This window comes from Sulfitobacter sp. F26204, assembly GCF_026410305.1.
In the GTDB taxonomy this organism is placed as follows: domain Bacteria; phylum Pseudomonadota; class Alphaproteobacteria; order Rhodobacterales; family Rhodobacteraceae; genus Sulfitobacter.
The window spans coordinates 1-47,589 of the sequence record NZ_JAPMLQ010000013.1 but is presented as its reverse complement, the minus strand read 5'-3'; the positions used below and the strand labels follow the sequence as shown (position 1 = coordinate 47,589).

The window sequence follows — 47,589 nt, the reverse complement described above, 5'->3', positions numbered from 1 at the left end:
AAGCGCCCACATTCCGCCCTTGGCGGCAAACCACCTGCCGTGATCTACTGGCAGCGAATTGAAACAACTAACCCCGATCAGCAGGCCCAAAAAGTAGCTTAATTTACGCCAGAAGCTGTCCAACAAATGGGGAGTAGCTCAACCTGCGACAAGTCTCGCGGATCGTATTTCACCTGTACCTTGCCCTGCCCGCGTCCGACCAGCGACGCAAAGACACCGCTCCAGTAGTGTACCCCGAAGAGCGTGATCCCGGTGCGCCCGAGCTGGCGCCACTCGAAGGGCAGGAAGCTGGTCCGAAAGGCCTCGACATCGACAACCTGGCGTCCAGCAGTATCGCCGCCCATGTCCGCCCAAGCCGCAAGCGGCGTTCGCCCGAGGGCTTCGTGAACCGTATTGTGGTAGCGGCAGATTTCCAAATGTAGCCAGTCCTCGAATTCGACCAGAGTCAAGGACGCATGCTTTTCGCTGTCATAGTTGCCCTTCTCGACGATTGAGGATTGCGTTGTCCCGGGCAGCACATGAACGGCCCCCATTGTCGTTCCGATCAGCCGTTCGACATGGCCGCCGTAATGTTTGCCGCCAAGCGGACGATACTCGACAGCAATACCCCAATCCTCGCAAGCCGTTTTGAACGCGTCGCTGTGGAACTCTTGCGCATTGTCGACGTGAATCGCCTTCGGGATACTGGCCGTCGGCCAAACCACCTGTTCCAGTGTTCCCGGGACGTGGATCGACTTTCGGCGGACACAATGATCGAGACATAATGCGATGGACAAGACTGACGGCTCGTCGAAAGTGACATAGACCCCGAGAACGATCCGGCTTGCGACATCGATGGCTACTGTCAGAAAGGGGCGCGCTAGCGGCTGTCGGTTGACGTGATCGACCAGCATGATGTCCGCCGTCGTGTGATCAATTTGAACGACCTCCAGCGGGGCCGAAACTTTTAGGCGGCCGGGACGCGATGCAAAGACCTTGTCAGCCTCCTCGGCCCCGCGCCGTTTCCGAAAGACGTCCCTTTGATCCATAGCATCTAGACGGGCTTTCACCGTTCTCCGGGTCGGCGGCTGAAACCCCTTCGCCTCACACTCGGCACGGATCTCACGCCAAATTCGCAAAAAGCTCGAGCGCTCGCGGACCAGATAGTAGCGCTGCAGACTCTCATCGATAATAAATTCGACGTCTTGGGCAACCCGTTTCGACCCATGTTTTGGCCCGCGACGGTCCAACTCCAATGCAGTCGCACGTGCATCGTTCTCTCTCAAGCGCCGGTAGATCGACCAAGTGTGGCTTTTCGCCAAACCCAGTTCCCAAGCAGCATCTCAGATAGCGGCGCTGATCGGCTCACCTCGCTTCTCAATCTCCAGAATCGGCCGAAGAACCGCTGCACGATGTTTCGCAATATGCTCGCTGGCCACGTAAATCCCCCGCCCAAAGAGGCCGACACTTATCCACAGTTCCGACCGTACGGCAATTAAGGGTACAGTATGAAAATTAGGGGTACAAACAACCGTTGATTTTATGGGACGAGTTCAGACCGGATTCTGATTAATTTGGGTACAGTGACAGTCGGACACGAAACGCAATCGGCACATTCTAAACTGTTGGATTGGATGCCCCTCCTGCCGGTTCATTATGGAACCGTACAAGCTACCTTGGTTTGGATGTATTGTAGGAGGAACAGAGGAGCCGTCACATGTCCAGTCCAGAAGAACGAGGAGACTTCAGAAAATCTCGGCCGTCGCTTCGATTTCAACAAGAGCTTCTTTTTCAACCAAAGCTGTGACGACAACCATCGTCATGGCCGGGAAATGATAGCCCAAGACGTCTCGATAGACCTCGCCGACCTCTGCTTGTTTCTCAAGGTACTCTTGTTTGTCGGTAACATACCAAGTCAGCCGCGTAATATCGGTCGCCTCGCCTCCTGCTTCTTTCACCACAGCGAGGATGTTCATCAAGGTTTGCTTTATCTGACCGACAATCTCGTGACTTTCAAAGCGTTGGTCAGCTGTCCATGCGGCCTGACCCCCGATGTATAGCGTACCGTTTTTCGTAAGGACGCCGTTGGCATATCCCTTTGGGGCCTTCCAGCCTGGTGGTTGGATAAATTGGTGTGCCATGGCAAATTCCCTAAGATTTAGAGTAGGTTAATAAAGAAGGTCTAGACAAGCGCACCGCTTTCCTCACGCGTATGAAGAATCGGGAAAGACGGCTTTGCCTGTCTGGGACCTTACTAAAATTGGTTTTAAGTTCGGCTACATTTTGCACTCTACAGCATATGCGTCGCCATGCTGTTTGAGGACCGGGCCAATCAGTTTGTTAGTGTAGGTGTCCCCTTCTTTGATCACCTCACGAACATAGATGGTTTGAATGGGGTGGTGATTGGGACCAAATGCAAAATCACCGCGCGTTGAAGCAAAGTTTGCCGCCCGCAGCGCCTCACGGAACGCCGCAGTATCGGATACTTCCGCAACCTCTAGCGCGCTGAGGATCAGGTTCGCGGTATCAAACCCCTGACTGGATTGAAGCGATGGCAGGCGGCCATATTTTTCAAGATAGGTAGCGACAAATGCCTTGTTCGCATCGTTGTCCAAATCCTTGTTCCACTGGGATGTGTTTTTAACACCCAATGCCGCATCTCCAACGGCCTGAAGGATGTTCTGATCAAATGAAAACGCGGGCCCGACAAGTGGCAGATCAATGCCAGAACCAGCGTATTGTTTGAGGAACGAAATACCCATGCCACCAGGCAAGAAGAAAAAGACGCTATCTGCACCCGATGCGCGGATTTCGGCGATCTCGGCGGCGTAATCAGTTTGGCCAAGTTTGGTATATATCTCAGCGACAACTTCACCCTTATACATCCGCTTGAACCCGTTGAGTGCATCTTTGCCTGCTGGGTAGTTTGGGGCCATAATTAACGTTTTGCTGTGACCCGCATCAGTGGCGTAAGATCCGGCTGCTTCGTGCAGATTGTCGTTTTGCCAAGCCACATTGAAGTAGTTTTCATGGCAACCCTTGCCCGCAAGTGCAGAAGGGCCCGCGTTGGGAGAGAGGTAGAACACACCTTGGGCAGTTGTCGCCGGAACCACGGCCATAGCAAGGTTTGACCAAATGATACCTGTGAGGATATCAACTTTTTCGGACTGGATCATCTTGTCTGCCAGTTGCACGGCGATATCAGGCTTGCGCTGATCGTCTTCGATCACCACTTCAATGTCGGTTTTGCCTGACTGCTCAATGGCAAGCATAAAGCCGTCACGCACGTCAACGCCAAGCCCGGCACCGCCACCGGAAAGCGTTGTGATCATCCCGATTTTGGTCTCTGCAAAGGCAGGCAGGGCAAGTGTTGCCAAGCCCGCCGCCATCACGATTGATTTAATGTTCATTCCCAATCTCCCTGTTTTTTTGATTGCTAAACGCGATCGTTTCCATCCCAAGTGAGTTTCGCCAACACGTCATCCACTGGTGTTTCCACCATGCGGGCAAAGCTGTTTGACAGTGCCTTCATCGCAATGCCGACTAGTATTTCGATAGATTGTGTTTGTGTAAAACCCGCATCAAAAAATTCCTGCTTAGATGCTGCGCTTACCTTGCCACGTGTTTCCAACGTTTCCTCGGTAAACCTGCGCAACACTTCCAATCGGCCATCTGGTACCGGCTGTTCATCGCGAATTGCCGTGATCGCCTCTTTATCAAGTTTTGCCATCCGCGCGCCTGACGTGTGAGCAGGAACGCAATACGCGCACCCATTACGCACGCTGGCTGTCAAGAGGATCAACTGCTGCTCCGCAGGAGAAAAGCTGGTCTTGCGCAAGATATCAGTCAGGTCCAGATACGCGTCCAGAACCGCAGGTGCATTTGCCATCTGGCGGTAGAGGTTCGGTAAAAAACCTCCCATGCTGTCGCTCACTGCTTGCAAGCGCGCACTTGCCCCCTCTGGGGCGGATTCTGGTGTATGAAGTTCGAATTCCACTAGTCTTCCTTTCTGTGGGTAATTTCTGCAGTCAGTTTGCTACGGATGACTTTCTTGGTGGGCGTCATCGGCAATTCGTCAAAAACCTCGATCCGTTCGGGCCATTTGTATTTGGCAATTCCGGCGCGGTTCAGCTCTTGGGTAACGTCGTCCAGCGTCAGGGTCTTATCCGGCGCAAGCGTAACGCAAAGGCAAGCCCTCTCGCCCAAGATCGGGTCTGGCATGGGAACCACCGCACAATTGGTGACGGGTTTGAGCGCGAAAACGATTTTTTCGATTTCAATCGGGTTATACTTTACGCCGCCCCGATTGATCAGCTCTTTGGTACGACCAGTGATGCGCACAAAACCCTGTACATCAATGACTGCCAGATCACCTGTCGCAAACCATCCATCTTGTGAAAAGCTGGCGGATGTTTCGGCGGCTCGATTTAAGTAACCATCAAAGACCGACGGCCCGCGCACTTCCAACGAACCTTCTTGGTCCGCGGGTTGCGCGACACCCTCTTCGTTCAACACGCGGAGTTCGGTTCTGGGAGAGGCGCGCCCACAGCTCGCAACTCTGGTTTCAACCGGATCATCCGGTCGACCATAACACCCTGCTTGCAGTTCGCTCATGCCCCATAATTGCACCACGCTGCCGTTTGGCATTTTGTCATCCACTGCTTTGGCCAGTGCCGGCGGAACCGCAGAACCTGAAAGGCAGACAAGTTGCGTCGTCTTCAACAGGCTTTCGTCGAGCGCATCATTGGCAACCGCCGCTGCAAAATGTGCAGGTGCTGCATAGATATGGCTGGGCTGGGCTGTACGTATGTCATCCAAAACCCGATCGGGATGGAACGCCGCCACAAGATGTTGCGAGGCCCCCGCAGCAAGGGCCATGTGCAATGTAAACAAACCATAAAGATGTGACATAGGGGCCAGCGACATGACCCGTGCATCAGGTCCAATCTGCATTTCATGTGCCGCAGCATGCGCGTTGTTAAGGAACCTTGAATAGACATGCGGCACGCCCTTTGGTCCAGCCGTCGTACCAGATGTATAAAGCAACAAGTAACGATCACTTGGGGATGATCTTATGACATCTTCGGCCTTTGCATCAGTGGAGGCGAGATCTGCAAAGCTCAGACAGCCATCCAAAGGTTCACCCAACGCAATGACATGTTGAAGTTTGGGTAACTCTGAACTCACACTCAGAACATCCTCTGCACGGCTTTGCGAAGGGACATTTGTAACAATGACAGCTTTTGCGCCAGCGTCCGCAAGCAATCCGCGCAACTCGTTGCTGCGGTAAGGCATGTGTAGGGTTTGAAAAACCGCACCCCGTGCAGCCACCGCCAGAAAGCTGATAACAAAGGCTTGAATGTTGGGTAATTGCACGCCAACAACATCCCCTCGCCCGATCCCCAAGTTGGCCAAGCCCGATGCAACTTTGCCAACCTGAACGGCCAGTTCGCCATAGGTTGTTGGTCCCGCTTCGCCATTCAATGCGATCGCGTCAGGGGTAACTGACGCATGGTGAGTCAGCCATTCTGTCAGGGTCTGGTCTTCATCAATTGGCACAGCATATTCTCCTTTAAGCAGGCTTGAACTATGTCTTTGTGTGACGCCCCGGTGCGGCTTTGCGTTGCAGATCAATCATGCGTTCACGTGATTTTTCTGCCTCGCGGAACGCCTGAACAGCACCGCTGACATATTGCTTCGGCCACATGTTTTCGTTTCGCGCGCCATACCAGGCGGCAGCCTGATGCGTGAAATACGGGTTCCACAAATGGGGCCGCCCCAAAGCAACCAGATCGGCACGTCGCGTGTGCAGGATGGTATTGACCTGTGCAGCTTCGGTAATCGCGCCAACAGCCATCGTTGCCATGCCCGTAAGATTGCGCACGGCCTCGGCCAAATGGGCCTGAAACATGCGACCATAAACGGGTTCCTGATCGGGAATGGTCTGTCCGGCAGAAACGTCGATCAGATCACATCCCGCTGCCTCAAATGCGCGGGCAATGGCGAGCAGATCAGCTTCGTTCAAGCCGCCTTCTTTCCAGTCGGTGCCAGACAGACGTACTGACATCGGGCGATCTTCGGGCCAAACGGCGCGCATGGCCTCGAAAACCTCCAGCGGGAAACGCAGACGGTTTTCAACACTGCCGCCATATTCATCGTCCCGCAAGTTGGTGAGCGGCGACAGGAAGGATGCAAGCAGGTAGCCATGGGCACAGTGCAGTTCCAGCAGATCAAAACCCGCACGGGCTGCGCGATTGGTTGATGCGACAAACTCGGCCTTGATCCTATCCATGCCAACGCGATCCAGTGGTACGGGAACGGCGCTTTCGCCTTCAAACCATGGTTGGGCCGAGGCCGACGTCAAAGGCCAATTGCGCTCTTTAGCCTTAATGGGGTGATCCATCTTTTCCCAGCCAAGCTGGGTTGACCCCTTGCGCCCAGCATGCCCCAGCTGCATCGCAATCTTTGCGCCGGTGTTGGCATGTATGAAATCAACGATCTCTTTCCATTGGCCCTCTTGCCTGTCACTCCAAATGCCCGGACACCCTTCGGTAATCCGCGCGTCCGCAGAGGTGCAGGTCATTTCAGTAAAGACCAAACCCACGCCGCCGGTCGCATGACTGCAATAGTGCATCTTGTGCCACTCGGTCAGGTTACCGTCGGTGTCCGCGCTATATTGCGCCATGGGCGACATCACGACGCGGTTTTCAAGTGTTATGCCGCGCAGCGCAAACTTCGAAAACATCGGCGTTGGCCGCGACTTGCGCAAATCCTCGCCCGTTTCAGCCAGATGCCGACCATACCATTCGTCATCCACCCTCTCTACGAAATCAGGATCGCGGACGATGAGATTATCGTAGGTGATGGACTTGGCTCGGCACATAACGACCATCGCAAACTGATAGGGATCCATGTCCCAAGATCGATCCATATGTTCAAACCATGACAGGGACACATCCGCATTATGTTGAATGATCTGGCAGGGCGTCCGTCGGGCATCGTCATAAGCCTGAAACGCGGCCTGAACATCCGTTTCTGCATGGGCGACCAATGCATCGGACAGACCAATCGCACATTCCATCGCAAGTTTAGTGCCCGAGCCGATCGAAAAATGCGCGCTGGCCTTGGCATCGCCGAGAATAACAATGTTATCGGTGTACCAGTTTTCGCAGAAGATACGTGGAAACTGCCGCCAATGAGATCGGTTCAACATCAACGGATGGCCCTGCAGCTCTGCCTTGAAAATTTCCTCCAGCTTGGCTTGGCTATCTTCTTCATCAGTTTCGCTAAAGCCTAGCCCTGCCCAGGTTTCATCGCTCATTTCAAACACCCAGGTCGAATGTTTGTCTTCGTACTGATAACAATGGGCAACCGCAGGACCATGGCCGGTTTCGCGGAAGAAATAGTTGAATTCGCCCATTTGCCGGGTCGACCCCATCCAGCAGAACCTGTTGCTGCGCAATGTGTTGGTAGGCTGGAACCCGTCCTTATAGTGCTCTCGAATGGGTGAGTTGATACCTTCGCCTGCGACAATGACGTCGCTATCCGCAAATCGGGTTTTAAGCTCTGCGGGATCAATGGCGACGCCAAAATGCAATCCAACCCCTACTTCTGCGCAACGTTGTTGCAGCAATCGCAAAAGCGTGTGGCGCGACATCCCGCAGAAGCCATTTCCACCTGCGCGCATTTCATGATCTTTGAAATGCACGGCAACGTCGTCCCAATAGGCAAACTCGTTGCGCATCAGCTCAAACAGAGGTCTGTCCCGGCTAAGAAACTCATCAAGAGTGTCGTCGGAAAAGACCACCCCGAAACCAAATGTGTCATCCGCTTGGTTTTGTTCGTAGACGTCGATGTCCCAAGCGGGTTTTGCTTTTTTGGTCAAGAGAGCAGTGTAAAGCCCCCCCGGTCCACCGCCAACAATTGAAATCTTCACGTGGTACTCCTCAGAATCAGTCTGCAATATGCTTAATATGTGCTATAGCACATATATCGATTGTGAGTCGCGAAAATAGTAACCTTGTGGTAATGCAGGCGCATACTTGTTCAGAGAGCCAAAAATGAATTCCAATGCCGTCATTGAAGAAACCGAGCCCGCATGGCTCGATCAACTGGAACCGCCAGAGCTTTTGATCGTGCTCGCGGGCCGCCAAATGCAAGACATGATGAATGCCGAGCTTCGCCGTCATGGGCTCAAGCTTGTTGAGTGGCGTATCCTGCAGGGCTTGAAACCGGGTGGGACCGTTACGATTTGTGATCTCGCGGAAATGGCCGTTGCGGACAGAACAGTCGCTAGCCGACTTGTTGACAAGCTGTCGGAACGCGGACTGCTCCTTAAGAAAGCGTTGAAAACGGACCGTCGATTTGCACAGGTGTCTCTTTCTGCGATGGGGCGGAAGCTGCTTGATGCTGCCGAACCAGACGTTCGCCAAGCAAGAGAGCGCTTGTTTGCAGGCATGTCATTTGGAGAGGCCAACGCGCTGAACAAAACCCTAATGAAATTCATCTCGAACACGAAACTAAACTCTCGCGCAAGGCGCTGATTGTTGGTAGCAATGATGTGGCGCGGAGCTTGAGGTCACGACACCGACGACTTACCGCAAATCTGTAACCGGGCCACAAGTTTAAATCTCCGCACAGCAGACGGTTCACAAAGACATTTGTCACGTTCGCTAAAACGATGCGGACGCGCCTTCGCTTGGCCGTGAAACCAGCCTATAGATTGGCTGGAAAAACGAAGTTTCTTTTGTCGAGCGGAGAATAAAATCTTGGGAAACGGTGAAGATCGAGACTCAGCAGAAGTCCCTGAGCAATCTTACGAGTTGCTCGATACCCTATCGCATTTGCTGCGCCGGTCACATTTTCATGCTGAGGGGCTTTTCTCCAAAACACTTGGCCAGTTTGGGGTAACGTCGCGCCAGCTCGCTTTGATGGTTGCGGTGTCGCAAAATCCAAATGCGTCGCAACGGTTGGTCGGAGAATTGATTGCGCTGGATGAAAATTCGGTCAGTGATCTGCTAAGGCGTATGGACAAGAACGGATTGATTGAACGCCATTCCTCTCGCGAAGATGGTCGGAGCAAACTTATCCGGTTGAGCGAAAAAGGCCATGAAATCCTCGCCACAATTTACGCTGAAAACCGGGCTTACCAGGACCGCTTAACGGACCGCCTGAACGACGATGAAACAGAACAACTCAGAGCGCTGTTGCGGAAAATGTTGGGGGTTTAGCCAAAGTGGGCCCTAAACAAACAACTTGACTCGACGCGCCGGTGATCACTTAATACGCATACGTAGTAAAAGTGAGCGCCGCATGGCAAACCTAAAACCGACCAGGACATCTGTTGGGGTCATTGGCTATGGCTTTATCGGTCGTAGCATTGTGGAGCGGCTGAAAAGTGATCATCAGAACTTTGAGTTAGCCTTTGTTCACAGCAGACGGCGTGCGCAGGCCGACGACATCCCGGATGAGCAGTTTCTTGATGACTTGGGTTTGGCCGGATCAAGGGGTGCGGACATGATCGTCGAAACCGCCCACCCCCAGATTACAATCGAACACGGCCTGCGCTTTCTGGGCCATTCGGACTACATGCCTTTGTCGACAAGCGCCCTGACAGACAACGATTTACACCAAGCACTGCTGGATCAGGCGCGCACAAGCGGGACACGCCTTTTGCTGGCAGCAGGTGCCCTGATCGGTGGAGAAGAGTTGATCAAACGCAGCGTTCCTTGGGAGCGGGTACGCATCACCTTTCGCAAACACCCAAAGAACATCGACTTTGCGGATGTGGCTTTGAATGCTTCCGACATCGACGCCCCTACCACCATTTTTGATGGTCCGGTCCGCGAGATCGCGCGCAAGTTCCCGCGAAATGTGAACACGATGGTTACGGCGGCGCTTTTGTCGACGGGTGTTGATGCCTGTGAAGGTGCATTGGTGGCCGATCCAAGCCTCAGCTGCGCCATCGCGGAGGTCGAGGCCTGGGGCCGCGACGGGAGCTATATCCGGACCGAAAAACAACAACCCGCGCAAGGAGTCTCGGGAACTGAAATGATCGATTCTGTTTGGCATTCAATCATTCAGGCAAGCGGCGCGCCGGGGCAAGTTCAACATCTGGTCTGACGCGGTAACAACGTGAAATAGGAGGAGTAGAATAATGAAAAATGGTATTCTTGCTGCAGGAATTGCAGTGATTGCGTCTTTGGCCATTGCCGGGGCAACCGCAGCACAAGACAAGTCCGTGGCGATTGCCAACCTTGGGCCGCATCCGGCGTTGGAAGCGGTTGTGAGCGGTTTCAAGAAAGGTATGGAGGACAGCGGATATTCTGAGGGTGAAAAAGTCGGATACGCCTATCAGGACGCGAGTTTCGACCCTTCAGTTGTGGCGCAGATCATCACCACCTTGGAAGCCGGAAACCCCGACCTGTTTCTGACCGTGACAACACCGATCAGCCAAGCCGCGCGACGGGTGGTGCAGGATAAGTCGATCCCGATCGTTTTTGCCCCTGTTACCGATCCGGTTGATGCTGGCATTGTGCCCGGTTGGGAGGGCGGCAGCGACCGTTTTACCGGCGCCTCGAACCTGCAGTCGATGGAGACTGTTTTTGGGTTTGCAAAGGACCTGCTGGGGGATGTGAGCAAGGTCGGGATGTTGTTCAATCCCGGCGATGCAAATGATATGGTAAACGTCAGTTATGCTGAAGCCGCCGCCAAGGAAATGGGTATTGAACTGGTCACAGTCAGCGTTGAAACAACTGCGGATATTCCGGTGCGGGTCGACGCGTTGAAAGAGACCGATGTGATTTATCTGATCCCGTCCAGCATGTTGCAGCCCGCGATGCCAGCGGTGGCCGCAGCGGCGCGACGGAACAAAGTACCGGTCATCAACGCCTCACCTCAAGGTGTGGCGGATGGACAAATCCTTGCGTCAATGTCGGTGTCCTGGTTCGAAGTCGGGCGTCAGGCAGGCCTGCGGGCAGCACGGATTTTGGATGGTGAAGCGGTCAGCGCAATAGACGTCTACCGCCCCTCGCCCGAAGATCATTCTCCTCTGATCAGTGCCAAGTTCATGGAAGAAACCGGCATGTCGCTTCCCGCTGGGTTGGCAAACTGCAAGTGTGTAAAGTGACCATGCCCGAAACGCAGGCCGGTGTGCATGTCGCGGGCCTGCGAAAGACCTTTTTTCCCGGAACGGTGCAGGAAAAGACAGCACTGAATGGCGTTAGCTTTGATCTGGCACCCGGTGAGTTTGCGATTGTTATCGGCAGCAACGGAGCCGGGAAAAGCACCACGTTAAACGCGATTTCAGGCGAATTGCCGCTGGATGCAGGCACAGTCGCCATCAAAGGCCGGGATGTTACAAAACAGCCTGCTTTCAAACGCGCGGGCGTCATGTCACGGGTCTTTCAAGATCCTATGTTGGGCACTGCGGCCTCTCTCACGATTGAAGAAAACCTATCGATTTCTGCCCGCCGAGGCGCAACGCGCAGTTTTCGTTCCGGATTGAAAAAGGCGGATCGGGACCGGTTTCGTGCAGCACTTGAAGTGTTAGGTCTTGGGCTGGAAAACCGCATGCAGGATCAGGTTTCATTATTGTCGGGTGGCCAACGGCAATCGCTGACCCTGATCATGGCCACGATCAACGCGCCAGACTTGCTGTTGTTGGATGAACATACCGCTGCGCTTGATCCCCGGGCCGCAGAGCTGGTGGTGAATGCAACCCTGAAAACGGTAGGACGACAGAACATCACAACCCTGATGATCACCCACAATATGGAGCAGGCCATCGCCCACGGAGACCGTTTGCTGATGATGCATGAAGGTCAGGTCATTCTCGATCTGGACAGGGCGGAAAAAGCGAAACTGACCAGCGCTGACCTTGTGTCACGCTTTCATGATGTGGTGAGCGACCGCATGTTGCTGAACTGAGGCCTTGAGCATTGGATATTCTCGCAACCTATTGGAACCTTATCCCGGTGAGCCTTGCGCAGGGGGCGGTGTATGCTTTTGTCGCGCTTGGCGTCATGATCCCTTTTCGGTTGCTTAACCTGCCCGACCTGACGGCCGAGGGCAGCTTTCCCTTGGGGGCTGCTGTATGTGCTGCGATGCTGGCGGCCGGTTTTGGGATTGCGCCAGCGATGCTCTTTGCCGTGCTGGCGGGAGCCTTGGCCGGGGTGGTTACCGCAGTCATCCATCTGACGTTCAAAGTCACCTCCCTGCTGGCGGGGATTATCGTTTTGACGATGCTGTTTTCCGTCAACATCCGCGTCATGGGCAAGCCAAACACAGCCCTGTTCAGCTATGAAACGTTGTTCACGGCGATGCTTGGGTCGGACGGCGGCTCACCGCTCACCCAGTTTGCCTTGCTTGCGGTCTTGTTGGCGCTGGTCTGTGGGACGCTTTATTGGTTTTTGCATACGGAGCTTGGCCTGGCCATGCGCGCAGTAGGCTCGAACCAGTTGATGGGCCGTGCCCAAGGGTTATCAACCTCCAAATACGTCATCGCAGGGTTGGCAATGGCGGGGTGTCTGGCAGCACTGGGGGGCGCGACGATGGCCCAGTATCAAAGCTATGCAGATGTGAACATGGGTGTTGGTGTTTTGGTGATCGGATTGGCTGGCACCATTCTGGGCGAAGCGATCCTTGGCCGTGACAAACTGCTCCGCCAAATTCTCGCACCGATTGTGGGTTCCCTGTTCTACTTTCAGTTCGTGGCGATGGCCCTGAGCCTTGGCTTCAAGCCGTCTGATCTCAAGCTGCTGACCGGCCTGTTTGTGCTATGCGCTTTGGGTTTTCCAATCTTAAGGTCCAGATGGCGCAGCCGCGTTTGAGTGGGTGCTGAAAGGAAGGGTGTTTTTCACCCGAAGTTTGCCCTTTGCTAAGACGTTACGGATGCTCAAATGTTTCAGGCCGAAGGATGATATCGAAATGGTGATAGTCCTGAACAATCTCCAGGCTACCTTGTATCCCGTTGGACTTTAGATGCGCGTAGTATTCTTTGCTTTGTCGGACAAACTCCGCCGTGTCATTTTGCGCGACAACAACTTTGGCCTTGGAACACACCGCAGGTTTAAAATTCATCGGTGAGAGCGCGCGGACATCCTGTTCCGTCAGGTTGAGCGGCTTGTCCACCGAGGTAAAGCGGATCGGTTCGAGATCGTAGATGCCGCTGATCAGAATGGCAGACTCGATCGTCACGTGGTTTTGCGCAAATACGCCATCCAGATCATTGATAAGCATTGCGGCCAGTTGGGCACCGGCACTGTGGCCGGAGATAACGATACGTTTCGGGTCAAAACCTAACTCTGCCGCTTGCCCCTTTAGCCAGATAACCGCGCGGGCGCATTGATCAACCATGTCGCGGATGTGACCCGCTGGCGCAATTGTGTAGTTCAAAGTTGCAAAATTGCTTCCCGCTGAAAGGATCGAAGGGGCCATGGACGCCGCTTCACGGTGGCTTAGCTGCTGCCAATATCCGCCGTGGATAAAAACATGCAAAGGCGCGTCCGGCAAAGAACAAGGGAAGTAGTCAAGCGTTTCATCCTCATGATCGCCATATCGCAGCATTTCCTGAACAGGATGTTGCGCGCGCGCCTTTTTACTCTCATCCACATAACGTTGCAAAAAGACGCTCAGGTCCTCTTCCATCATCGAACTTGGTGAATACTCTTGCTCAAGCTTGGCACCTGAAAAACCGCGGTAGGTCATGACTTTTTCGCCTTATAAAACATATCAGAACGCACATCATAAAGATCGTGAAAGAACCGAAGGTCCAACGCCTTTTTGAGGAACGCAACACCTGAGGAACCACCGGTGCCGTGCTGCATCCCGATCACGCGCTCAACCGCGGCGGCATGATCATGCCGCCACCGCTGAAACAGGGTTTCCACATCCAACAGGGCCTCGGCAAGGCAATACAGATCCCAATATCTTTCGGTATCAAGATAAACCTGTTTCCAGATTTTAACGATACGATCATCACCTGCGTAGGGTTTGCTAAAATCACGTTCCAGCAGGTCAGCCGGGACATCAAAGCCTTGGCGGGCCAGCAACCGGATCACCTCATCGTAGACCGCGGGTTCTGCAATATCTTGTTCAAGCATCTCTGTGACGTCAGCGTCGTGTTTGTGGACACTCAACGTTGAGCGGTCCCGATTCCCGAGAATGAACTCGATCCGGCGATAGCCATAGCTTTGAAAGCCTGAACTGCTGCCCAAAGCATCGCGGAACAGCAGGTAGTCCGCAGGCGTCATGGTCAGCAATGTTTCCCAAGACACAATCAATTGCCGCTGAATCGATTTGATCCGTGCCACGTGTTTGATGGCAGGGCCGAATTTGTCAGCGCGAAGATCATCGCGCATGGCTTTGATCTGATAATGCAGCAGTTTCAGCCAAAGCTCGCTGGCCTGATGAATGATGATGAACAGCAATTCATCGGGTTGCGGCGGATCCTGAAATGTCTTTTGCAAGTTCAGCAAGGTTTTGAGCTGCAGGAAATCTCCGTAGCTTGACCGTTCTTCACCGGCGAAATCCGTGACGAGGGTATCTTCGATGCCCCGTTCCAACATCTTATCTTTGCTTTTCTCGCCAGTCATGTTCATTCCCTTTTTATGCCGCTTTGTGTTCAATCATCATGTTCTGCAATTGCGAATAACACTGCAGCGAAAGCGCAGCATGTGTCCGAAACAGCGCCAGTGCCTCGTCAGTGCGGCGCTCCAATGCAGCCTCCATCAGATCGGTGTGTCCTTGCGCACCCATACATTGGGCAAGCAGTTGATCCACTTCTGCGATGATTTGGGTTTGCGTCTGCGCGGCCTCTCTCAGGCCCAACAGGATATTGCGGTGATAAAGCTGCAACTGCGCATCAATCTGGCTTCTTAGGTGGATGAGCCACTCTGATGTTCCCGCAGATACCAACGCATCATGAAAACCCTGATGCCGGATTTCCCAACGCGTCAGGCCGTCCTCATCCATTGCCAGATTAGGGACGGGAACACGGTTCAACTGATATGCAGCCGCCACAACGCGACCTTCCCAATCTTCATCGCCATTACGGATTGCAAGATCCAGCATCTCTGTTTCAATCAGCGCTCTGACCGCACCAAGGTCGGTCAGCTCCTCACTTGAAATGGCAGTAACCGCAAATCCGCTATTAAAGGCGACCTGCACCAGTTTTTCGCTCAGCAGCCGTGTCAGGCCCTCGCGAATGGGCGTCAACCCCCAGCCAAAATCCCGCGCCAAAGCAGAGGCCCGCAAGGGGCTGCCGGCGGGAAACTCACCCTTCAGGATTTTGTTCCGAATGGCCTGATAAACTTTTTCAGCGGAGGAAAGCGTCATAAGATCACCTTTATATGAATTCATGTATTGTATAATATTTATACTTGATCAAGTGATATTATATGATTTATGGATAAGCACCCTATTTGGGAGCGGACCGAAAATGATAACCAGAAATGACTGCCTTGAGCTGGACCAGGTTGATCCCATGGCCGCAACCCGTGATCAGTTTTGCTTGGATGCAGGCCTCATCTATTTGGACGGCAACTCTCTTGGTGCGCAGCCAAAAGATGCCGCCGAAAAGTTGGAGACGACGATCACTAAAGAATGGCGCAGCGGCCTGATCCGCAGTTGGGGTGCCGCAGGTTGGTACACGATGCCCGGAGATCTTGGCGACAGGATAGGCAATTTGATAGGTGCAGGGCCGGGGCAGATGGTTGTCTGCGACACCACTTCCATCAATATTTACAAGGCATTGCGTGCCGCGATGCATATGCGAAATGATCGCCATGTCATTGTGTCGGAAACCGCAAGTTTCCCAACCGATCTTTACATGATCGAGGGCGCGATGAAGGCAAAGCCCGGCACCTACTCGACCCGCTTGCTCGCAAATGCGGATGATGACATCGCGGACCTGATTGACGAGGATGTTGCCGTCATCCTGCTGTCAAACGTCGATTACAAAACCGGTAAGCTGCACGATATGGAGCGGGTTACGAAGCTGGCGCATAACGCCGGGGCGCTGATCATCTGGGATTTGTGCCATTCCGCTGGTGTCTTGCCGATGGACCTTGATGGAATCAACGCGGATTTCGCAGTCGGATGCACTTATAAATACCTGAATGGTGGGCCTGGCTCACCAGCATACATCTACGTGGCCAATCGGCATCAAGAGGTTGCAACCCAACCGCTATCTGGGTGGATGGGACATGCGTCGCCTTTTGCTTTCGATCCGGCTTATACGCCTGCAACAGGTATCAACCGGTTCCTCTGTGGCACTCAACCGGTTTTGTCGATGAAAGGTGTGGAGATCTCACTTGATCTTTTTGACACCATGGACATTCAAAGCATCCGCGCCAAGAGCCAGAAAATGACCCAGTTGTTTATTGATCTGGTCGCGCAACACCCAAGCTGTAAAGCACTGAAACTTGTTTCACCAACTGATCCGCTGAAACGCGGCAGCCACGTTTCATTTGAGTTCGAGAATGGCTACCCGGTTATAAAAGCAATGATCGAAAAGGGTGTTATCGGTGATTTTCGGGCTCCCTCAATCATGCGGTTCGGTTTTGCGCCATACTATCTGGGCTTTGCAGATATTTTTGATGCTGTAGAAATCATGGCCGACTGTATCGATAAAAGGGTTTGGGCCAAGCCGAGATACAGAGAGCTTGACGTGATTACTTGATTTTCCCGAAAACAGCTGCCCCGGTTTTATCCAGCCAACAATGCCCGTTGGGGCGTTGATCTATTAGGCATACGGAAGTGTTGTTAATATAGATGTGACAGTGGCATCAGTTTTGACCGCATCGGGCACATCGACAGAAAGTGGTGGAACAATCTGAACTAGAGCGATCACGCCGTTAAGAAAAGACTCCTTGGCTATCGACAAAATTTTCATCGGCTAGGGCGACCCTATGCAGCATTGAGACGATCCGAACAATCAAACGATGGCCAAATATATTATAAGCAACCGGGTGTCGCAGACGAAATTGAGTTCATCGATACCCTATACGGTGCCGTCGCATAAATGAGGTGAAGGCTGAAGCCGGTTCAGCTTTGTCAAAATTATTGCAACAGTCCCAGTTCAGGCGAGTGTTAAGGCCCCCGGTCTGCACCGGGGGCCCTATTGCGAACCGCGCAGACTACTGTGGGTCGCGTATGGTGATCGCAGGGTTCATAGGGAAGAAGTTATGCGGCATGATATGCACCGTCTTCCATTCCGTTGACATCACGGGCCAGTCTTCGGTCCGCGGCACATGGTGGAACCCTGCCGTAAACCACGTGACAATATCCTGATCCTGCAACGGCTTGTCATCCTTTACCCATTGAGCCAGCGTATCGGACCCGTCACTTTGCAAGGCGAATTTGCCACCCGCATAGCGTTCAGCCGCATCATGCACAGTATTCCAAACCGAATTCTCGATATAGGCGTTTCGGATCATCGGCGGGTCATTTTCAAAATCAAACGGCCCATAGGCAACGCTGCCGTGATGGATCATATAAGCAGGGTTATGTCCCAATGGTCCCTTGCGATCAGGGTTCTGTAACATGAAATAACGCGGCTTGAAGGATGAGACCTGATACGTAGCCTCCATCTCGGATTTCGGCATGCTGTGCTCGACCTTCCACAGCGACCGCCGGGGGCTGTCATCGGCAACGTCCGCAGCAACGATATCCATCGTCATAAATCGGTTGCTTGGTTGGTCGATGTCAAAATCAATTCGGAAATTGAAATAGTGATCGTGATTGGCCGCCACCAGATTAGGGGCAATCAAGGTGCCATATTCGGTTTCCGCCGCCGCTGTTGGATCATCCATCGACGTGGCATTGGCCCCTTTGACTCCGTCCAAGCCAGTCGCCCCGATCTTGATCTCGATCTGCCCATTTTGTTTGAAACGGTAGTCGATTAGGTAGTCATAATTGCCAACTTCAGACGCGGTGCGTACCACCAGTTCCGTCTCTGGACGTCCTTCGGCAGGCAAGTATTGATCCGGGCCCTGCGCAAAGACTTCGAAATGCCGCCATGCCGGGTCACCGATATTGCGCTCGAAAATACATATCGCATCTGGAATTTCGAATGGGTTGCCACCATCATCCGCGATCATCGCAGGCAAGAAGGTTGCGTAACTTGGACAATCAATACCCGCCACCAAAGGCGTCAGGAACAGGCCAAAACCGTATTCGCCACTGTCCATATAGGTGCGCCAATACAGGCCCTCGCTGGGATCCATATAAGGCACGAAAACTTCGGACAAATGCGTTTGATAGATCAACGAGCGCCATTCATTGCCGTCTTTGACGTCAATGTTCGACAAGACAGGGCCGGGCCGTTTGTCTACCCGCAGCCGCATCCGCCACATGTCCCATTCCAGCGCACCATTGTTATAGGTAAAGTTTGCGCCGCCCTCTTGCGAAAGGATGGCCGGGTTCATCTCGGGCCGCTGGCCTGTGCGGGCCTCGATCTCTTCTCCGGTATATCCCCAGCCATCTTCCGGCACAGCAATGAGACCCTCATCAATCACCCGCAAGGCGGTCCCGCTTTGCAGATCAACAACGGCATAAATGCCTTCAATCGGTTTGGCATAGAAGTTGGACCCGTCAGGGTTCACATAGCACGGCACCTTCATCAGGCGGGTGCCATCATCCTCATCGTTAAAGAAATTCCCGGCGGTCAGTGGCAGGCAGAACACCTGCTCCGGCGTCAAACCACGTTTCTCCAGACCCGCAATCATATCTGGATGGGTCAAAGCGGCACCCATCGCATTGGCAAATTCAGCAAACAAAATCATTGGCTGCCCTTCGACCGGGCTGCTTCCTTCGACCTGTCCGCTGGTCAGGTTCACCACTGCCTCAATAAACCCCGAACCATCGGCGTTGGACATATGTACCATCGCCCGCCGGTCCAACTGGTCACCCTCCTGCCAGGCGAGCACGTCAGCCTTGGGCGGTTCGATGAGTTCAATCAACGGATAAAGTGTGTCGTCCCCGGCCAGACTACCAGCGCGCAGGATTTCGTTGATAGTCAGGTATTCCGGGCCGGACAGCCCATCCAGCGGATGCGCCATCGCGCCCCCCGCCAGCACGGCAAGGGCTGCACTGCCCCCAAGTATGGTTTTGCGTAACATGTTTTCTCCTTCATGAAATTTGTGTTTCCAAGTGCCCGCCCCGACCCATCGAGGCGGGCGGCAGAACATTTGATCAGGTCAAAATCACTTGAATTTGAGTGTATTCCTTGAGGCCCTCTTCACCGAACTCAACACCAAGTCCTGATTTTTTTGCCCCACCAAACGGTGCATTCGGCTGAATCATCCCGTGGCTGTTCACCCAGACCGATCCACATTCCATCCGCAGCGCTACCGATTTGGCCGTCGCGATGTCGCTAGACCAGACAGACCCGCCCAATCCCACATCCAGCGCATTTGCCTGCATCAGGGCATCTTCCAGATCCGTGTATCGTATGATGGGCAGGGCTGGTCCAAATTGCTCTTCGTAAACCAGCGGATCATCCGCCCCCATTCCAGCGATGATCGTGGGCGGATAGAACAAGCCCTGCCCCGGCACCCCGCCCAGCAAGACCTGCCCGCGTTCCTTGGCTTGCTCCACCAAACGCGACAGCTTATCAAACTGCATCTGGTTCTGAACCGGGCCAAGCACGCTGTCTTCCAGGGTGCCCTCGCCGACCTTGATGTTTCGCGCAAAGGCCACCAGAGCTTCACAAACAGCATCATGGATATCGTCGTGCACATAAAGACGTTTCATCGCCGCACAGGTCTGACCATTGTTGACGAAGGCGCCCCAGAACAGGCCCTCTGCAATCTGCTCGGGGTTCGCGTCGGGCAATACAATACCGGCATCATTTCCGCCCATTTCTAGGGTCAGCCGTTTCATCGTTTCAGCGCCAGACTGCATGACCTTCTGGCCTGTGCCGCAAGATCCGGTAAAGACAATCTTAGCAATACCCTTATGACACGATAACGCCGCCCCCATGTTGAACGCGCCATCCTGACAACTGACGGAATTCACCACACCTACAGGCAGAACTTCGTTCATCAACTCAATCATCCGCAGCGAAGCCAGCGGTGTCAGGGGCGACGGTTTGCATACAACGGTATTGCCCGTGCGCAGTGCGGGCAGAATGTGCCATACCGCGATCAGCACCGGGAAGTTCCACGGGGTGATCGAGCCCACCACCCCCAACGGTTTACGGTACATCTCAACCCGGCCCTCGTCGGTGTCTTGCAGAGTTTCCATTGGCAAAGACAGGCCCGCAGTATAGCGCGCCCACGCAACCGCGCCGCCCAATTCCCAGCGTGAGCCTATCCCGCCCAAGGGCTTGCCTTGCTCAGCAGTGATCAACTGTGCAAGCTCCTCGCTATGTTCCTCCAGCTTGTCAGCCACCGCGCTACAAGCCGCTGCCAGTTCAGCATCAGATTTCGCCGACCACAGCGGAAAAGCAGCCTCGGCCGCGGCAACCGCCCGGTCAAGCTCGACCTGCCCAGCTTGGGGGGCTGTGCCGACCACACCGCCTGTGGCAGGGTTTGTTACGTCAAAGCATTGTGTGGTTTTCGCTCTTTCGCCCCCTATGATCATTCCGATCGCGTCATTTATATCTTTCATGATGTCCTCCAAATTTCCATAATCGGCGGGTGCCAATTATGCTCCCTGGAAGACAAGCTAGGCACTCATTTGACGTACATCTTGGACCAACGCGACAGAGCTATTGGGCGATCGCGCCAGCCGTCTGGCTACGGCTTTTGACCTCTCCGGGTGTCATGCCATAGCGTTGCCGGAAGGCACGGTAGAAGTGCGAGAGATCATTAAATCCGCAGGCATAGGCACAATCCACCACTGATACCTCAGCCCCCTCGTCGCGCGACAGATCCGCATAGGCCTGAGACAGGCGTTTTTGAACCAACCTTTGCCCCGGCGTCTCACCTAGCGCCTCAAAGTATCGCTGCAAACTGCGCAACGAGACACCCAACCGCAATGCTAATGCCCCAGGCCCAAATTCCGGATCGCGGTAATGGCGTGCGATTAGCCCCAAAGCCCGTTCAATTGTTTGCCCACGCGGGTCGGTAACTTGGCTGCGGCGTTCCTGAAAATAAGCGCCCATCAAGCCATAGAATGCCTCACTTAACTGCCCACTTGCTTCGGACGAACTGCGCAGCATCTTCACCAGTACCGCCCGCATCGCCAGCCACAATGGATCGTCCCTGTCGATAGCGATACCGCCATCGCATGCCGTCCCAAAGCGCCCCAATATTTCATCACGCGGTAGATGAATAGAAACCTGATGGGTCAATTGCCCGTTGTATATAAATTTCGATGGCTGAGTTGCGTCGACAATAAACATATCCCCCGGCGCAAGCATCGTGGACGTGCCATTTTGATGCACAACGCATTGGCCAAAATCCTGTATCAGCATGAAAAAATGTTCACCCGGGTCGCGCCGTATACAGGTTCGTGTGCGTGCCGCCATGGCCACGTCCTGCGACACCAGCGCAATGTCAAAACCACTTATCTTTTGTTTGCGAGCCAACCCATGCGATGGCCCGCAGCGATAGGGGGGTTCAATCTCGAAGGCACCACAAATCTTGTTAATGTCATCACGCAGCATTTCAATCGGAATGACCGCTGATGTGATACGGCTCAGCGCTTGCATCAAAGCACCCCCTTTTATTGCCCAGACAATCTGCACGCGACACAGTGGATACTACTGCGTGAATTTGCATGCATCAAGCGCGCTGCCAGTTGGGCGCGGCAGCTGTATTTCCATGTATGGACACATATGAACCCGGCTGTTCGCAATGCCATCCTTCGGTCTGGGTAGGCTTCACGATGGTTCACGTATGTCTCACTTTCAATGCGCCCCGAAGTATCGACGCCGAGACCTCTGATGGAATTTCGCGTGCTTCTTACTCCTTGTATCCTAGGCATCGGGTTTCGCCCTTTCGGTTTAGACATCAGATTCACGAAGCTACGGATCGCATCATTTTGTCGTTCCCGACGATGTTTAGGCACTATACCGCCAATTTCCGTCCGATCGAGCCAACCTGTGGCGGAAGTAGGTTGTCGAAATGAGTACACGATCAGAATGCGGATCTTGGATACATTCCCATATTACACCTCGACCGAGCCCTCAAACCCGTTCCAAAGCCACCGCTGTACCTTGCCCGACACCGATGCACATAGTTGAAAGACCTTTCTCTCCCGATTTCAAATCATAGATAGTAGTGCCTGTAATCCTTGCGCCTGACATCCCCAATGGGTGCCCCAGGGCAATTGCGCCACCGTTGGGGTTCACGCGCGGGTCATCATCGGCAATGCCAAGTTCACGTAGCGTCGCAAGGCTTTGACTGGCAAAGGCTTCATTCAATTCGATTGTTGCGAAATCGGCTGATGTCAGACTGAGACGGTGCATCAATTTTTTCGTGGCAGGTGCCGGGCCAATTCCCATAATCCGAGGCGGCACACCGGCGCTTGCCCCACCAAGTATGCGGGCAAGCGGGATAAGACCGTGGTCTTTTAACGCAGCTTCGGAGGCAAGGATCAGCGCCGCGGCACCGTCGTTAACACCCGATGCGTTGCCTGCTGTCACGGTACCCTCTGCCTTAACAAAGGTCTTGAGTTTTCCAAGGGCCTCGGGCGTGGTGTCACGCGGGTGTTCATCCAGTTCAATGACGCGTGGATCGCCCTTGCGTTGGGGGATCGTGACCGGGGTGATCTCTTTTGAAAGTCGCCCGCTTGTCTGTGCTGCTGCGGCTTTGCTTTGGGAGCGAAGTGCAAAGCGATCCTGATCCGCGCGGGAGATGTTGAATTCTTCGGCCACGTTTTCGGCGGTTTCAGGCATTGAATCCACGCCATATTGCGCTTGCATGATCCGGTTAACGAACCGCCAGCCGATGGTGGTGTCATAGACTGCATTGCTTCGGGAAAAGGCAGTTTCTGCTTTGGACATGACAAATGGCGCACGGCTCATGCTTTCGACACCGCCCGCAATCGCCATCTGGATCTCACCCGAACGGATGGCACGGGCGGCTGTGATCACTGCATCCATACCCGACCCGCAAAGCCGGTTCAGTGTCGTACCCGGAACACTGTCAGGCAGTCCGGCCAGCAATGCCGACATGCGTGCAACGTTGCGGTTATCCTCGCCAGCCTGATTTGCACAACCATAAAAAACTTCATCGATGGCAGACCAGTCGATATCATGCTTGTCGATCAGCGCCTTTATGGGAATTGCCCCCAGATCGTCAGCGCGCACGCTTGCCAGGGTACCGCCATAACGTCCAATAGGGGTTCGGACATAATCACAGATAAATACATCGTTCATCCGAGGGCCTCCGGGCAAATCAGGGCATCCACACCCTTGGTTGTGAGAAGTTCGGCTCCGGTCAGGGCCTGTAAGTCGTCAATGGATAAAGCGGCAATTTTCTCACGCAGCACAAAATGGCCGCCCTCTACGTCGATCACCGCCAGCGAACTGTAAATGCGGGTGACACAACCCACCCCCGTCAACGGCATGGTGCAGCTTTCTACCAGTTTGGGCTCACCTTTTTTCGTGATGTGGTCGGTGACCACTGCGACGCGCCTGGCTGACTGTACAAGGTCCATAGCCCCCCCGACAGCCGGAATACCACCTTTCCCGGTAGACCAATTGGCCAGATCGCCGTTCTGAGCAATTTGATATGCGCCCAGAATCGCCACATCAAGATGCCCCCCGCGGACCATGGCGAAACTGTCCGCGTGGTGGAAAAAGGAAGTGCCCGGTTTCGATGTGATCGCTTTCTTGCCCGCATTGATCAGATCCCAGTCTTCTTCGCCCACAGCAGGTGCCGGGCCAAACCCTAACACGCCGTTTTCGGTGTGAAAGATTACCTCTTTGCCTTCGGGTTGATAAGAGGCCACCATTTCAGGAAAGCCGATACCAAGGTTCACATAGGCACCGTCCTGAATATCCTGCGCTGCCCGCCAGGCAATCTGCGCATTCGATAGTTTGATTTCTGAAATATCGATCATGGGTAAACGGCCTCCGCTCGGTTCAGTTCTTCTTCCTGTGCGGGATGTGTTATCTCCACGAGGTGATTGATAAAAATCCCCGGGGTCACCACGTGTTCAGGGTCAATGGCCCCGGCCTGCACCACGCGAGAGACCTGCGCGATAGTCACCTTGGCTGCGGTGGCCATGATTGGATTAAAATTCCGTGCGGCCATCCGGTATGTCATGTTGCCATGGGTGTCGCTTAGATCACCTTTGATAAGCGCGTAATCCGCTTTCAACCAAAGTTCGCGGATATAAGAACGTCCTTCAAAAACCTCGATTGGTTTTCCCTCTGCCACTGCGGTGCCAAAGGCGGTCGGCGTATAGAAGGCGGGAATACCCGCCCCCCCTGCCCTGATGCGTTCAGCAAGTGTACCTTGGGGGACAATTTCCAACGCGATCTTGTTCGCCTTATATGCCGTAACAAACACACTGGGATCAGCGGAACGCGGGAAAGAACAGATCAGCTTGTCCACCTGCCCCTGTTCAATCAATGCGGCAAGCCCAACATGTCCGTTGCCAGCATTGTTGTTTACCACTGTCAGGTGTTTTGCTCCGTGATCAATCAATGCGTGGATTAGCTCAATCGGCGCGCCAGAACCGCCAAACCCTCCGATCATAACGGTTGCCCCGTCTGGAATCTGCTGAATGACCTCTCTTAGGGTCGTAACGGTTTTAACCATATCCAAATCCTCCTGCGATATCGGGTAACGGGTCATTTCGGACATTGCTACAAACTCCGTGCATATATTGACCTTTGTTCATATTGCGCCATATCTTGTGCGCATGCTGAACAAATCAACCAATTTCATCGCCTCCCTCGCAAAAGGGCTTCAGGTTATCGAGTGTTTTGGCGCGCAGACGCCACGGCTGTCCATTACTGATGTTGCACAACGCGCCGGGTTCGACCGGGCGAGCGCACGCCGGTGTTTGCTAACGCTCCACCAGCTTGGCTATGCCGAATACGACGGTAAATTCTTTACCGTGACGCCGCGCATCTTGCGGCTTGGCATGGGGGCCCTTGCCGCTTTGCCCCTTCCGCAGCTTGTACAGCCCTGGCTCGATCAACTTTCCGAACAAATCAATGAATCCACTTCTGTCTCAATCCTTGATGAAACAGAGATTGTTTATCTCGCCCGTGCTGCGCAGCGCCGGGTCATGTCCATCGGGTTGATGCCGGGATCGCGCCTGCCGGCCCATTGTACGTCAATGGGCAGAGTCCTTTTGTCAGCGTTGCCAGAGGCAGAAGCGCGCGCATTGATAGAACGTTCGGATTTGTCACCCAGAACACCCTACAGCCTGACAGCACCGGGTGAAATCATGGATGAACTGGCCACTGTCCGACAAAACGGTTTTGCAATCAATGACCAGGAAGTCGAACTTGGCCTGCGTTCGATTGCTGTTCCTCTTAAGAACGTTCGCGGCAAAGTTGTCGCAGCATTGAACACAGGAGTGGCCGCCACACAAGACACCGCCTCAGCGCTGCATGCGCAGTTTGCTGGATCGTTATTGCAGGCTCAGGCAGGTTTGATGCGCATCCTGGCGTGAAAGGATGCACTGCGCAATCGGAACGGTACTGTGAGATACCGGTGCCTCCACTACCTAGTCGAAAAGGTTTTTGACGCCCTTAGCATTCCGACGTTGGGTCAGGCGGAGGTCAGCCATCTGACCATTTGCATGAACGGCGCCCACAAGTATCGCCATCTGCCGCTATCCTGCGTAAAGAATGTTCTCGCGTGAAAAGCGGTGATGCTTGAATAGGGATTTGAGCGATAAAATCAATTTCAAGAACCGGAAAATTGCCAAACGAAGTGACTAATGTATCGGTCCCAGCTTGTGATCCGTCCCTACCATTCTTTGCCCCACATTCCGGGCAACGACTGCAATGTATCGAACAAAAAAGTACCGATCCACCACCAATTTGAACAAATCTGGAATGCAACTTGACGACGTCAGCCGCACTACCAGGTCACGAGGCTCGGAAGAGCAATCGCCAGAAGCAAGACAGCGAGTTGGATCAGGATGAAGGGAATGACTGACCGATATATCTGAGTGATCCCGACATCTGGCAGTGTGTTTTTGAGATAGAACAATGCCATGCCTACGGGCGGTGTCAAAAAGGAAGTTTGCAGGCAGATCGCCATCAATATCGCAACCCACGTCGGATCGTGACCCATGGCGGATAAGCTCGGCAAGAGCAACGGCGCAATGATGAGAATGATTTCCATCCAGTCGAGAAAGAATCCGAGCAAGAAAACTATTGTTAAAGTTAGTAGGAGTGTCATCAAAGGAGGCAACGGAATTGCGTAGAGTGCGGCCTCGATGACTTCGTCACCACCGTAGCCGCGTAGTACCACCGAAAAGCAGGATGCCCCAAAGATTAGGGCGAACAAGAATGATGTGGTCAAGGCCGATTGTTCCGAGACCTCGCGGAACTGGCGCCAGTTCAGATTGCCCGAAGCTACGGCAATGAGTGTCGCGCCCGCGGCTCCGATCCCGGCGGCCTCTGTCGGGGTAGCTATACCTAAGACGATGGAGCCGAGGACGGAGGTAATTAAAAGGACCGGTGCCAGCAACGAAGTGAAAAGACTGCGGAGGCCGACCCGTAAATTGTCTTCGCTGCGATGCGCAATTGCTGGTGCCACTTCGGGACGTATCAGCGCGACAATGACACAATATGCGATATAGCACGCCGCTAACAACAGCCCCGGCAAGATCGCCCCGCGGAACAGATTTCCTGCAGGAATCTGCAACTGATCACCCATAACGATCAGCATTATCGAAGGCGGAATCAGAATGCCGAGGCAACTGGTCGCGCCGACAACGCCGAGCCCGAGATTATCACTGTACTTTGCTTTCCGCATCGCCGGCATCGAGATTGTCGCTAAAAGCACGACTGAGGCCCCAATGATGCCAGTAGAGGCCGCCAATAACACCCCGATTAGAACCACGGAAATCGCCATGCCTCCGGGCACGCCGCGCAACAAAAAATGCATGCGCGACAACAGTTTTTCGGCCACCCCAGACCTTTCGAGCATCAGCCCCATAAAGACGAACATCGAGATCGGAATTAAAGAATAACTCGAGATCGTATCGAATATTCGGTTGGCAACAAACCCTAACATACGCAGCGACGCCAGCTCTCCGCCAACGGAAAAACCGTCGAGAACCGTGCCGAGGATAGCAAAAAGCACCGCAACACCGCCGAGAACAAAGGCTACCGGATAGCCCGAGAACATCACGATCATGAAAGTCGAGAAAAGAAGAAAGACGAATAGAGCATCCATGACACTGGCTCCCATTAGGCCGAAGGTTCAGTGGAAACGAGAACCAGGAGAGATCGTCCGAGCACCGCCAGGCTTTGAAGAAACAGCAGGCTCAACCCGGCGGCCATCACGAATTTAATCAAGTAACGCGCGGGCAGGCCGGAAGGCATCGGGGACCCTTCCTTCAGGTGCCAAGAATAACCAAAAATCGACCACGCACTAACAGTGACAAACCACAGGAAGGGCAGCAGCAAGACGAGAACACCAACCGCCTCGATCCCAGCCCGAACCCGGGGCGACATCCTGTTTCGAAACACATCTACGCGGACATGGACGTCCTTTTGATAGGCCCAAGCCATACACCCCATCACCGCTACGGCATTGAGGTGCCATTGCAATTCCTCAAGTTGGATGGAGCCGATCGAAAAGATGTAGCGCAAAGTGACATTCAAAACGACTGTCACCATTAGGAGCGGCACGAATAGGGCCGAAGCCTGACCCACCCGCAGCGTGAACCATTGGATGGCAGCTAGTGCTTGAGAAACTGCTACCACCGTACTTAGTTGCGGTCTGACCAAGCGGAGATGTCCGCGCGGTACGCCTGAAGAGAGTCCCAAACCCTGCGAAAATCACCGTCTTTTGACGCTTGCTCGGTGACAACGCTGTCAAAGGCCATTCGGAGGTCGTTTAGAACCGTGTCCGGAAAGGGCAGAATTTCTACACCAGCAGCTTCAAAATCGCTGACCGCCTTCGCGTTCAAGGTCTCGGTCGACATGATCGAGGACAAATTGATCGCTTTGCAGGTTTCATATATCAGGCTTTGCTGCTCGGCATCGAAACTGTCCCACTTGTTCAGGTTGATGATCAACTCATTCATTGCTGACGGCTGGTGCCAACCCGGTAAGTAGAAATATTGGCTGACCTGCTGCAATCCAAAAAGCGTGTCGATGGCTGGCATCGACACTTCAGCTCCGTCAATGACACCTCGCTCGAGACCGGGGTAAACCTCGCTCAGAGGCAGTAACACTACCGAGGCACCCAGTTTGGCCATCACACTTCCGGCCAGTCCGGCAAACCTAATCTTCTTACCCTTAAGGTCCTCGGTTGATTCAATTCGAAAATTATACCAGCCACCAGATTCGGCCCCCATCAAGCCACAGGGTATGGTTTTGACGCCCTGTGCTTCGTATATCTCTGACCAAATCTCACCACCGCCACCATTGTAGATCCAGTCAGCGTGACGCACCGGATCGAGGCCGAAGGGGGCACCGCCAAAGAACTGGACGGCCGGGAAACGCCCGGCAACATAGTGCGGTGAGGTCATCCCGGCATCCAGTGTGCCCTGCTGAACAGCATCGAAAATCTGCAGCGACGGCACGAGTTTGCCTGCGCCATAGACTTTGACCTCGAGCTCTCCATGGGACAACCGGTTGATTCTATCGCCAAAATATGTAGCATTTTCGCCGGCGGATGGGGTGGCCAGCGGGAAGGCACTTTGCACGTCTAGGCGAATTTTGTCAGCGGCGGCCGGCATTGGTAAAAGTACCGTAACGGCCATCAGCAGGACCGAAATTCGTTTTCTCATTTGAGGCATGTCTTTCTCCATTTTTCTGTTATGGCCTAATCACATCAGACTTGTCTGCGATCGAAGTCGCTTAGGGTGCAGGAGCCGCCCAACGAGTCGGCCTAAAGTGTTGTCTCTGCCCGTCGCGCACGATTTTGCCAGAGGGGTCACCGGGGAAATGTCCGCAAAACACCTCGGTCCCATGATCTGCATAGAGCGAGAGCTTTTTCTTTCGGGCGGTCGCCGCTGCATCGCCATCAAAACAGAACACAGTGGATAGTTCTGGGTGGGTGACCTGCAAAGGGTGATGCATCAGGTCAGCGCAAAAAGCGGCAATGACTCGTTTTCCCCTGCACCACTCCAAACCAGCCATGCCAGGCGAATGCCCGGCTAGGTCAGTGACGAATAGATTATGTGCCAGCTCCTCCCCGGGCGCGACAAACTCCAGCAATCCTGCGCGTTCGACAGGAGCCACGCAGTCGTTGAAGGAGGTCGACATATACGGCATCTCTCCGTGTCGTGCACTCCAGTAATCGTATTCGGCTTTAGTCGTTACATGCCGGGCGTTGGGAAATGTCGGGCGCCATGCGTCACCATCCAGCCGTGTTAGCCATCCGATATGATCCATGTGCAGATGCGATAGAAACACGGTGTCCACATCTTCTAGCGCATAACCTGCCTGACCCAGATGGTTCAGCCAATTGCTCTTCTTGCGGTGCCAGTCTGGACGGGAAGGGAAATTTCCGTCTTCGCCAACGGCGCAATCGATCAGGATGACCTTTCCGGCAAGCTCAATAAGGAACGACTGGTAGGAGAGGACAAGTCGACCCGTGTCGGCCTCGGCATAGTTCGGCACTAACCAGCTTTGTTCGTTTTCGAAAATAGCAGAAGGCGGATCGAGAAATAGTTCGGCGGCAGTTCTCGCCGGGCCAACGAAATCCAGCAGAGCACTGATGCGCATCTCGTCAATTTGAACCTGCTGCATATGTGGAAGGTTATTGGCTGTCATATCTTCACCTATCATTTGCGCCGAATTTCTTTGAGCCGGTCTAAATCCGGCTCGAGACCGAGGCCCGGCCCTTCGGGCAGGTGGACCCGAAAGTTCTCGTATCTGAGTGGCGTCTTAGTTAGATCGTCAATGATGATCTGCGGGCCGAAATGTTCAGTTCCCCAGTGCAGCTCGGGTAAGGAGGCAAACGCCTGAAGATGGGCCGCCGCGCCGAGGCTACTCTCCAGCAAACAACCGCCGAAAAGCTCGGCACCAAAAGCGCTCGCGACCGCCGCGGTGCGTTTCAATTCCGGCAGACCACCACTCTTGACCAGCTTGAGCGAGAGGACCGATCCTGCCCCAACGCGTAAGCCGTTCAAAGCGTCGGTAGCGCCAAAGCTACATTCGTCCATCATGAAGGGGATTCGCGTGCGACTTGCAGCCCGACCTTGGGCAAAAATTTGATCGGCCGGCAAAGGCTGTTCGATCAGTGCGATATCCAATTCTTCGAGGATCGGTAAAAACCGGCTGCAACTCGCCTCAGACCATGCCTGATTGATGTCAACGATGAGTTCGATATCATCGCCGACACCTGTCCGGATCGCCTTCAGACGTTCCAGCTCCTGCGCGCGGGGTTGAAGCCCTAGCTTGATTTTGAAGCGATTGAACAGGCCCGCTGCGATATGGTTCTTTGCTTCTTGAATTTCGCGCTCCGCATCTCCGATCGACAGCCCCCAGATTGTACGAAACGAGGTCTCAACAACGCCTCCCAGAAACTGAGCTGCCGGGACGTCAAGCGTACGCCCGACCGCGTCATGAATTGCCATGCTGATCGCTGCCTTTGCTGAGTTGTTCCGAACAGCAGCCCGGTTTAGCAGCATATGGATGAGCTCGAATTGGCAGGCGGGTTGCCCGATGAGCACCGGCGCGAGATAGCGAATAATATTGGCTTGGATCGCTTCTACGCTTTCCTCGGCCCAACGCGGACCGCCCAAGGTGGACGCCTCGCCCCACCCGACCGTGCCATTCTCGAGCTGCACGCGCAGGTGGACATATGATTGCACGGCCAAGTTGGTGTTCGACAGAATATGCGGCCGTTTGATTGGCACGTCAGAAATCCAGGTCTGTATATCCCTGATCCGGGTGCTGCGGGCCAGCGACGGCAGTGTTTGTGCCAAGGCTTCTGCTTTTTCTGCCGTTGAAATACCTACCACTTATCTTTTTACCTTTTGTGATGGGCCATGCCGAACCGGGAACGTTAGATGGACGCTGGTGCCTTTACGGCACTGCTGCAGTCCCTTAGAAGGGGCACTTCCTTTATCGGGTTCGGCTGGTGTGGACAGGAGTGAACGTCACCCGACACAAATCGCGCCGGGTGAGGAACGAGAGGGCTTTCTATTCTGCAGCAAGCTGAGCTTGCGCCGGCTCAAGCACAAAGTTCACTTCCATTACCCTTGCGCCATCTTCAATGACTTCTGGAACAACCAGTTCGAGGTGATCGGTATCGCAACAATCATCGCCGACATATTCACCACCTTCAAAATAGGCTTGGTTGATCAGGTCACGCTTGCCCTCAGCGCGAGCCCAGAAATGAATATGTGCCGGGCGCCAAGAATGACGGCCAAGGTGCTTTTCCAATAGATCGCCGGTGGGGCCTGCATTCGGAATCTGATAGGGCACAGGCAGCTTCGATGTGACGCAATAGTGGCCGTTCTCTCCTGTCACCACACGGCCGCGATAGTATTTCCGATCAATATTATCATGGATACCGGAATAGAGGCCATCGGGTGTCGAATGCCAGATATCCAGCATTGCCCCGGCGACCGGAGTGCCGTCCAAATCGGTGACCTGGCCGCGAATAATCATGTCCTGAGCACCCGCGTCTTCGGGGCGAGACGGTAATTCATCCGTCACGATCGGGTAATCTTCGTCGATATAGTAAGGTCCCTGAATGTCGGCACGCGTACCTTTTCTGGATTCATTTTCGATTTCAACGATTGTCGCATTGAATAAGGCATCCAGCATGAGCGGAACCTCTTTCGCTTCCTGCACGCCGATCAGATATTCGAAAGCGCTTCGGTATTCGGCAAATGTGACCTTGTGCTTCTTCAGAACGCCCTTAATTTCGTCCAAAAGTTCAGGGACGATTTGTTTCACTCTCTCTGACATATTTCCTCCTACTTCGGTATCGTTGATTATCGTCAATTGTAGGCTGGCAGGCTTTGTTGATTCCAATACCGATTGAGGCAGGCCATGATACGCGAAAAGCAATATACTTTAGTCTTGGTTTACATTTATCGTTTCAAGAAGCTTTCGTAGGACGGGCGCTTGCTGATCCCTGCGATAGATACAGGTTGTCTTGATTGTCCTGTGGCAATCGGAAATCGGGATGAATTCCATTCCCGGAAAGCGAAGCCGAGTAATTGATTCCGGGACTAACGTGCAGCGACAAGAATAGGCCGCCATGCATAGCGCCGATGTCGAGTCGCTCGCGACATGTTGGACGATCACATCCAGCCGATGGTCACGGAAAATGTCGATAATCTCATCCGTCAGATTGGGGCGGTCCGCAGACGGGTAGGCCACGATCGGCTCAACGGAAAGTTCAGCGAGCGTGACCGACTTCCTGTCCGCAAGGGGGTGGTCGGTGGGAATCGCTGCCGTCATCGTGTCGTTCCCGATATCTCTAATGCAGAGATCCTTAGCTTCGGGGTAGAAGCGACCGAACCCGACATGTATCGCACCTTCCCGGATCGCGTTGAGCTGTTGGGTCTTGCTCATTCGGGTGAGGAATAGGTCGATGCCAGGATGGGCCTGACGTAGTTTCAGCAGGCATTCCGGCACCGCCTGATAGACAGTGGAACCAAAAAACGCGACATTCAGGCGACCGAGTTCGCCCCGGGTTGCAGCTCCGACTCGATCAACCGCGCCGCGGACTTGGGCAAGGACCTTTTGCGCATCCGCATAAAAAATCTCGCCGGCCTCAGTGAGCCTCACCCCCGGAGCATTGCGCAGTAAAAGAACTGTGCCCAGTTCCTGCTCCAAGGCTTGGATTTGCCGACTGATAGGCGGCTGTGATACGTGCAGCCGCTCTGCAGCGCGGCCGAAATTGCCCTCTTCCGCAACGGCCACAAAATATCTAAGCTGGCGAAACTCCATCGCAAATTTAACCAATGCTCCGGGTCAAACTGCCCGGAGCCGCGCCCGCCCACGCGGCGCGGAGGGTATTGGTCAGCGCATCGCGATCCAGCGGACGGGGATTATAATAGGGACTGTCAATTGTGATCTGCACCACCTTTTCGATGCCGTCTTCGGCCATGCCTAGATCACGCAAGGCGACCGGGACGCCCTCCGCACGATGGGCAATCCGTTGGAATTCCCTGGCGGGGTCCTCGGACCCGGTCGCGAGCCGTAGCTTTTCCATAGCCTCGGGTACTGACGATGCGTTGTAGGTCAGCGCGTGCGGCAGAATGATAGTGTGGGTCTCGGCATGGGGCAGGTCGAACGTCCCGCCAAGGACGTGGCAGAGTTTGTGATGCAGGGCGACCCCGCCGGTGCCAAGGCAAACCGCACAGAGCCAAGCACCATAAAGAAGATCAGTGCGGGCGGCCAGATTACACGGGTCTTCTAAAATGGTCCACAGCGCCGGCAGCACCTTCGATAATCCTTCAATCGCTTGTAGATCCAGTATTGGGTTCTGGTTCTCGCTATAAAGCGCTTCGACAGCGTGGGCGATGGCATTCATTCCAGATGTCACGCTCGCGGGCACGGGAAACCTCAAGGTATAGTCGACATCATAGATTACCGTCTCGGGCAGTACCTTCATCGTCTTTTGCGTGGTCTTTCGCCCATTCTCAGTTTGACCGATGATCGAGGTCATCTCAGATCCGGCATAGGTTGTCGGCATGGCGATCTGCGGCAGGTCGGTGCGCAGAGCGATCGCCTTGGCTAACCCGATGGTCGAGCCACCCCCGATCGCAACCAGCCCATCGGCCCCCGTGCTTTTACATGCTTCCATCGCATCCTTGGTCACGCTGACAGGTGTGTGCATCGCGGCCTGGGCATAGACCCCGGCCGTCTTTCCTCCCAGCAGTTTGGCCAATCTTTCGCCTAGGTCCTTCTGTGTAGGTGTTGTCAGGATCATCGGCCGCGAGATCGAAAGCCGCCGCAGTTCATCGGGCAATTGGGCCGACGTACCGGCGCCGAACAGGATCCGTGCAGGCAGGCTAGTATATGTGAAAGAGAGCACAGTTGTATTGTTCACGTTCAATTCCTTCACATTAGCGATGGCAAGAACAGGACAAGGCCCGGGACCGCTAGCAGAAGCAGAATCCGTACAACGTCAACCAACACGAAAGGAACCAATCCGCCGAAGATTGTGTTCAACTTAACATTCGGCACCGCAGAGCGTACCGCGAAAGCGTTCATGCCGACTGGCGGGGTGATGTAGCTAACTTCGGTCACAACGACAACGAAAATGCCGAACCAGATTAGATCGAACCCTTCCGACGCAACGATCGGATAAAAGATCGGTACAGTGAGGGTGATCATCGAAAGCCCTTCGAGAATGCAGCCCAGCACGAGGTATATGGCGACGATGGTCAGCATCAGCGACCATGGGCCTGTGCCAAGATAGGTCAGGGCAGCCTGCAGATCCTGTGTCATGCCAGATAGGTTCACGTAGTTCGAAAAGGTCAGCGCGCCAAATAGCACGAAAAACATCATCGTTGTCGTCTTGGCGGTTTCAAAAAGGGTCTCGGTTAGATCGGAGACCGAAAACTTCCCGCTCAGCAACGTCAGGACCAGTGCCCCGAATGCCCCCATACCGGCGCTTTCCGTCGGCGTAAATACTCCAAGGTAGATGCCACCCATCACAAAAGCAAAGAGCATCAGCGCCCCGGCCGCCCCCTTAAGGGACATTATCCGGGCTCGGAACGGCAGACGATCTTCGACCAACAAGTCCACCCCCTGCATCCGTATCGATAGCTGCACCGCGACGACATAACCCAAAATACCGATCAGACCCGGGACCAGACCAGCGATGAAAAGCTTGCCAATGTCCTGCTGGGTCATGATGCCGTAAAACACCAGGATAACCGAGGGCGGGATGAGAATGCCTAGAGTGCCGCCGGCGGCAATGGATGCGGTCGAAAGGCTGTCGGGGTAATTGTATTTGCGCATCGCGGGCATCGAGATACGCGACATGGTGGCTGCGGTCGCTAGAGACGATCCACATACAGACGAAAAACCGCCGCAGGCAACGACAGTCGCCATAGCCAGACCACCCTTACGGTGGCGCAGCCAAGAATAGGCGGCATTGTACAGTTCATTGGCAATACCGGATTTAGCGATCAGGTTCCCCATCAGTAGGAACATCGGCAGCACCGCCAGAGTATAGTGCCGACCATTGTCGAAAAAGGTTTGCCCCATTAGCGACAGCGCCGGATCAAGGCCGATGATCGATGCCGTACCCAGAGTTCCGACGATCGCCAGCGAGATTGCGATTGGTAGCCCTGATAGTAACAGGACAAACACGATGGCAGCACCAATGGGCCATTCAATCATGATGGCCACCTTGAGCGCGAGATATGAGGCAGCCGAACAGGGTGATGGCAGCCGCGACAAAGGTCGCCGTGGCACAAACGTAGGCGACCGGGGCGACCGGAATACGGAGGCTACTGGTGGTTCCACCATAAGCCGAGATCTGGCCTGCATAAAGCCACAGCCTGCTGCCCACGACGGCCAAGAAACCAACGGTGATGAGGCCCGTGGCCACAAGGCGCAGCGGTTGCAACGTCCGTGGCAGCCTCTCTGTGATGAGGTCGACTTTTACGTGGCCGTCATCGAGGCAGATCGCCGGTAGACCCACGAAGATGATGCTGACCAGCAGTAGCTCGGTCAGCTCGGTACCACCCTTCAGCGGTATGTCGAAAACGTATCGCCCAAACACGTCAATGGTAGTAACGGCCATGATTGCCAGTAGCATAACACTGCATGCCACGGCGACCGCGGTGCGGATAAGTCTTGCAGCGGGTGCCGCCGCAAGGCTCATGGAATTATCCATCTGCCGATATGTCATTGACCCGAAAGGCTCTCGATTTCGGCCTGCATCATTTGGACAGCCGCCCGTGATGATATCCCTGCTGCCTTCAGTTTTGCGTTCCGGTCTTCAATCACCGGCGAAAGGCGGTCTTGGAGGCGTTCAAGGTCGACGCCACCGACAATTGCAGTTTTGACGTGAGCGTTCACCGCTGAGCGTGCAGCCTCATCAGCGCGATCAAAGGCCCGTCCCGCCAGTCTGGCGAGCACTTCACCTGCAACGCTTTCAATTGCCGTCTGATCTGCGGCAGATAGACTCTCCCAACGTGTCTTGTTCATCACCACGAAGAAGGATGTATTGTAGAGGCCGCCGGGAACTATCAATGCCGTATCCACAAGGGCGTTCAAGTTGAAAAACTGCACGGATTCATAGGGAAACATGATGCCATCAACGACGCCCTGCGACAGAAGCTCGTAGGATTGCGGTGCCGATGCTTCAACCGGCACCATACCAAGGGCGCTGGTCACCTCATGGGCAATTCCCCCGCTGACCCTCAGCTTGGCCCCGTCGAGATCCTCTAACTTAGTGGCGTCACGACCGCGGACGAACAGCCCACCTGGGCCGTGCACGAATAGCGAAAGCACCTTGACCTGATCGTATTCACCAGCCTGTGCAAGATGCTCTTCATACGTCCGCCAATAGGCGACAGAAATGGCCTCGGCGCTGTCGCCGAGAAACGGAGCTTCGGCAATACTTGATGTCTTGAAGCGACCAGGCGTATAGGCCTGAACGCCGAAAGTAATATCGGCAATCCCGTTGACGGCAAAATCGAAGTGGGCTGGTGGCGGGCCAAGCGGAGCCGGGAGAATGTCGACCTTAACCCGTCCCTCGGTAGCTTCTTCGATACTACGAGCGAACGGCTGCATGACATCGGTATATAGTGTGTGGGACGTAGGTGCCCAATTCGCCACTCTCAATTTTTCTTCTGCGATGGCTGGCGATGCCGCGAGAAAAATCGCAACCGTTGCTAGTGTTTTTATAGTAATTTTCATGTTTACCTCTCCAGTCAGTTTCGTTATTTCGCTTTTGTGGTATATTTTACGACTTCAGGTTGATGTTCGGGTATTGATGTGGTGGGCGGACGAATGGATAAGACCGAAATCGCTTCCAAGCCGACCGACTTCAATCTTAGTCAATGGCCATTTTTCTGGACCACGAGGTTGAGTTCTCGCTACACGCTGGTAATGGACGAAGCCCTCAAGCCGATGGGTCTGGATATTCCGTCGTGGCGCGTTTTGATGGCCTTGTTTGAACAGGACAACCGCAGTGTCTCGGAACTTGCCGACATCACCGTAATCCGGTTGAACACAATGACTAAAATCGTCCAGCGTATGGAAACCGGACGGCTTCTGACTACCCGTGCGCGGGCAACCGATCGGCGCGTAACTGAGGCGTCGATCACTGCCAAGGGTCTCGAACTCAGGCATCGAGGCTGGGAGGTTGCCGAACAGGTCATGCAGAGGGCTTTCGAGGGCATTCCCGACGCTGACCGTGCAGTCGTCAACTCTGTCCTGAGCCGCGTTTTCGCCAAGTTGAACGAGATGAACTGACAGCATTATCACACTGCCCTCAAGGCATGATAAGAGCGATCGAACCAGATTAGGGTCTCGGCTGCAGTGTCGTGTAGCACTGTTTGTTCTACGCGAGCGTAAAAGACCGAATGGCTGCCCATAGTGCGGCGTTCACTAATCCGGCAGTCAAAGGCGACGATAGCGTCCTTTAGGACGGGTGCGCCGGTCTTGCCGAAGGTCCAATGGGTGTCTTCAAACCTTTCCTCGCCACCTCTCGTAGCAAAGAGATTGGACAATGTTTCATGGCCAGCCCCGAGGACATTCACACATAGGTTGCCATTGCCATTGAAGATGTCATGCGACCGGTTCATCCGATTGACACAGACCAATAGCGTCGGCGGGCTATCGGTTATTGAACAGACTGCGGACGCGGTCATTCCGTGACAACCCTCGGGTCCGTTCGAAGTGATCAGGTTGACAGCGGCACCCAGCCGGCTCATCCCTTCACGGAACTCTTCAGATTCTGATTTCATGTCGGCCTCCCTTAAATATCCAGAACGAGTTTCTTGCTATGGGCTCTTGAGCAGCAAACCGTCATTTCGACATTCTCCGCTTTTTCCTCGTCAGTCAGGAAATAGTCCCGATGGTCGGGCGTGCCTTCAAGCACGTCGACCAAGCAGGTGCCGCAAACGCCTTCCTCGCATTTCACCTCGATATTGATACCAACATCAGCCAGTGCCTTTACGATCGTGCAATCTGGTCCCACGGTAACGATGACGCCGGATGCGCGTGCCTCGACCAAGAAGGCTTCGCCTGAAGCGTCAACCGCAGCATTGAAATACTCTCGATGTACATTTGCCGGCGCATGGCCCGCCGCCTCAGCCGCGTCAATAATCCAATCCATAAACCCTTGCGGCCCGCAGACATAGACATGCGTGTCAATCGCCGCATATGGCAGAGACTGCGGGTCGAACGCGGAATCCTCGTCATCGAAATGCAGCGAGACACGGTGGGCAAAAGGCGCGGCATTCAGCAAGTCAAGGAAAGCTGCGCGGCTGCGTGACCGCGCGCAATAATGCAGTTCGAAGTCGCATCCCAGCGCTTGCAGTCGCCACGCCATCGCAATCATCGGGGTAATTCCGATCCCGCCACCGATTAGCACGGTTCTCTCGGCACTTTCTACCAGCGGAAAATGGTTGCGGGGGGTGCTAGCTGCGATTTTAGCGCCAATCTGAGCCAACTCGTGCACCAGCGTCGAGCCGCCGCGGCCGTTGGGATCCTTGAGCACTCCTAGTCGATAGACGTCTTTCTCAGCTGGGTCATTATAAAGCGAATACTGACGATAAAGAGTATCGGCCCCATTTGGCAGAGCCAACTCAATATGAGCGCCAGCCTCGGAAGCTGGAAGGCTACCGCCATCAGCACGTTTCAAAGCCAGCCGAAGAATGTCGCCGCAATCAACGCGTCGGCCTTCCACGATGAGGTCAATTAGCTGTTCCGTCACTATATTTCCTCCTGTTCTCTCTCCGACGAGTCTCATCTCAGGTTCAGACCGCCATTCGCGTCCCAGCAAGCACCGGTCACGTAGGACGCCATTGGAGACGCAAGCATAACCACCATGTCCGCAATAAACTTCGGATCACCCAATTGCCCCACCGGTATGCTCGATATGAACTCTTCGCGCTTCTCATCGGGGATAAGGCGGTCGACGACCGGCGAGTCCAGCGGACCGGGCGCGATGGCATTGACGGTTATCCCGTAGGGCGCCAGATCCCGTGCAAAGACCTTGGTGAGCGTGAGGATTGCGCCCTTGGATGCGGCGTAATGCACACCTGTGGCGGTACCTCCGTTTTGCCCCGCCAGCGACGCAAGATTGACTATTCGCCCATAGGAGCGTTCTTTGAAATGACGGGCGAAAATCTGGCTAGCGGCAAACACACCGCCTGCATTGGTCGCCATTACCCGGTTGAAGTCACCGGGTGTGATCTCCATCAAAGGCTGTGCCTTTGTCACCGACGCATTGTTGACCAGTACTTCCACCGATCCCCAACGCTCCACGGTAAGGTCCAACACGCGCTGAAAATCCTCAGGACTCGAGATGTCCAATTTAGCGGTCAACGCCAATTCCGACGCGAGATCAAGTTCCTCGGCCAATTGATAGACAGACTCTTCGTCGATGTCGCTCAAAATGACGCGATAACCGGCTCCATGCAGTGCCCGCGCGATTTCTCTACCTACGCCAGTGCCAGCGCCGGTCACCACGGCCGTTTGGGTATCCAGTGCCAGTGGCCGTGGCATTAAAATAGATAGCTGATTGCATTCAGCTCTCCGTTAGCATTGATCAGACGCACGACCTTTTTCGACATCACCAATGCCCCGCCTTCGCGGATGAGGTCATATTCAATCGTACCAGTATGTTGGATCTGACGACCTAATTTATCTTCGGTAAGAAAGAATGCCGCCCGCAGGCTGATAGTCTCTGGCCCGCAATCAGTCTCGACAAAGCGGCTCAGCAGCCGCACGGTTCGCGCTGCGGGTGCCGCGGAAATCGCAAACCCCCCGGACAGCCGGTCCACGCGCATCCGGCGCATCCCAGCATCATCATAGGTGATGTTCAGCGTGTTTTCGAAATCAGTCTCGTCGGGATTGATGGGGATGATGTAGAGGCCATGCTTACTCCACATCTTCAACCATGTTTGGTAATCTGCGCGGTCAAGAACATCTGCTTCGCGCCAGACAAAATCGATTGCTTCGGCTTGCGAGATGCCGGCTTTAGTTTTGGTAGTCTCGCTCATTGGCTCATCATCCTTTTCCACATTTGGTAGGCTGAACGCATCCCGGTCTCGGCGGTGACATCCCCAACGTCCAATCCGTTTTCGCTGGGCTTTTGCAGACCGATGCCTCGGTTCACCATGATGTCCAGATCGGGACCGGCATCGGTGCCGCGCTGTATCCGCTCCCAGACCTCGGCATCATCGGGTGAGCCGAAACCCATCGGTCCCTGAAAGTGTTCGTGAAGGCGCAAGCGCATTTGATTGGCCGCCTTGGGTCCGCCTTGCATGCCAATAGCAAGGTGGCGAATGGCAGTTTCATCAGCTTGAATTGGGCGGAGGATGCGGAAAAAGGCCATCGAGCAGGCGGCATTGGGGAAAAGATTCAGATTGAAACCACAGCCACCTACAGCGCGCACGATCCGGCGCACATGCTCTTCCTCATGGGTCTCGCGCAGGATCTCGGCCAGTTCTTCGAACCGTTTCGGGATCGGTCGCTCGAGATCTTCTTCTAGATCAACCATTTCCGGCATTGCCACCATTACGGAATGACCGTTCCCAAGATCTTCGACATAACCATCGCCCTCAAGGAAGGCGAATGTGTCCGCAGCCTCAGCGTCCAGCGACTGAAGAAAAGTCTTGTGGACAACAGGAAAGTGGTAGGCGTCAGTCGTGTTCTCGAGCTGAATCTTCCAATTGCCAGGGAACGAGAACTGGTGTTCGCCGATAACCTCGACCGGATAGCCTGCCCCCTGTTTCATGAACAGGTCGATCCAGACCTTTGCATTGCCGAGGAAATCCTCCAGCGGTTCCGCTTCGGGATTGAAGGTGGCAAAGATCATGCCATTGTAGACATCTACCTTAAGGCGTTTTAGCCCGTATTCCGCCTTGTCGAAATCCTCACTATAGCCGTCGATATAAGGGATGGCGCGCAGCGATCCGTCCAATGCATAGCCCCAGCCGTGATAGGGGCACTGGAAAGAGCTGGTCTTGCCGCTGGTGTGTTCGCAGACTGTCGCACCACGGTGACGGCAACGATTTAGCAGAACATGCAGTGCGCCCTTGCGATCACGACAAACGATCACTGGCTGCTTGCCAACATGGGATGTTTTGAAGCTGCCCTTGTCAGGCACTTCGGATGTATGTGCTACCCAAACCCAGGTCCTGCCAAATATCTTTTCCATCTCGGCATCGAAGATCGCCGGGTCTTTGTACATGGACGTACGAATCCGGTCGTCGTCGACCTGCTTGGACCAATCGGGCTGAATATCGGTTTTGATTTCATTCATGTCTTGCTCCTGTTGGTTGAATAGCTCGCACAGGATTGGGAATCTGGGTCGGCTGATCCCAGTCTTCGACCTTGCGCGAATAGAGGTTGGTGGTTCTGAACCGCGCTATGCGCCAAACGCCATCCTCGACCGCAAAATCGATTTGTAACTGTGCTGCCATAAGAAAGTTCTGCCCGTCGTGAAATTTCGGGGTCTGCAACATCAACCAGCGGCCATTTGCTGTGGTATCAGACAGCACACTGATTTTTTCCGAACTCAGAAAATGGGCGTTCATTGTGAAATGCGGTGGCGTCACGCAAAAGGTTCGCATCCAGTTTAGTATCGCTTTCCGCCCCCGATGTGCGCCAAAGTCTTTGGCATAGCGACTGCCGCGCCCCTCCCAGACAGCACCTTCAGTGAACAGGGCACCGATACGGTTTAGATCGGTCTCGCCATCGATCCGATCGCACAGATCCATATAGTCGGACAGGCAATTGCGAATAGCACTTTCCGCTTCCAGCCGTTCAATGCGGGCGGCGAGATATTTGAGCGTAAGTCGCATCAGAGTTCGGGTACTTCCAAAGCCCGGCCTATCCGTGCTTCGACGCGAATGTATTTCCACAGCCGATAATCGGTTTCGCCGACTGGGGTGATGCGGAAGAGATTGCAGACCTCAACAACATCGGCCCGATCAGCCGCGTCTGCCATGATGTAGGCGGTCCAGGGAAAGTTAGTGCCCGATGAACCGACCATGGTTTCGTCATCGTCGAACATGCCGACGATGTTAATTCCTTCCATCTCATGTATGGATTTCAGGACATTGCCAAAGCCCTGCCAAACGGGGCCGACCTCCGAAAACGGCAGATCAAAGAAATTCTGCTGTACGGATAGGCAGAACATGACGCGGTGTTTCAATTCTCTAGACATTCAATATCTCCAGTTTTTTGTATTTACTCAGGGGTAACCCGGCGGCGTGTTCTGTCCGAGGAAGCCGGCCCCGGCAGAACTCCAGGTCCCCATCCCAAAAAAGGCATGCTGGGCGACCGCCGAGGCATCGACCAATGTCCTCGACAGTGTGTGCCCACGGCGCAGGGCGCTGGCACCGGCCATGTAGTAGGCCTGCCGCGCTACTTCCGCGCCTTCGTGGGCCGCTTGCGTGCAAGCAAGACGCAAGCGTACCTTCAGCTCGTCGGGAACGGCGTCGCCCCGAACCACCAAGGTCCAAGCCTCATCGATGGTGTCATAAAAAAAGCTACGCGCACTGCGCAGTTTGGCCTCGGCCCGCGCAAGGCCCTCATGTACATAGGGGCGGGCACCGATTGACGGCGCGCCGGTGATAGATGGTCGGTTCATGGCTTCGGCATGCAGCCAATTTAGCGCTTCACGCGCCACACCCAGACCGACCACCGCCAAAACCTGCGCGGCAAAAGCCATGGTAGGATAGCGGTAGATTGCCTCGTCGTGCAAAGACGAGGCACCCCGAATAAACGTCCAGTCCTCGCTCACCACGACGTCGTCGACGGCCACGTCATGGCTACCGGTCGCGGTCAGGCCCACGGTGTCCCAAGTGTGTTTGATCGAGACCTGCTCACGCGGTAGCACTGCCATGCGTGGCAGCCCCGGCGCATCGTTGTTACCCTCGTCAATCTTGATTCCAACGCCGATATAAGATGCGCCCATGCAGCCCGAGCAATATGGCCACTGGCCCTTGACCTTTACCCCGCTGCTAACACGCTGTGCAGGCTGCGGCGGAAAGATCGACCCCGCAAAGACTGTGTCGCGATTCGCGCCATATAGTTTTTCAAAAGTTTTCTTGGGCAAGGCGGAAAGATAGGTCGGCGCGATCCCGAAACTGGCAACCCAGCCAGTTGAACCATCGGCCTCTGCAAAGCGCTCGACCAACTGACAGAACTCGCCAGGGGACAGTTCGTCGCCGCCCATCGATTTAGGAACCAGCGCGCGATAGACGCCAACGCTTTGCATCTTGGCGATCATGTCGGGATGAACATAAGTTAAACGCTCGTATTCCTCGCGCCGATCCCGCACCTCCTGCAATACCGCGTCCAGCACGATCGGTTCTTCCGTGAGTTCTGATTGCTTGTTCATGTCGTGCACTCCGTGTCGTGGCAGGGAAGCTGAGCCGCGACCCATTCGGCGATTGCGCAAAGTCGCGCATCATCGCCGTGCCGTGCGATTAGCTGGATGCCCGCCGGCAGACCCGCTACTGTCTTGGTTGGAATCGTGATCGCCGGGTGGCCACTCAGGTTGAAGGGCCGAACCAGTTTGGTCAGCGGAATCAACATTTGCATATCCTCCGCATCCCTGAGCAACGGAGGAACCACAGGCATCGTCGGTAGTATCAGCGCATCGGCACGCTCCAGCGCCCGGTCGACCTCCGCGCGGAATTTTTTGCGGGTGGCTTCTGCACGCTGAAGCGTCGCCAAACTTATCGTGCCAGCGGCGCGGATTCGCTCTCCGACGTCACTGAACAACTTCTTATCAACAACTATCTGTCCGAATGCAGCATGTATCTCTGCGTTGATCACAGTCAGGCCCGCGTCATAGGCCTCGTCGAGACTATCAAGCACTGTGACGGCATCGGTCAGTCCTGAAAGGTCGCGGTCCAGTGTTTCGGCGATCTCAGGGGAACAATCCACCATGACACGGCTCAGCCTAGGGGCCTCGCCAAGTGTCGCTGCAGCGAAATCTGGATCTAACTGGGCCATGGCTTTGATGAGGGTCGTCATGCTGGTAGCGAAAACGCCGACGCAGTCCAGCGAAGACGCATTTGGAACGACACCATTGCGCGACAAACGGCCAAAGGTAGGCTTAAGCCCAAATACACCGCAGCAACAGGCCGGCATACGCACCGATCCGCCGGTGTCTGTCCCGAGGGAAAAATCACAAAGCCCTGCAGCGACCGCCGCCGCCGACCCCGAGGACGACCCCCCTGGAATACGCTCCGGCCAGCCCCGGTTACAGGGCGTACCGTAATATGGGTTGATACCTGTCACGCCAAAGGCCAGTTCGTGCATGTTCGTAAGACCAACCATCTGACAGCCGCTGTCCAATAGTCTTTGAACTACTTCAGCGTTTTCCTCGGCAGGGCTCGTATTCGCCAAAGCAAGAGACCCGCAGCGTGTAGGTTGGCCCTTTACGGCCAAGCATTCTTTCACACCGAATCGAAGGCCTTGACCCGTCGTCTCGAACGATTTTGTGAAGATCGCGTCATATGTGGCTTCGCATTGCATGTGCTGCAGACTTCCAACAATTACGGTAACTTTCACATTTATACAGGAAAATTACCGTAACTCAATGGACCGACAGGTATTATATCATACCTATTTAGTATGTAAGAACCATCGTAGCGCGCGCGATCAAGACCTGAAGAGAGCTTTCAATGAATTGATTTTAAATATATTTATTGAACGACATCCGCTGTATTTAGCAGTAAAAGCCGATTAGCTTGCAGCTGGCTTGTTCAGCCTTTGGGCGTCTGGCGAAACTTGCGCAAGGTAGCCATGAAGTTGATCACATGCGGAGAGCGGTTGTCTGACCTCGCGTGCACGGTCAATTTCGTATTTGGGTTAGGACCTAGAAATTGGCGAAACACCACCCCGGTTCGCGGGCTTGAAGATACGCTTTCGGGCACAATAGCCACGCCGGCACCCACCGATACCAAACTGATCCCGGTCTGGAAATCTTGGGTCAGAACCAAGTCCTTCGGCGTCACCCCTGCCTCGTCTAGCATGCTCAGTATCTGGTCGACATATGCAGGGCGGGGCCGTCGCGGAAACGAAACGAGCGTTTCTCCCGCCAAATCTTTCAAATGTATTTGCTCTTTAGCCAGTAGCGGCGAGCTGCTCGGCACGGCCAACACAAAGGGTTCCTCGCTCAAGAGGACCGCATCGAAATCTCGATTGTCCAGATGAGGGCGCGCAATCGCAATATCTAGTTCGCGTCGGACCAGCGCCCCCTCCAGTTCGGCATTATTCATTGCATGAAGCGCCAGATCGACTTCGGAATGATGCAACCGGTGTTGATTGAGTAGGCTGGGCAGTTCGCCGTAGCTGGCAGAGCCGACAAAGCCGATCCTAAGCAATCCTTGTTTCCCTCTCCCGATCACCTGCACCTCTTGAAAGGTTCTGTCTACCTGCAGCAGGATTTGCCGACTTCGCTCCAGCAGAATTTGACCTGCCTGCGTAAGGCGGATCTGCTTGCGGCTTCGGTCAATGAGGGTAACGCTGAGTTCACCTTCCAATTGCGCGATCTGCCGGGACAAGGGCGGCTGGGCGATATTTAACCGGCCAGCCGCCCGGCCAAAATTCTGTTCTTCGGCGACCGCTACGAAATACCTGAGCCGCTTCAAATCCATTTGGCGCTTGTTCCTATTTCAATTTCGACGCTAAGCTTGCTCCGAGTCAGCCGATCATGCCAAGCAGTTCGACGGTGGTCTAGCATAATTCAGCTTGCGGTGAAGTTTGCGAAATATGCTCCCTAGGTAATGAACAATTATTCACCAAATTGAAAAATACTTCGGAGTTATCACCTTAGGCCAAAATACCGGTAAAGAGGTCATCTTTGTCAATGGCTATATGTCTGTATAGCGAGTGGAGTTTGCCGACATTGACAGTGTCCGTCGTCGTTCCTATTTGACGAGGTCAGGAGCGCGTTCTGGAATAGCAGTCAATTTGCGACCCTTCCGTACAAGATCTTCCCGGGTTCATGCTTCGGTCCGTGGTCAGCGCGATGGCCGTCAACACGATGTTGTTCCCGTGTAGTAGCCCGAAAGCGCCCCTCTCATTAGCGTGCTTGAACAGAGTTCTCGACAATCCTGACCATGGTGTCTTCGGAACCGCGCCCCGATGGGGACACCGAAGCGCCGCAGTCGAGCAGACTCTAGTCGTTCGCTTCCAAGCGTTCAAATACTATCTAGGTGCCTCCAGCGATTGGTGAAATTGTGTGATTGAACTCGGTGCCCTCCCGACACATACAATGAAGAATAACACCAATGCGTCTCACAAGTGCAACCATTGTATTCTTGCTCTCCCGACGTTTGGCCACCCGCGCGGCCCATGCCCTGAGCCATGATAGGCGGCCGCGATGTAACATGACTGTCGGAGCCTTACATAATGCCCGGCCCAAAGTTTCGTAACGGCCTTGATGATACCGCCGATAACATCGCGATCTCCGGGTTGGCGCCGCGATGGTGCAAAGCCCAACCAAAGTCCAACGCATTTGGAGGATCTGAAGCGGCTGTTATCATCAACGGCAGATTTGATGGTCAGAGTGACGACCGCTCCGATGCTGGCATTGTCATCAATAAACGGCAACGGGGTCGTCCTTCGCAAGTCCGCGAACCTCGCCTTCCAGATTGGCCAGTTCTCAGCGCAAAGCAGCGCGCGATATATCAGGCTCAATAAACAACTTGGTCCGGCATTCCTCCTTTTGAAATATGATACGGGAACAACGACATCTTGCCCACGAAGTTACAAGTGTAACGTGCAATGCGTGGCTCTCGCCCCGTTACAGCATTCCATAACCAGAATAGAATGGTAGCAGCTCGGGCGATTTTGGAGAGCAAGACCTTATGACGTTGATCATATCGAGTTGAAACGCACCGCCTGTCTATAAGCCTGCCAAACATCCGTTCGATGTGGTTGGGCGTCTGCAACTGCGCTTGTCCTGTCGCACAGCTTTCTTGCGAGACTTACAATCCGAGATGCAACGCAGTGTACCCCTTTCTATCAAGGCTTCCCTAACCCAATCAGCATCCAGTAGATCGCATAGTAAGCCCATGACGCCAGTGTAGTTTCATACCTGACCGGCGGTGATGAAGAAACGAATGGGCCGCCCACTTGTATCGGTGATGGCAGGCGGCTTAGTATTCGTGCCCTGTTTCGTCTGTCCGATCCGGCGTCTACCTCTCCATTTTCAGCCCCAGACTTGAAGCCGTGCAATGCGCTTTCATGTAGATCGCGTCAATCGATATGGTCTTATCATTGGTGTCTCGTAACCGGTGCGCCGATCCCACCTATTTGACGTAATTCCAGGGTAGCAGCTCGTTGATCATGCTTTGTTTGTGGCCAGCGACGATGGCTGTGAG

46 protein-coding genes are annotated in these 47,589 nt (G+C 54.4%); 9 read left to right on the top strand and 37 right to left on the bottom strand.

The genetic code is table 11. From position 1 onward, the window contains the following. Positions 1 to 98: 98 nt before the first annotated feature. The 6 genes from OS190_RS19510 to OS190_RS19485 form a co-directional block, all read right to left on the bottom strand. Positions 99 to 1,301, bottom strand: coding sequence for a TnsB C-terminal domain-containing protein (locus OS190_RS19510; protein WP_267160379.1), 1,203 nt, complete (start codon positions 1,299 to 1,301; stop codon positions 99 to 101). 423 nt (positions 1,302 to 1,724) lie between these two features. Then, complete coding sequence (locus OS190_RS19505; RefSeq protein WP_267160378.1) at positions 1,725 to 2,120, bottom strand: RidA family protein; 396 nt, start codon at positions 2,118 to 2,120, stop codon at positions 1,725 to 1,727. A gap of 135 nt (positions 2,121 to 2,255) precedes the next feature. Further along, complete coding sequence (locus OS190_RS19500) at positions 2,256 to 3,389, bottom strand: ABC transporter substrate-binding protein (protein ID WP_267160377.1); 1,134 nt, start codon at positions 3,387 to 3,389, stop codon at positions 2,256 to 2,258. Positions 3,390 to 3,415: 26 nt separating this feature from the next. Further along, positions 3,416 to 3,913 (bottom strand): carboxymuconolactone decarboxylase family protein, encoded by a 498-nt coding sequence (locus OS190_RS19495; protein WP_267160376.1) that lies wholly within the window; start codon positions 3,911 to 3,913, stop codon positions 3,416 to 3,418. A 62-nt stretch (positions 3,914 to 3,975) separates the two neighbouring features. Next, positions 3,976 to 5,538, bottom strand: a complete 1,563-nt coding sequence (locus OS190_RS19490; protein WP_267160375.1) for a class I adenylate-forming enzyme family protein — start codon at positions 5,536 to 5,538, stop codon at positions 3,976 to 3,978. A 28-nt stretch (positions 5,539 to 5,566) separates the two neighbouring features. Beyond that, entirely contained in the window at positions 5,567 to 7,915 is a 2,349-nt protein-coding gene (locus tag OS190_RS19485; RefSeq protein WP_267160374.1) for an oxidoreductase, read from the bottom strand. Positions 7,916 to 8,039: 124 nt separating this feature from the next. Between OS190_RS19485 and OS190_RS19480 the strand changes: the two genes are divergently transcribed. From OS190_RS19480 to OS190_RS19455, 6 genes are all read left to right on the top strand, one after another. Then, positions 8,040 to 8,522 (top strand): MarR family winged helix-turn-helix transcriptional regulator, encoded by a 483-nt coding sequence (locus OS190_RS19480; RefSeq protein ID WP_267160373.1) that lies wholly within the window; start codon positions 8,040 to 8,042, stop codon positions 8,520 to 8,522. 225 nt (positions 8,523 to 8,747) lie between these two features. Further along, a complete protein-coding gene (locus tag OS190_RS19475) occupies positions 8,748 to 9,209 on the top strand; it encodes a MarR family winged helix-turn-helix transcriptional regulator (RefSeq protein ID WP_267160372.1) in 462 nt (153 codons plus the stop codon). A gap of 82 nt (positions 9,210 to 9,291) precedes the next feature. Continuing rightward, positions 9,292 to 10,101, top strand: a complete 810-nt coding sequence (locus OS190_RS19470; protein ID WP_267160371.1) for an aspartate dehydrogenase domain-containing protein — start codon at positions 9,292 to 9,294, stop codon at positions 10,099 to 10,101. Between the two features lie 34 nt (positions 10,102 to 10,135). Beyond that, positions 10,136 to 11,107: an ABC transporter substrate-binding protein gene (locus OS190_RS19465; protein WP_267160370.1), complete on the top strand. Its 972-nt coding sequence runs from the start codon at positions 10,136 to 10,138 to the stop codon at positions 11,105 to 11,107. A 2-nt stretch (positions 11,108 to 11,109) separates the two neighbouring features. Further along, positions 11,110 to 11,907: an ABC transporter ATP-binding protein gene (locus OS190_RS19460; RefSeq protein ID WP_267160383.1), complete on the top strand. Its 798-nt coding sequence runs from the start codon at positions 11,110 to 11,112 to the stop codon at positions 11,905 to 11,907. A gap of 11 nt (positions 11,908 to 11,918) precedes the next feature. Next, positions 11,919 to 12,809: an ABC transporter permease gene (locus tag OS190_RS19455; RefSeq protein ID WP_267160369.1), complete on the top strand. Its 891-nt coding sequence runs from the start codon at positions 11,919 to 11,921 to the stop codon at positions 12,807 to 12,809. Positions 12,810 to 12,864: 55 nt separating this feature from the next. On the opposite strand, the gene OS190_RS19450 is transcribed toward OS190_RS19455, so the two are convergent. Genes OS190_RS19450 through OS190_RS19440 form a run of 3 tightly spaced genes read right to left on the bottom strand, consistent with a single transcriptional unit; the run spans position 12,865 to position 15,315 of the window. Then, on the bottom strand, positions 12,865 to 13,686 hold the full coding sequence (locus tag OS190_RS19450) for an alpha/beta hydrolase (protein WP_267160368.1): 822 nt from the start codon (positions 13,684 to 13,686) through the stop codon (positions 12,865 to 12,867). Further along, positions 13,683 to 14,573: a tryptophan 2,3-dioxygenase gene (locus tag OS190_RS19445; protein ID WP_267160367.1), complete on the bottom strand. Its 891-nt coding sequence runs from the start codon at positions 14,571 to 14,573 to the stop codon at positions 13,683 to 13,685. Before OS190_RS19445 ends, OS190_RS19450 begins: the two co-directional genes overlap by 4 nt. Before the next feature lie 13 nt (positions 14,574 to 14,586). Beyond that, positions 14,587 to 15,315: a GntR family transcriptional regulator gene (locus tag OS190_RS19440; RefSeq protein WP_267160366.1), complete on the bottom strand. Its 729-nt coding sequence runs from the start codon at positions 15,313 to 15,315 to the stop codon at positions 14,587 to 14,589. A 103-nt stretch (positions 15,316 to 15,418) separates the two neighbouring features. Between OS190_RS19440 and kynU the strand changes: the two genes are divergently transcribed. Then, positions 15,419 to 16,660 carry a kynureninase gene (kynU, locus tag OS190_RS19435; RefSeq protein WP_267160365.1) on the top strand — a complete coding sequence of 414 codons (1,242 nt, stop codon included), beginning with the start codon at positions 15,419 to 15,421 and terminating at the stop codon, positions 16,658 to 16,660. A gap of 457 nt (positions 16,661 to 17,117) precedes the next feature. On the opposite strand, the gene OS190_RS19430 is transcribed toward kynU, so the two are convergent. From OS190_RS19430 to OS190_RS19405, 6 genes are all read right to left on the bottom strand, one after another. Beyond that, complete coding sequence (locus OS190_RS19430) at positions 17,118 to 19,100, bottom strand: copper amine oxidase (RefSeq protein ID WP_267160364.1); 1,983 nt, start codon at positions 19,098 to 19,100, stop codon at positions 17,118 to 17,120. A 73-nt stretch (positions 19,101 to 19,173) separates the two neighbouring features. Then, positions 19,174 to 20,592, bottom strand: coding sequence for an aldehyde dehydrogenase family protein (locus OS190_RS19425; protein ID WP_267160363.1), 1,419 nt, complete (start codon positions 20,590 to 20,592; stop codon positions 19,174 to 19,176). 100 nt (positions 20,593 to 20,692) lie between these two features. Next, entirely contained in the window at positions 20,693 to 21,637 is a 945-nt protein-coding gene (locus OS190_RS19420; protein ID WP_267160362.1) for a helix-turn-helix domain-containing protein, read from the bottom strand. Between the two features lie 477 nt (positions 21,638 to 22,114). Continuing rightward, positions 22,115 to 23,308: a 3-oxoadipyl-CoA thiolase gene (pcaF, locus tag OS190_RS19415; protein WP_267160361.1), complete on the bottom strand. Its 1,194-nt coding sequence runs from the start codon at positions 23,306 to 23,308 to the stop codon at positions 22,115 to 22,117. Further along, on the bottom strand, positions 23,305 to 23,994 hold the full coding sequence (locus tag OS190_RS19410) for a 3-oxoacid CoA-transferase subunit B (protein ID WP_323370742.1): 690 nt from the start codon (positions 23,992 to 23,994) through the stop codon (positions 23,305 to 23,307). The genes pcaF and OS190_RS19410 overlap by 4 nt, the downstream gene beginning before the upstream one ends. Further along, positions 23,991 to 24,698 carry a 3-oxoacid CoA-transferase subunit A gene (locus OS190_RS19405; protein ID WP_267160381.1) on the bottom strand — a complete coding sequence of 236 codons (708 nt, stop codon included), beginning with the start codon at positions 24,696 to 24,698 and terminating at the stop codon, positions 23,991 to 23,993. Before OS190_RS19405 ends, OS190_RS19410 begins: the two co-directional genes overlap by 4 nt. Before the next feature lie 103 nt (positions 24,699 to 24,801). Here OS190_RS19405 and OS190_RS19400 point away from each other — a divergent pair, with 103 nt between their 5' ends. Further along, complete coding sequence (locus tag OS190_RS19400) at positions 24,802 to 25,563, top strand: IclR family transcriptional regulator domain-containing protein (protein WP_267160380.1); 762 nt, start codon at positions 24,802 to 24,804, stop codon at positions 25,561 to 25,563. Positions 25,564 to 25,976: 413 nt separating this feature from the next. Here OS190_RS19400 and OS190_RS19395 read toward each other — a convergent pair whose 3' ends face one another. The 11 genes from OS190_RS19395 to OS190_RS19345 form a co-directional block, all read right to left on the bottom strand. Beyond that, a complete protein-coding gene (locus OS190_RS19395) occupies positions 25,977 to 27,302 on the bottom strand; it encodes a TRAP transporter large permease (RefSeq protein WP_267160360.1) in 1,326 nt (441 codons plus the stop codon). A 14-nt stretch (positions 27,303 to 27,316) separates the two neighbouring features. After that, positions 27,317 to 27,835, bottom strand: coding sequence for a TRAP transporter small permease subunit (locus OS190_RS19390; protein WP_267160359.1), 519 nt, complete (start codon positions 27,833 to 27,835; stop codon positions 27,317 to 27,319). A gap of 5 nt (positions 27,836 to 27,840) precedes the next feature. Next, a complete protein-coding gene (locus tag OS190_RS19385) occupies positions 27,841 to 28,875 on the bottom strand; it encodes a TRAP transporter substrate-binding protein (protein ID WP_267160358.1) in 1,035 nt (344 codons plus the stop codon). Positions 28,876 to 28,936: 61 nt separating this feature from the next. Next, entirely contained in the window at positions 28,937 to 29,854 is a 918-nt protein-coding gene (locus OS190_RS19380) for an MBL fold metallo-hydrolase (RefSeq protein ID WP_267160357.1), read from the bottom strand. 11 nt (positions 29,855 to 29,865) lie between these two features. Then, positions 29,866 to 31,047, bottom strand: coding sequence for a muconate/chloromuconate family cycloisomerase (locus tag OS190_RS19375; RefSeq protein WP_267160356.1), 1,182 nt, complete (start codon positions 31,045 to 31,047; stop codon positions 29,866 to 29,868). A 181-nt stretch (positions 31,048 to 31,228) separates the two neighbouring features. Then, positions 31,229 to 31,990: a dioxygenase family protein gene (locus OS190_RS19370; RefSeq protein ID WP_267160355.1), complete on the bottom strand. Its 762-nt coding sequence runs from the start codon at positions 31,988 to 31,990 to the stop codon at positions 31,229 to 31,231. A gap of 120 nt (positions 31,991 to 32,110) precedes the next feature. Then, on the bottom strand, positions 32,111 to 32,992 hold the full coding sequence (locus OS190_RS19365; protein WP_267160354.1) for a LysR family transcriptional regulator: 882 nt from the start codon (positions 32,990 to 32,992) through the stop codon (positions 32,111 to 32,113). Positions 32,993 to 32,999: 7 nt separating this feature from the next. After that, positions 33,000 to 34,097, bottom strand: coding sequence for a maleylacetate reductase (locus OS190_RS19360; protein WP_267160353.1), 1,098 nt, complete (start codon positions 34,095 to 34,097; stop codon positions 33,000 to 33,002). 11 nt (positions 34,098 to 34,108) lie between these two features. Continuing rightward, positions 34,109 to 35,398: a TRAP transporter large permease gene (locus OS190_RS19355; protein ID WP_267160352.1), complete on the bottom strand. Its 1,290-nt coding sequence runs from the start codon at positions 35,396 to 35,398 to the stop codon at positions 34,109 to 34,111. Further along, positions 35,391 to 35,897, bottom strand: coding sequence for a TRAP transporter small permease (locus OS190_RS19350; protein ID WP_267160351.1), 507 nt, complete (start codon positions 35,895 to 35,897; stop codon positions 35,391 to 35,393). The genes OS190_RS19355 and OS190_RS19350 overlap by 8 nt, the downstream gene beginning before the upstream one ends. Positions 35,898 to 35,908: 11 nt before the next feature. Then, the gene (locus OS190_RS19345; protein WP_267160350.1) at positions 35,909 to 36,925 is read right to left on the bottom strand and encodes a TRAP transporter substrate-binding protein; all 1,017 of its coding nucleotides are present in this window, start codon (positions 36,923 to 36,925) and stop codon (positions 35,909 to 35,911) included. Positions 36,926 to 37,018: 93 nt separating this feature from the next. On the opposite strand from OS190_RS19345, the gene OS190_RS19340 reads away from it, so the two are divergent. Next, positions 37,019 to 37,483, top strand: a complete 465-nt coding sequence (locus OS190_RS19340) for a MarR family winged helix-turn-helix transcriptional regulator (RefSeq protein WP_267160349.1) — start codon at positions 37,019 to 37,021, stop codon at positions 37,481 to 37,483. A gap of 8 nt (positions 37,484 to 37,491) precedes the next feature. On the opposite strand, the gene OS190_RS19335 is transcribed toward OS190_RS19340, so the two are convergent. The 11 genes from OS190_RS19335 to OS190_RS19285 form a co-directional block, all read right to left on the bottom strand. Then, positions 37,492 to 37,977 carry a flavin reductase gene (locus OS190_RS19335; RefSeq protein ID WP_267160348.1) on the bottom strand — a complete coding sequence of 162 codons (486 nt, stop codon included), beginning with the start codon at positions 37,975 to 37,977 and terminating at the stop codon, positions 37,492 to 37,494. A gap of 11 nt (positions 37,978 to 37,988) precedes the next feature. Beyond that, on the bottom strand, positions 37,989 to 38,948 hold the full coding sequence (locus tag OS190_RS19330; protein WP_267160347.1) for a PDR/VanB family oxidoreductase: 960 nt from the start codon (positions 38,946 to 38,948) through the stop codon (positions 37,989 to 37,991). A 32-nt stretch (positions 38,949 to 38,980) separates the two neighbouring features. After that, entirely contained in the window at positions 38,981 to 39,742 is a 762-nt protein-coding gene (locus tag OS190_RS19325) for an SDR family NAD(P)-dependent oxidoreductase (RefSeq protein WP_267160346.1), read from the bottom strand. After that, positions 39,742 to 40,239 carry an aromatic-ring-hydroxylating dioxygenase subunit beta gene (locus OS190_RS19320; RefSeq protein ID WP_267160345.1) on the bottom strand — a complete coding sequence of 166 codons (498 nt, stop codon included), beginning with the start codon at positions 40,237 to 40,239 and terminating at the stop codon, positions 39,742 to 39,744. Before OS190_RS19320 ends, OS190_RS19325 begins: the two co-directional genes overlap by 1 nt. Further along, the gene (locus tag OS190_RS19315) at positions 40,236 to 41,504 is read right to left on the bottom strand and encodes an aromatic ring-hydroxylating oxygenase subunit alpha (protein WP_267160344.1); all 1,269 of its coding nucleotides are present in this window, start codon (positions 41,502 to 41,504) and stop codon (positions 40,236 to 40,238) included. The genes OS190_RS19320 and OS190_RS19315 overlap by 4 nt, the downstream gene beginning before the upstream one ends. Beyond that, the gene (locus tag OS190_RS19310; protein ID WP_267160343.1) at positions 41,497 to 42,045 is read right to left on the bottom strand and encodes a nuclear transport factor 2 family protein; all 549 of its coding nucleotides are present in this window, start codon (positions 42,043 to 42,045) and stop codon (positions 41,497 to 41,499) included. Before OS190_RS19310 ends, OS190_RS19315 begins: the two co-directional genes overlap by 8 nt. Beyond that, positions 42,045 to 42,410, bottom strand: coding sequence for a hypothetical protein (locus OS190_RS19305; protein ID WP_267160342.1), 366 nt, complete (start codon positions 42,408 to 42,410; stop codon positions 42,045 to 42,047). The genes OS190_RS19310 and OS190_RS19305 overlap by 1 nt, the downstream gene beginning before the upstream one ends. Before the next feature lie 27 nt (positions 42,411 to 42,437). Further along, the gene (locus OS190_RS19300) at positions 42,438 to 43,589 is read right to left on the bottom strand and encodes an acyl-CoA dehydrogenase family protein (RefSeq protein WP_267160341.1); all 1,152 of its coding nucleotides are present in this window, start codon (positions 43,587 to 43,589) and stop codon (positions 42,438 to 42,440) included. Continuing rightward, positions 43,586 to 44,734: an amidase gene (locus OS190_RS19295; RefSeq protein ID WP_267160340.1), complete on the bottom strand. Its 1,149-nt coding sequence runs from the start codon at positions 44,732 to 44,734 to the stop codon at positions 43,586 to 43,588. Before OS190_RS19295 ends, OS190_RS19300 begins: the two co-directional genes overlap by 4 nt. A gap of 230 nt (positions 44,735 to 44,964) precedes the next feature. Beyond that, a complete protein-coding gene (locus tag OS190_RS19290) occupies positions 44,965 to 45,858 on the bottom strand; it encodes a LysR substrate-binding domain-containing protein (RefSeq protein WP_267160339.1) in 894 nt (297 codons plus the stop codon). A gap of 643 nt (positions 45,859 to 46,501) precedes the next feature. Continuing rightward, positions 46,502 to 46,816 carry a transposase gene (locus OS190_RS19285; RefSeq protein WP_267160338.1) on the bottom strand — a complete coding sequence of 105 codons (315 nt, stop codon included), beginning with the start codon at positions 46,814 to 46,816 and terminating at the stop codon, positions 46,502 to 46,504. Between the last annotated feature and the right edge of the window lie 773 nt (positions 46,817 to 47,589).

Coding starts and splice junctions, on each gene's coding strand:
- OS190_RS19480 (WP_267160373.1), top strand. CDS start 8,040: ATGAATTCCAATGCCGTCATTGAAGAAACCGAGCCCGCATGGCTCGAT.
- OS190_RS19290 (WP_267160339.1), bottom strand. CDS start 45,858: ATGGATTTGAAGCGGCTCAGGTATTTCGTAGCGGTCGCCGAAGAACAG.
- OS190_RS19460 (WP_267160383.1), top strand. CDS start 11,110: ATGCCCGAAACGCAGGCCGGTGTGCATGTCGCGGGCCTGCGAAAGACC.
- OS190_RS19380 (WP_267160357.1), bottom strand. CDS start 29,854: ATGACAGCCAATAACCTTCCACATATGCAGCAGGTTCAAATTGACGAG.
- OS190_RS19395 (WP_267160360.1), bottom strand. CDS start 27,302: ATGGATGCTCTATTCGTCTTTCTTCTTTTCTCGACTTTCATGATCGTG.
- OS190_RS19310 (WP_267160343.1), bottom strand. CDS start 42,045: ATGCGACTTACGCTCAAATATCTCGCCGCCCGCATTGAACGGCTGGAA.
- OS190_RS19405 (WP_267160381.1), bottom strand. CDS start 24,698: ATGGTTAAAACCGTTACGACCCTAAGAGAGGTCATTCAGCAGATTCCA.
- OS190_RS19340 (WP_267160349.1), top strand. CDS start 37,019: ATGGATAAGACCGAAATCGCTTCCAAGCCGACCGACTTCAATCTTAGT.
- OS190_RS19315 (WP_267160344.1), bottom strand. CDS start 41,504: ATGAATGAAATCAAAACCGATATTCAGCCCGATTGGTCCAAGCAGGTC.
- OS190_RS19305 (WP_267160342.1), bottom strand. CDS start 42,410: ATGTCTAGAGAATTGAAACACCGCGTCATGTTCTGCCTATCCGTACAG.
- OS190_RS19410 (WP_323370742.1), bottom strand. CDS start 23,994: ATGATCGATATTTCAGAAATCAAACTATCGAATGCGCAGATTGCCTGG.
- OS190_RS19355 (WP_267160352.1), bottom strand. CDS start 35,398: ATGATTGAATGGCCCATTGGTGCTGCCATCGTGTTTGTCCTGTTACTA.
- OS190_RS19350 (WP_267160351.1), bottom strand. CDS start 35,897: ATGGATAATTCCATGAGCCTTGCGGCGGCACCCGCTGCAAGACTTATC.
- OS190_RS19450 (WP_267160368.1), bottom strand. CDS start 13,686: ATGACCTACCGCGGTTTTTCAGGTGCCAAGCTTGAGCAAGAGTATTCA.
- OS190_RS19345 (WP_267160350.1), bottom strand. CDS start 36,925: ATGAAAATTACTATAAAAACACTAGCAACGGTTGCGATTTTTCTCGCG.
- OS190_RS19335 (WP_267160348.1), bottom strand. CDS start 37,977: ATGAAATCAGAATCTGAAGAGTTCCGTGAAGGGATGAGCCGGCTGGGT.
- OS190_RS19385 (WP_267160358.1), bottom strand. CDS start 28,875: ATGCCTCAAATGAGAAAACGAATTTCGGTCCTGCTGATGGCCGTTACG.
- OS190_RS19320 (WP_267160345.1), bottom strand. CDS start 40,239: ATGAGCGAGACTACCAAAACTAAAGCCGGCATCTCGCAAGCCGAAGCA.
- OS190_RS19430 (WP_267160364.1), bottom strand. CDS start 19,100: ATGTTACGCAAAACCATACTTGGGGGCAGTGCAGCCCTTGCCGTGCTG.
- OS190_RS19500 (WP_267160377.1), bottom strand. CDS start 3,389: ATGAACATTAAATCAATCGTGATGGCGGCGGGCTTGGCAACACTTGCC.
- OS190_RS19300 (WP_267160341.1), bottom strand. CDS start 43,589: ATGAACAAGCAATCAGAACTCACGGAAGAACCGATCGTGCTGGACGCG.
- OS190_RS19325 (WP_267160346.1), bottom strand. CDS start 39,742: ATGCCACGGCCACTGGCACTGGATACCCAAACGGCCGTGGTGACCGGC.
- pcaF (WP_267160361.1), bottom strand. CDS start 23,308: ATGAACGATGTATTTATCTGTGATTATGTCCGAACCCCTATTGGACGT.
- OS190_RS19365 (WP_267160354.1), bottom strand. CDS start 32,992: ATGGAGTTTCGCCAGCTTAGATATTTTGTGGCCGTTGCGGAAGAGGGC.
- OS190_RS19440 (WP_267160366.1), bottom strand. CDS start 15,315: ATGACGCTTTCCTCCGCTGAAAAAGTTTATCAGGCCATTCGGAACAAA.
- OS190_RS19425 (WP_267160363.1), bottom strand. CDS start 20,592: ATGAAAGATATAAATGACGCGATCGGAATGATCATAGGGGGCGAAAGA.
- kynU (WP_267160365.1), top strand. CDS start 15,419: ATGATAACCAGAAATGACTGCCTTGAGCTGGACCAGGTTGATCCCATG.
- OS190_RS19295 (WP_267160340.1), bottom strand. CDS start 44,734: ATGCAATGCGAAGCCACATATGACGCGATCTTCACAAAATCGTTCGAG.
- OS190_RS19465 (WP_267160370.1), top strand. CDS start 10,136: ATGAAAAATGGTATTCTTGCTGCAGGAATTGCAGTGATTGCGTCTTTG.
- OS190_RS19400 (WP_267160380.1), top strand. CDS start 24,802: ATGCTGAACAAATCAACCAATTTCATCGCCTCCCTCGCAAAAGGGCTT.
- OS190_RS19445 (WP_267160367.1), bottom strand. CDS start 14,573: ATGACTGGCGAGAAAAGCAAAGATAAGATGTTGGAACGGGGCATCGAA.
- OS190_RS19470 (WP_267160371.1), top strand. CDS start 9,292: ATGGCAAACCTAAAACCGACCAGGACATCTGTTGGGGTCATTGGCTAT.
- OS190_RS19420 (WP_267160362.1), bottom strand. CDS start 21,637: ATGCAAGCGCTGAGCCGTATCACATCAGCGGTCATTCCGATTGAAATG.
- OS190_RS19505 (WP_267160378.1), bottom strand. CDS start 2,120: ATGGCACACCAATTTATCCAACCACCAGGCTGGAAGGCCCCAAAGGGA.